Origin of the sequence: Chamaesiphon sp., assembly GCF_041738855.1 — a bacterium.
Lineage (GTDB): Bacteria > Cyanobacteriota > Cyanobacteriia > Cyanobacteriales > Chamaesiphonaceae > Chamaesiphon.
In genome coordinates this window covers 1-56,555 of sequence record NZ_JBGSPA010000191.1, presented here as the reverse complement: position 1 = coordinate 56,555, position 56,555 = coordinate 1, and the positions used below count along the sequence as shown (strand labels likewise).

59 protein-coding genes, 1 tRNA gene and 2 pseudogenes (1 of these 62 running past the window's edge) are annotated in these 56,555 nt (G+C 48.0%); 35 read left to right on the top strand and 27 right to left on the bottom strand.

From position 1 onward, the window contains the following. Positions 1 to 249 carry the 5' portion of a phycobiliprotein lyase gene (locus ACEW9I_RS20620; protein ID WP_373542203.1) on the bottom strand. 306 nt of this gene lie to the left of the window's left edge, so only the first 249 of its 555 coding nucleotides appear in the window; its start codon is at positions 247 to 249; its stop codon lies off the left edge, out of view. Positions 250 to 423: 174 nt separating this feature from the next. Further along, positions 424 to 1,116, bottom strand: coding sequence for a HEAT repeat domain-containing protein (locus tag ACEW9I_RS20615; protein ID WP_373542202.1), 693 nt, complete (start codon positions 1,114 to 1,116; stop codon positions 424 to 426). A gap of 110 nt (positions 1,117 to 1,226) precedes the next feature. On the opposite strand from ACEW9I_RS20615, the gene ACEW9I_RS20610 reads away from it, so the two are divergent. After that, on the top strand, positions 1,227 to 2,495 hold the full coding sequence (locus ACEW9I_RS20610; protein WP_373542201.1) for a sensor histidine kinase: 1,269 nt from the start codon (positions 1,227 to 1,229) through the stop codon (positions 2,493 to 2,495). Positions 2,496 to 2,635: 140 nt separating this feature from the next. On the opposite strand, the gene ACEW9I_RS20605 is transcribed toward ACEW9I_RS20610, so the two are convergent. Then, positions 2,636 to 2,708: transfer RNA gene (locus ACEW9I_RS20605), tRNA-His, on the bottom strand. 91 nt (positions 2,709 to 2,799) lie between these two features. On the opposite strand from ACEW9I_RS20605, the gene ACEW9I_RS20600 reads away from it, so the two are divergent. After that, complete coding sequence (locus ACEW9I_RS20600) at positions 2,800 to 3,153, top strand: DUF4359 domain-containing protein (RefSeq protein ID WP_373542200.1); 354 nt, start codon at positions 2,800 to 2,802, stop codon at positions 3,151 to 3,153. 151 nt (positions 3,154 to 3,304) lie between these two features. After that, on the top strand, positions 3,305 to 4,225 hold the full coding sequence (locus ACEW9I_RS20595) for a TIGR04168 family protein (RefSeq protein WP_373542199.1): 921 nt from the start codon (positions 3,305 to 3,307) through the stop codon (positions 4,223 to 4,225). Between the two features lie 159 nt (positions 4,226 to 4,384). On the opposite strand, the gene ACEW9I_RS20590 is transcribed toward ACEW9I_RS20595, so the two are convergent. After that, positions 4,385 to 4,876 (bottom strand): acyl-CoA thioesterase, encoded by a 492-nt coding sequence (locus ACEW9I_RS20590; protein WP_373542198.1) that lies wholly within the window; start codon positions 4,874 to 4,876, stop codon positions 4,385 to 4,387. A 77-nt stretch (positions 4,877 to 4,953) separates the two neighbouring features. Here ACEW9I_RS20590 and ACEW9I_RS20585 point away from each other — a divergent pair, with 77 nt between their 5' ends. Next, positions 4,954 to 5,838: a ChaN family lipoprotein gene (locus tag ACEW9I_RS20585; protein WP_373542197.1), complete on the top strand. Its 885-nt coding sequence runs from the start codon at positions 4,954 to 4,956 to the stop codon at positions 5,836 to 5,838. A 229-nt stretch (positions 5,839 to 6,067) separates the two neighbouring features. Here the strand turns inward: ACEW9I_RS20585 and lysS are convergent, their stop codons facing one another. The 5 genes from lysS to purS all read right to left on the bottom strand — a co-directional run bounded on the left by lysS (position 6,068) and on the right by purS (position 10,053). Then, a complete protein-coding gene (gene lysS / locus ACEW9I_RS20580; protein WP_373542196.1) occupies positions 6,068 to 7,627 on the bottom strand; it encodes a lysine--tRNA ligase in 1,560 nt (519 codons plus the stop codon). A 67-nt stretch (positions 7,628 to 7,694) separates the two neighbouring features. After that, positions 7,695 to 7,991, bottom strand: a complete 297-nt coding sequence (locus tag ACEW9I_RS20575) for a Mo-dependent nitrogenase C-terminal domain-containing protein (protein WP_373542195.1) — start codon at positions 7,989 to 7,991, stop codon at positions 7,695 to 7,697. 510 nt (positions 7,992 to 8,501) lie between these two features. After that, positions 8,502 to 8,918 (bottom strand): YraN family protein, encoded by a 417-nt coding sequence (locus ACEW9I_RS20570; protein ID WP_373542194.1) that lies wholly within the window; start codon positions 8,916 to 8,918, stop codon positions 8,502 to 8,504. Positions 8,919 to 9,003: 85 nt separating this feature from the next. Continuing rightward, entirely contained in the window at positions 9,004 to 9,657 is a 654-nt protein-coding gene (gene purQ / locus ACEW9I_RS20565) for a phosphoribosylformylglycinamidine synthase subunit PurQ (protein WP_373542193.1), read from the bottom strand. Positions 9,658 to 9,801: 144 nt separating this feature from the next. Further along, on the bottom strand, positions 9,802 to 10,053 hold the full coding sequence (gene purS, locus ACEW9I_RS20560) for a phosphoribosylformylglycinamidine synthase subunit PurS (RefSeq protein WP_373542192.1): 252 nt from the start codon (positions 10,051 to 10,053) through the stop codon (positions 9,802 to 9,804). A 228-nt stretch (positions 10,054 to 10,281) separates the two neighbouring features. On the opposite strand from purS, the pseudogene ACEW9I_RS20555 reads away from it, so the two are divergent. From ACEW9I_RS20555 to ACEW9I_RS20540, 4 genes and pseudogenes are all read left to right on the top strand, one after another. After that, a pseudogene (locus ACEW9I_RS20555) lies at positions 10,282 to 10,662 on the top strand (Fur family transcriptional regulator); the annotation flags it as partial. 167 nt (positions 10,663 to 10,829) lie between these two features. Continuing rightward, positions 10,830 to 11,945: a glycosyltransferase family 4 protein gene (locus ACEW9I_RS20550; RefSeq protein WP_373542191.1), complete on the top strand. Its 1,116-nt coding sequence runs from the start codon at positions 10,830 to 10,832 to the stop codon at positions 11,943 to 11,945. Between the two features lie 100 nt (positions 11,946 to 12,045). Further along, a complete protein-coding gene (locus ACEW9I_RS20545; protein WP_373542190.1) occupies positions 12,046 to 12,375 on the top strand; it encodes a YtxH domain-containing protein in 330 nt (109 codons plus the stop codon). Beyond that, the gene (locus ACEW9I_RS20540; protein ID WP_373542189.1) at positions 12,368 to 12,892 is read left to right on the top strand and encodes a DUF948 domain-containing protein; all 525 of its coding nucleotides are present in this window, start codon (positions 12,368 to 12,370) and stop codon (positions 12,890 to 12,892) included. The genes ACEW9I_RS20545 and ACEW9I_RS20540 overlap by 8 nt, the downstream gene beginning before the upstream one ends. 158 nt (positions 12,893 to 13,050) lie before the next feature. Here the strand turns inward: ACEW9I_RS20540 and ACEW9I_RS20535 are convergent, their stop codons facing one another. The 4 genes from ACEW9I_RS20535 to ACEW9I_RS20520 form a co-directional block, all read right to left on the bottom strand. Continuing rightward, the gene (locus ACEW9I_RS20535) at positions 13,051 to 13,617 is read right to left on the bottom strand and encodes an RNA recognition motif domain-containing protein (RefSeq protein ID WP_373542188.1); all 567 of its coding nucleotides are present in this window, start codon (positions 13,615 to 13,617) and stop codon (positions 13,051 to 13,053) included. Between the two features lie 480 nt (positions 13,618 to 14,097). Continuing rightward, the gene (locus ACEW9I_RS20530; RefSeq protein ID WP_373542187.1) at positions 14,098 to 15,666 is read right to left on the bottom strand and encodes a DEAD/DEAH box helicase; all 1,569 of its coding nucleotides are present in this window, start codon (positions 15,664 to 15,666) and stop codon (positions 14,098 to 14,100) included. Positions 15,667 to 16,063: 397 nt separating this feature from the next. After that, on the bottom strand, positions 16,064 to 17,383 hold the full coding sequence (gene rimO, locus ACEW9I_RS20525; protein ID WP_373542186.1) for a 30S ribosomal protein S12 methylthiotransferase RimO: 1,320 nt from the start codon (positions 17,381 to 17,383) through the stop codon (positions 16,064 to 16,066). 130 nt (positions 17,384 to 17,513) lie between these two features. Further along, complete coding sequence (locus ACEW9I_RS20520; RefSeq protein WP_373542185.1) at positions 17,514 to 17,684, bottom strand: hypothetical protein; 171 nt, start codon at positions 17,682 to 17,684, stop codon at positions 17,514 to 17,516. A gap of 247 nt (positions 17,685 to 17,931) precedes the next feature. Here ACEW9I_RS20520 and btpA point away from each other — a divergent pair, with 247 nt between their 5' ends. The 13 genes from btpA to ACEW9I_RS20455 all read left to right on the top strand — a co-directional run bounded on the left by btpA (position 17,932) and on the right by ACEW9I_RS20455 (position 30,713). Further along, on the top strand, positions 17,932 to 18,780 hold the full coding sequence (btpA, locus tag ACEW9I_RS20515) for a photosystem I biogenesis protein BtpA (RefSeq protein WP_373542184.1): 849 nt from the start codon (positions 17,932 to 17,934) through the stop codon (positions 18,778 to 18,780). A 129-nt stretch (positions 18,781 to 18,909) separates the two neighbouring features. Continuing rightward, positions 18,910 to 19,854, top strand: coding sequence for a vitamin K epoxide reductase family protein (locus tag ACEW9I_RS20510; protein WP_373542183.1), 945 nt, complete (start codon positions 18,910 to 18,912; stop codon positions 19,852 to 19,854). Positions 19,855 to 19,986: 132 nt separating this feature from the next. Next, positions 19,987 to 20,487, top strand: coding sequence for a hypothetical protein (locus ACEW9I_RS20505; protein ID WP_373542182.1), 501 nt, complete (start codon positions 19,987 to 19,989; stop codon positions 20,485 to 20,487). Between the two features lie 139 nt (positions 20,488 to 20,626). Then, positions 20,627 to 21,463: a thioredoxin domain-containing protein gene (locus ACEW9I_RS20500; protein WP_373542181.1), complete on the top strand. Its 837-nt coding sequence runs from the start codon at positions 20,627 to 20,629 to the stop codon at positions 21,461 to 21,463. Between the two features lie 153 nt (positions 21,464 to 21,616). Next, positions 21,617 to 22,675 carry a thiamine phosphate synthase gene (locus ACEW9I_RS20495; protein ID WP_373542180.1) on the top strand — a complete coding sequence of 353 codons (1,059 nt, stop codon included), beginning with the start codon at positions 21,617 to 21,619 and terminating at the stop codon, positions 22,673 to 22,675. A 75-nt stretch (positions 22,676 to 22,750) separates the two neighbouring features. Beyond that, the gene (thiS, locus tag ACEW9I_RS20490; RefSeq protein WP_373542179.1) at positions 22,751 to 22,963 is read left to right on the top strand and encodes a sulfur carrier protein ThiS; all 213 of its coding nucleotides are present in this window, start codon (positions 22,751 to 22,753) and stop codon (positions 22,961 to 22,963) included. A 352-nt stretch (positions 22,964 to 23,315) separates the two neighbouring features. Further along, entirely contained in the window at positions 23,316 to 24,602 is a 1,287-nt protein-coding gene (locus ACEW9I_RS20485; protein WP_373542178.1) for an AraC family transcriptional regulator, read from the top strand. A 167-nt stretch (positions 24,603 to 24,769) separates the two neighbouring features. Beyond that, positions 24,770 to 25,081, top strand: coding sequence for a hypothetical protein (locus ACEW9I_RS20480; RefSeq protein ID WP_373542177.1), 312 nt, complete (start codon positions 24,770 to 24,772; stop codon positions 25,079 to 25,081). 212 nt (positions 25,082 to 25,293) lie between these two features. Then, on the top strand, positions 25,294 to 25,674 hold the full coding sequence (locus ACEW9I_RS20475) for a hypothetical protein (RefSeq protein ID WP_373542176.1): 381 nt from the start codon (positions 25,294 to 25,296) through the stop codon (positions 25,672 to 25,674). Between the two features lie 52 nt (positions 25,675 to 25,726). After that, positions 25,727 to 26,074, top strand: coding sequence for a hypothetical protein (locus ACEW9I_RS20470; protein WP_373542175.1), 348 nt, complete (start codon positions 25,727 to 25,729; stop codon positions 26,072 to 26,074). A gap of 52 nt (positions 26,075 to 26,126) precedes the next feature. Next, the gene (locus ACEW9I_RS20465; protein WP_373542174.1) at positions 26,127 to 28,271 is read left to right on the top strand and encodes a peptidase domain-containing ABC transporter; all 2,145 of its coding nucleotides are present in this window, start codon (positions 26,127 to 26,129) and stop codon (positions 28,269 to 28,271) included. Positions 28,272 to 28,429: 158 nt separating this feature from the next. Next, positions 28,430 to 30,085 carry an HlyD family secretion protein gene (locus tag ACEW9I_RS20460; protein WP_373542173.1) on the top strand — a complete coding sequence of 552 codons (1,656 nt, stop codon included), beginning with the start codon at positions 28,430 to 28,432 and terminating at the stop codon, positions 30,083 to 30,085. Positions 30,086 to 30,221: 136 nt separating this feature from the next. Beyond that, the gene (locus tag ACEW9I_RS20455) at positions 30,222 to 30,713 is read left to right on the top strand and encodes an outer membrane beta-barrel protein (protein WP_373542172.1); all 492 of its coding nucleotides are present in this window, start codon (positions 30,222 to 30,224) and stop codon (positions 30,711 to 30,713) included. 62 nt (positions 30,714 to 30,775) lie between these two features. On the opposite strand, the gene ACEW9I_RS20450 is transcribed toward ACEW9I_RS20455, so the two are convergent. The 4 genes from ACEW9I_RS20450 to ACEW9I_RS20435 form a co-directional block, all read right to left on the bottom strand. Further along, positions 30,776 to 31,519, bottom strand: a complete 744-nt coding sequence (locus ACEW9I_RS20450; RefSeq protein WP_373542171.1) for a class I SAM-dependent methyltransferase — start codon at positions 31,517 to 31,519, stop codon at positions 30,776 to 30,778. Positions 31,520 to 31,634: 115 nt separating this feature from the next. After that, entirely contained in the window at positions 31,635 to 32,504 is an 870-nt protein-coding gene (locus tag ACEW9I_RS20445; protein ID WP_373542170.1) for a lysostaphin resistance A-like protein, read from the bottom strand. 227 nt (positions 32,505 to 32,731) lie between these two features. Continuing rightward, positions 32,732 to 33,016 (bottom strand): ATP-dependent Clp protease adapter ClpS, encoded by a 285-nt coding sequence (clpS, locus tag ACEW9I_RS20440; protein WP_373542169.1) that lies wholly within the window; start codon positions 33,014 to 33,016, stop codon positions 32,732 to 32,734. Positions 33,017 to 33,171: 155 nt separating this feature from the next. Next, on the bottom strand, positions 33,172 to 33,426 hold the full coding sequence (locus ACEW9I_RS20435) for a hypothetical protein (RefSeq protein ID WP_373542168.1): 255 nt from the start codon (positions 33,424 to 33,426) through the stop codon (positions 33,172 to 33,174). Between ACEW9I_RS20435 and purN the strand changes: the two genes are divergently transcribed. After that, positions 33,414 to 34,043 (top strand): phosphoribosylglycinamide formyltransferase, encoded by a 630-nt coding sequence (purN, locus tag ACEW9I_RS20430; RefSeq protein WP_373542167.1) that lies wholly within the window; start codon positions 33,414 to 33,416, stop codon positions 34,041 to 34,043. The two genes, ACEW9I_RS20435 and purN, sit on opposite strands and share 13 nt — an antisense overlap. 11 nt (positions 34,044 to 34,054) lie before the next feature. Here the strand turns inward: purN and ACEW9I_RS20425 are convergent, their stop codons facing one another. Further along, positions 34,055 to 34,462, bottom strand: a complete 408-nt coding sequence (locus ACEW9I_RS20425; RefSeq protein ID WP_373542166.1) for a hypothetical protein — start codon at positions 34,460 to 34,462, stop codon at positions 34,055 to 34,057. A 398-nt stretch (positions 34,463 to 34,860) separates the two neighbouring features. Here ACEW9I_RS20425 and ACEW9I_RS20420 point away from each other — a divergent pair, with 398 nt between their 5' ends. Both ACEW9I_RS20420 and ACEW9I_RS20415 read left to right on the top strand, forming a co-directional pair. Then, complete coding sequence (locus tag ACEW9I_RS20420; protein ID WP_373542165.1) at positions 34,861 to 35,637, top strand: HAD-IIB family hydrolase; 777 nt, start codon at positions 34,861 to 34,863, stop codon at positions 35,635 to 35,637. Positions 35,638 to 35,751: 114 nt separating this feature from the next. Beyond that, positions 35,752 to 36,255 (top strand): nuclear transport factor 2 family protein, encoded by a 504-nt coding sequence (locus tag ACEW9I_RS20415; protein ID WP_373542164.1) that lies wholly within the window; start codon positions 35,752 to 35,754, stop codon positions 36,253 to 36,255. A gap of 46 nt (positions 36,256 to 36,301) precedes the next feature. Here the strand turns inward: ACEW9I_RS20415 and ACEW9I_RS20410 are convergent, their stop codons facing one another. Further along, positions 36,302 to 37,759, bottom strand: a complete 1,458-nt coding sequence (locus tag ACEW9I_RS20410; RefSeq protein ID WP_373542163.1) for a hypothetical protein — start codon at positions 37,757 to 37,759, stop codon at positions 36,302 to 36,304. A 328-nt stretch (positions 37,760 to 38,087) separates the two neighbouring features. Between ACEW9I_RS20410 and ACEW9I_RS20405 the strand changes: the two genes are divergently transcribed. From ACEW9I_RS20405 to fabF, 6 genes are all read left to right on the top strand, one after another. Then, a complete protein-coding gene (locus tag ACEW9I_RS20405; RefSeq protein ID WP_373542162.1) occupies positions 38,088 to 38,621 on the top strand; it encodes a COP23 domain-containing protein in 534 nt (177 codons plus the stop codon). Between the two features lie 36 nt (positions 38,622 to 38,657). Further along, positions 38,658 to 39,380 carry a serine protease gene (locus tag ACEW9I_RS20400; RefSeq protein WP_373542161.1) on the top strand — a complete coding sequence of 241 codons (723 nt, stop codon included), beginning with the start codon at positions 38,658 to 38,660 and terminating at the stop codon, positions 39,378 to 39,380. Between the two features lie 38 nt (positions 39,381 to 39,418). Continuing rightward, on the top strand, positions 39,419 to 40,111 hold the full coding sequence (locus tag ACEW9I_RS20395) for an ATP-dependent Zn protease (protein WP_373542160.1): 693 nt from the start codon (positions 39,419 to 39,421) through the stop codon (positions 40,109 to 40,111). Between the two features lie 65 nt (positions 40,112 to 40,176). After that, positions 40,177 to 41,766, top strand: coding sequence for an FkbM family methyltransferase (locus ACEW9I_RS20390; RefSeq protein ID WP_373542159.1), 1,590 nt, complete (start codon positions 40,177 to 40,179; stop codon positions 41,764 to 41,766). 272 nt (positions 41,767 to 42,038) lie between these two features. Further along, on the top strand, positions 42,039 to 42,278 hold the full coding sequence (gene acpP, locus ACEW9I_RS20385) for an acyl carrier protein (protein WP_373542158.1): 240 nt from the start codon (positions 42,039 to 42,041) through the stop codon (positions 42,276 to 42,278). A gap of 107 nt (positions 42,279 to 42,385) precedes the next feature. After that, on the top strand, positions 42,386 to 43,657 hold the full coding sequence (gene fabF, locus ACEW9I_RS20380; protein ID WP_373542157.1) for a beta-ketoacyl-ACP synthase II: 1,272 nt from the start codon (positions 42,386 to 42,388) through the stop codon (positions 43,655 to 43,657). Positions 43,658 to 44,331: 674 nt separating this feature from the next. Here fabF and ACEW9I_RS20375 read toward each other — a convergent pair. The 4 genes and pseudogenes from ACEW9I_RS20375 to ACEW9I_RS20360 form a co-directional block, all read right to left on the bottom strand. Continuing rightward, complete coding sequence (locus ACEW9I_RS20375; protein ID WP_373542156.1) at positions 44,332 to 46,311, bottom strand: response regulator; 1,980 nt, start codon at positions 46,309 to 46,311, stop codon at positions 44,332 to 44,334. A gap of 48 nt (positions 46,312 to 46,359) precedes the next feature. Continuing rightward, positions 46,360 to 46,740 (bottom strand): response regulator, encoded by a 381-nt coding sequence (locus tag ACEW9I_RS20370; RefSeq protein ID WP_373542155.1) that lies wholly within the window; start codon positions 46,738 to 46,740, stop codon positions 46,360 to 46,362. Between the two features lie 559 nt (positions 46,741 to 47,299). Further along, positions 47,300 to 47,488: pseudogene (locus tag ACEW9I_RS20365) on the bottom strand (type II toxin-antitoxin system HicA family toxin); the annotation flags it as partial. Then, entirely contained in the window at positions 47,485 to 47,691 is a 207-nt protein-coding gene (locus ACEW9I_RS20360) for a type II toxin-antitoxin system HicB family antitoxin (protein WP_373542154.1), read from the bottom strand. The pseudogene ACEW9I_RS20365 and the gene ACEW9I_RS20360, both read right to left, overlap by 4 nt. Before the next feature lie 437 nt (positions 47,692 to 48,128). Between ACEW9I_RS20360 and ACEW9I_RS20355 the strand changes: the two genes are divergently transcribed. Together ACEW9I_RS20355 and ACEW9I_RS20350 are read left to right on the top strand one after the other, a co-directional pair. After that, positions 48,129 to 48,557: a type II toxin-antitoxin system VapC family toxin gene (locus ACEW9I_RS20355; RefSeq protein ID WP_373542153.1), complete on the top strand. Its 429-nt coding sequence runs from the start codon at positions 48,129 to 48,131 to the stop codon at positions 48,555 to 48,557. A gap of 286 nt (positions 48,558 to 48,843) precedes the next feature. Continuing rightward, positions 48,844 to 49,425 carry a nucleoside deaminase gene (locus tag ACEW9I_RS20350; RefSeq protein WP_373542152.1) on the top strand — a complete coding sequence of 194 codons (582 nt, stop codon included), beginning with the start codon at positions 48,844 to 48,846 and terminating at the stop codon, positions 49,423 to 49,425. A gap of 5 nt (positions 49,426 to 49,430) precedes the next feature. Here ACEW9I_RS20350 and ACEW9I_RS20345 read toward each other — a convergent pair whose 3' ends face one another. Continuing rightward, positions 49,431 to 49,958: a hypothetical protein gene (locus tag ACEW9I_RS20345; RefSeq protein WP_373542151.1), complete on the bottom strand. Its 528-nt coding sequence runs from the start codon at positions 49,956 to 49,958 to the stop codon at positions 49,431 to 49,433. A 137-nt stretch (positions 49,959 to 50,095) separates the two neighbouring features. Then, complete coding sequence (locus ACEW9I_RS20340; protein WP_373542150.1) at positions 50,096 to 51,997, bottom strand: transketolase C-terminal domain-containing protein; 1,902 nt, start codon at positions 51,995 to 51,997, stop codon at positions 50,096 to 50,098. A 296-nt stretch (positions 51,998 to 52,293) separates the two neighbouring features. Between ACEW9I_RS20340 and ACEW9I_RS20335 the strand changes: the two genes are divergently transcribed. Beyond that, positions 52,294 to 53,052 (top strand): DeoR/GlpR family DNA-binding transcription regulator, encoded by a 759-nt coding sequence (locus tag ACEW9I_RS20335; protein WP_373542149.1) that lies wholly within the window; start codon positions 52,294 to 52,296, stop codon positions 53,050 to 53,052. Here ACEW9I_RS20335 and ACEW9I_RS20330 read toward each other — a convergent pair. Together ACEW9I_RS20330 and psbQ are read right to left on the bottom strand one after the other, a co-directional pair. Next, the gene (locus tag ACEW9I_RS20330; protein ID WP_373542148.1) at positions 53,049 to 54,131 is read right to left on the bottom strand and encodes an NAD(P)/FAD-dependent oxidoreductase; all 1,083 of its coding nucleotides are present in this window, start codon (positions 54,129 to 54,131) and stop codon (positions 53,049 to 53,051) included. The two genes, ACEW9I_RS20335 and ACEW9I_RS20330, sit on opposite strands and share 4 nt — an antisense overlap. Positions 54,132 to 54,269: 138 nt before the next feature. Beyond that, entirely contained in the window at positions 54,270 to 54,713 is a 444-nt protein-coding gene (gene psbQ / locus ACEW9I_RS20325) for a photosystem II protein PsbQ (protein ID WP_373542147.1), read from the bottom strand. 169 nt (positions 54,714 to 54,882) lie between these two features. Here psbQ and ACEW9I_RS20320 point away from each other — a divergent pair, with 169 nt between their 5' ends. Continuing rightward, a complete protein-coding gene (locus ACEW9I_RS20320; RefSeq protein ID WP_373542146.1) occupies positions 54,883 to 55,146 on the top strand; it encodes a hypothetical protein in 264 nt (87 codons plus the stop codon). A gap of 453 nt (positions 55,147 to 55,599) precedes the next feature. Further along, the gene (locus ACEW9I_RS20315; protein WP_373542145.1) at positions 55,600 to 56,127 is read left to right on the top strand and encodes a DUF2808 domain-containing protein; all 528 of its coding nucleotides are present in this window, start codon (positions 55,600 to 55,602) and stop codon (positions 56,125 to 56,127) included. The last annotated feature ends 428 nt before the right edge of the window (positions 56,128 to 56,555 follow it).

Below are 56,555 nucleotides of genomic sequence, written 5' to 3'. Positions count from 1 at the left end.
GGTGGTAGTTTGGGGTTGGGTATCCCCGCTTATCGTCCCTTTCCAAGTGTAGGCGATCGCACCCCAGATCGAGTCAGGCGCGATGCTGATTTGTTGGCACAGTTGGATTGCGTGGGGATTGTCGGTGGGTAAAATCGCGATCGTTAGATCGGATTTACCATGTTCTGACTGTTTCAATGTCAAATGTTGGCTAGTTTTTTGCGAAAACCATTTGCCAGCACTCAATTCAAAAAATTCGCGAACGTTCATGATGAGGTTTTAGGTTTTAGGCTTTAGGGGTAGAGGTAATTAGGTCTTAGGCTTTAGGTTTTAGGGATAGAAGGCAGATTGGGCGTTTGGCTCCTTTATCCGTTACCCTTTCCCCCTTTACCCCTACTGTTTTAGTCGTTGGCGGCAGATGGTAGCCTAAAGCCTAAAACCTAACTACTCTTCTAGTCGTTGGAGACAGATGGTAGCAGCGGCGGCGACATTTGGCTGACTATCTTTGGTGAGATACTTGAGCGCGGAAATACTCTTAGGACTAGGGAGTTGTCCCAATGCTTCAGCCAAGCGTTGACGGACTAGCCAGTCTTCAGCTTCAATAAATAGTACCAGTCGATCGACCGCTGCAATCGCTTTAATCTCACCCAATGCCGCAATCGCTGCTTGTTGCAAGACTACTTCTGGTGAATCCAAGGCGCGGATCAACACATCAAAAGCACGCGGATCTTTGAGATTGCCAAGGGAGACAGCCGCACTAAACCGTACCAACCAGTCGGTATCTTCATAAAAAGCTCGAACGAGTGCTTCAAAGGCGCGGATATCTTCGAGGTAACCCAGCGCACCTGCGGCATCGGCGCGAATACCATAATCTGGATCGTTAGCCAGGATCTCGATCAAAATCGGGTAAGATTCGGATGTGGCTTTGACACCTAAAGCAAACACTGCCATCGATCGCAGTTGTAAGCTTTCATCATTGAGCACTTTCTTGATCAGTGGCAATGCCACATCGGCAGGAACATCTCGTAGTGAGGCTAATGCTACCATCCGATCGCGCAGATTTGCACTCTCCAACTGTTGCTCCAGCACTGCTGTTTCTACTGGTTGGCGTGGTTCTTGCTCTGGAAGATCGCTCATGGACTTTTTTTGTACTTTATCTCTAGATTGTAACAAATTTTATCGATCGCGCGACTAGGCAGATCGATTGGATCGATCGCTATTTGACAATAGAACCCCGATAATCATCCATGCACAGTCACATCGACTCAACCTATCTGTGTCAACTCACCGCCGCTCAAATTCAGGAAATTTTAGTTCTGAATGGGGTATTAATTCAACAATATCAACCACAGTTACATCGGTGGTTGACGCTTGCTCAGTTACCAGATATCGGACAATTGACTTTAAGTTTAGAACCCGACAAAGCCGCCGAGATCGACCGCCGTCTACACGAGCGAGAAATTGTTGAATTCACAGCGATGACGACAGTCATGAATATCAATATTTGCGATCGATATATCTTTGTCCCTCTACTCGAACAACCCGATGTAGCTAATCACGAACGAATTGAGCTGTGGGGCAGAATTTGTCTAATTGGAAATCTCAATAGTGTCTGGACAGCTCAAGATCTATCTTGGGTTCAAGCTTTAGGTCAACAACTCCTAACTGCGATGAATATACTCAGCAGATTTACAGCTACCAATCGTCAGCATCAAGTGAAGTCTTCACCCCTGTCAGATCTAGCCGAATTAATCGAGCGCATCGCTGAACTAGAGTCTAAATGTCAACAGAAGGATGAGTTTATCAATCATATCTCTCACGATTTGCGGGCACCATTGATGAATATCAAAATGGCAATGCGGATGCTCAAAACTAGTCTCGATGCCGATCCCCAAATCGCTGAATTATTATCAGGACATCGGGCCGAAAAATATTTAGAAATACTCGAACAAGAATGCGATCGCGAAGTGGATTTAATAAATAATATTTTAGAACTCCAACGCTTGGAATTGGCGATCGAACCAGTTGAGATCGAACCAGTTGAGATCGGTATCTGGCTATCAACGACGATCGAACCATTTAGACATCGTGCTAGAAGCGACCGCCAAAGATTGAGTACGGCTGTGTCTGAATCAATTTCCACGCTGGAAGTCGATCGATTTGGCTTGACTAAAATTTTGACTGAACTATTGAATAATGCCTGTAAGTACACTCAAGTAGACGGTCAAATTATAGTAGCGATCGATGGCGATCCTCATTCTGAGTGGCTGACGATTGTCGTCAAAAATCAGACCGAAATCGCCGCCAAACATCTCCCCCATATTTTTGAGCAATTTTACCGGATTCCAGGTAGCGATCGATCGCGCCAAGGCGGCAGCGGTTTGGGACTAGCTCTCGTCCAAAAGTTGGTTCGGCAACTCAATGGTCAAATTCAGGTCGCTAGTACTGGCGGCTGGACGGAGTTTGCAGTCAAGTTGCCTGTCAGCGGTCGCGTTCGGAGTCTGAATGTGAGTTGAGAGTCGATCTCGTTGTATTCGGACAGGGATTGATAAGTCCCGCCATCAGGCAGATCCCTAAAACCTAAAACCTAAAACCTAAAATTGATAAAAAACACCCTCTAATCAGTGATTAGGGGTATTTTTTATCAATTTTTTAGGGCGAACGACGGGACTTGAACCCGCGAGTGGAGGTACCACAAACCTCTGCCTTAACCACTTGGCCACGCTCGCCACGATTTACTCGCATATATAAATATAACATGAATTAGCCAAATTAGTCTAGGGCTACAGTAGAATAATTTTAGTGTGAGTGCGTGATGATATGAAACTGTGGCAACTAATCTTACTGGGGATCTTGGGGTGCGGACTGGGATTGACCAATCCTGGCTCAGCCGGATATGAAAGCTATGCAGTCGATCGAGTTGGCGACCTTGCTAGATCCGAATGCAGCCGCGCGGCTGCGGGAGTTGGGATCGCGATCGAGGGAGCTTGTCAGGCGGCGATCGCAACTTACACGCCACAACTTCGACCCCTGCTGGCGGCTACCACCACACGTCAAAACTGGATTTTGTTTAGTATCTATCGATCGGATATCTCAATTCCCGAAGTCCGGTTCAATGCTCGGGTCGAATCGATCGGCATTCTGAATAACTTCTTTACCTATAAGTCTCCTTGAGGGGATACTAGGCTTTAGGTTTTAGGTGTTAGGCTTTAGGGATAGAGGGAGTATGGATATTAGGCTTTAGGTTTTAAGGATGAAGGGGGTAGGGAGTGGCTCATTTCTCCCGTATAATGGTGAGAGCGCAAGCTGAGTGCCAATCAAAATCATGCTGGAGAATCCACCAAAACCTATCAGAATTGCGATCGTTGGCGATGTCCACGACCAATGGGAAACGGCAGATGAGATTGCGCTGCACCATCTCAATGTCGATTTAGTATTATTGGTTGGTGATTTCGGTAACGAATCAGTAGAATTGGTCGCCCGCCTTGCCACCCTCGATCTGCCCAAAGCAGCCATCTTTGGCAATCATGATGCCTGGTATACCGCTAGCGATTGGGGGCGGAGCAAGAGTCCTTATGACCCGCTGATCGAAGACCGCGTGCAGCAACAAACAGACTTGCTGGGGGTCAGTTATGTCGGCTATGGTAAATTAGATTTTCCCGATCTCAATCTCTCGGTGGTTGGGAGTCGTCCCTTTAGCTGGGGCGGCCCGACCTGGAAGTATAATGATTTTTATGAAACTAGGTATGGTGTCGATAGTTTTGCAGCATCCACGCAGCGGATTGTCGAGGTAGCGGGAACGGCAAGTTGCGAACATCTCATCATCATCGGGCACAATGGCCCCACGGGACTAGGAGCAGAACCCGAATCGATCTGTGGCAAGGACTGGGGTGAGAGCCTAGGTGGAGATTATGGCGATCCTGACTTGGCAGAGGCGATCGCGATCCTCCAATCCCAGGGCAAATCGCTCCCACTGGTCGCCTTCGGTCACATGCACCACAAACTCAGGCATACTAAAGAACGGCTGCGCCAGCCCATCGTCGTTCGTCCTGATGGGATCGTCTATCTCAATGCTGCTCGGTGTCCGCGGATTATTTCAACGATCGAACGGACTCTCCGCAATTTCTCGCTAGTGACGATGATAGACGGCAAGGTCACTCAAGCGGGGTTGGTGTGGATGACCGAAGATTTTGAAGTGGGTCTAGAGGAAGTGTATTGGAGTAATAAGGCTGAGATTTCGATTTAAGTGGCGATGGCGATAAATGTTGATGAGATAGAGATTGCGTGAACCTTAGCTGGTGGGCAGCGGCTCCCGTTCCTCGGGTAACCCGAGGGTTTAGGGAGACAAGACAGTGCCTACTACGAAATCGCTACTACTCTATCCACCATTCACCATCCAATTTAACTATTCTCGCAACTTCACAAGTGCATCTTTAACTGTAGTTGGTAGCTGACGCATGATCTTCCCCTTCTCGCGATCGACAGCTACTAGCGTCACCATCCCTGTAAGATAGACGACATCGCGATCGACTGACTGGATCTCATATTCCCAGACGATTCGTACCCCTTCCATATCGATCGTGCGGGTTTTGACGATCGCTGATTCGCCCATTTTGAGCGCGCGGTGATAGCGAACTGAGAGATCTACCACAGGCAAATCGCAGCCCATAGCCACCAAATCGGCAAAATCAATCCCGATCGATTTGAGACAGGCTACCCGCGCCTCTTCCATCCACGTCAGATAGGCACCATGCCAGACGATGCCGCCATAATCAGTATGGTGAGGGTACACGACGATCGGGTATTCAAACCAATTGGCGGACATAGCTTGATAGCTCAATTTCTCGATTGCGCTGGTTGAGGGGATTTGGGCGCGAAGATCTGTAGTTTCTGACATAATAGCTAGCCTCAATGAGCGATGCGGACAAAGATGTTGTGCGTTATGTTAACTAAATATTAATATCTAGCTCCAACATGAATATACGTCGGATTGCCACACTTGTATGGGGGTTGATTCTCATTGTAGCCAGCAATACGATCGTAGTGATGCCGACTTGCGCTGCACCAGCCACAACTCAGAGCCAGAAAGGGTTTACACCATCACAACAGGAGATCGTCAACCAGCTTCAAACTGCTGATGTGGTCTATCTCGGCGAAACTCACGATCGCGAGTCAGATCGTCAGCAGCAGCTAGCGATTATCCAAGCATTATTAAAGCACAATCCCAAACTGGCGATCGGGATGGAAATGTTTCAACGTCCAGCGCAGCCACTGCTCGATCGCTATTTGGCAGGTACGATTACTGCCGCCGAGTTGCGCCAACAATCAGAATTCGATAAACGGTGGGGGTATAAATGGGAATCCTACGCACCGATCCTGGAATTTGCCAAAGCTCATCGCTTACCAGTTATCGCCCTGAATACGCCGACAGAAATCACGCGCAAGGCTGCCAAGCAGGGATTGGAGAGCCTCACTGCCACAGAATTGCAATCGATCCCGCCTATTGCCGAGATCGATCGTTCCAATCTCGCATATAAAGAGATGATCTTGGCGAGTTATCAGCAACATGCGGGGATGGTATCGATCGCCAGTAACAGTTTTGACAGGTTTTATACTGCCCAATTATTGTGGGATGAGACGATGGCGGAACGAGTTGCCAATTTTGTCCGGCAAAATCCCGAGCATCAAACAATTGTCATTGCGGGTAATTCGCATATTATCTACGGTTATGGGATTCCCGAGCGGGTCAAGCGGCGATTGGCGAATCCCAAGTTTCGCCAAAAAACAGTTTTACTTAGTAATGATGTTAACTTCGAGCGATCGCAGCCTGCTGATTTTGTGTGGGAGCCAGAGCGGTAGCCGACAGGGCAATTGATGAATTGCCCCAAAATCATGAATCTTCGCTAGCTTCTTCGATTGATTCTGGTTTGAGGAGTGGGAAAGCGATCGCATCGCAGATACTGGCACAATTAATTGCATGAGAGCATCACCAAGCGATCGTAACTATTGCTAAGCACAATCATAAAATTAGTTCAGTCATAGAAAATAACGGTGCGTTACCCTTCGGGATAACACACCCTAAGTTGATTTATGCGTCTTCAGATTGTTCGTCACTCTGTTCTGGTTTAAGGAGCGGGAAGGCGATCGCGTCGCGGATGCTGGCACAATTGCACAAGAGCATCACCAATCGATCGATCCCGATCCCTAAGCCGCCTGTGGGGGGCATCCCGTATTCGAGCGCGGTGAGGAAGTCTTCATCGACATCGTGGGCTTCGTTGTCGCCTTCGGCTTTGCGGGCGGCTTGCAGCTCCAAGCGTTCCCGTTGATCGACTGGATCGGTTAATTCCGAGAAGCTATTGGCTAATTCGCGCCCGACTGCGAATAACTCAAACCGCTCGACGATCCCTGGTTTCGATCGATGGGGTTTGGCAAGGGGCGAGATTTCGACGGGATAATCGAGGACGAAGGTGGGTTGAATCAGGCTCGTTTCACACTTTTGCTCGAATACCTCATTCAAGAGTTTTCCGAGTGATTTAACGTCATCACAGCCACCAATAGCCGCATCTTTGACGGCTGCTTGAGCTGTTTCTAGCGAGTCGAAGCTCCTAAAATCTAAGCCAGTGACTTCTAAGACGATCTCGTGCATCGTCACTCGCCGCCACGGAGCCGCCAGACTTATCGGTGTACCCTGATAATCAATTTCCAATGTCCCCAGCACTGACTGAGCGACGGTGGTAATCATTCCCTCAGTGAGCGTCATCATATCCTCATAGTCAGCATAGGCTTGATACACCTCGATGCTGGTAAATTCGGGATTGTGGCGGGTAGATACGCCCTCATTCCGAAAAATTCGCCCCAATTCAAATACCTTCTCAAAGCCACCTACTATTAACCGTTTGAGGTGCAACTCGGTGGCAATCCGCAGATACAGTGGCATCTCTAGCGTATTGTGGTACGTATTAAACGGTCGCGCATCGGCACCACCAGCTTCTGACTGCAAGACTGGAGTTTCGATTTCAATGAAGTCGAGATCTTCGAGATAGCGACGAATTCCGGAAGTAATTTGGGCGCGTTTTCTGAAGGTATCGCGGACTGCGGGATTGACGATCGTATCTATGTATCGTTGACGGTAGCGTTTGGCGACGTCGGTTAAACCATGCCATTTATCTGGCAATGGGAGCAGGGATTTTGTCAACATCACGTACTCGGTGACGAGTACGGACAATTCGCCTCTTTCTGTGCGGGCAATTTTGCCTTTGACGCCGATGATATCCCCGACATCGGTCAATTGCTTGAGATGACTAAAAGCATCGGGGATGTCCGCCATCCCCGTTTCGATCTGCTGTTTGTTGAGGTAGAGCTGAATCGTACCTGTTTCATCTTGAATGCTAAAAAAAGCCAACTTACCCATCACTCGCCGCGCGATAATACGTCCGGCGATCGAGACTTGGATATCTACCTCTCCACTATTGGCGAGATCTGCGTACTCTAGTTGTAACGCCGCAGCTTGATGGGTAGATATCCAGTTGTAAGCATAGGGATTCATCCCTAGTGCGCGGAGTTTGTCGGCTTTAACCAGGCGCGTTGCCCGAATTTCGGCTAATGTCGAATGTGGTTCTGGCTGCTGGGGCGACTGTTGCTTGGACATATTCGATCGAGTCTTGGGCTGGAATCTTTATTCTAAGCCCTAGCGACCTGTGCGGGTCGAGTGACTGTTAGCAATATTGGCTGATATCTTCGCCGCACTCATCAGCTAAGTAGCACATCGCCTTGAATCGGAGCATCACGACTTCATCATAGAGGGGGTTGAGCTTGCACATCGGTGGGATGTGTAGCAGTGTGCGTCCAAACAAATTGAGATCGCGCTCGAAGGGACATTGGGAGGGGATGAGTTTACAAAGCTGGTGAGCTAGGCGCGGATTGGAAATCTTGAGGTTGTCCAACCAGTTGCGGAGCGGCTTGAGTGGGTCTAGCTTGGATAAGTTTACCGAATTGATAGTTTCCTGTGACATAATTCTAGTTGCGAGCAGACGAGCAAGCTTTGATAGATTAGAACCCATAATATGAGATGTATTAATGGCACTTGTGAAGATAACTATAATGACGTTGCTTTACGGTGGAATGTTCATCTCAAGATAAACTACACACCCTCGCAAGTCATTTCCATAAAAAACGATCGAACTCGGTCATTTGCGTTCATCAGCCTCAATCTACCAACGTCAGTTGGTACCTGAAGATCTACGGAATACTTGCATCATGTCTCGATCGACACTCTGGTCGCAACTGTAAATCTACTGAGATATCATAACGTATTTGTCCTCAATCTCAGCGTGTTGCCGATCGCTTTTTAAGCATGTTTGCAACCAAGGTTTTTTGTGTCGATCGACACATTTTTTTGGTTGAGATTTGCTAATTATTAAAAAATTGCGATCCCCGTCTAGTTTGCCTGTGAACTGATACCTTTTGCCCGATCTGTGTTCCAATCGGCTCGAAGTTGTCCTTTGGATTACACACTAGTGCGGCTAAGTCACATCAAACGCATCAACAAGATAATCAACTAAGAGCAAACGCACTCCAGCCGCGATGTCTGTCGATATGTGGAGGGGTGTACCGAGGATGGGTTGGTGCATGGGTTGATGGCGGACGATGGCGACATCAAAGCGACAAGGATAGTCAGCCAGATATGGATGTTTGGCTAAAAAGAGCGCGGCGGCGGTAAGTATTTTGGCTTGTTTCTGGGGCGTAATTGCCAGCAATCCGTCGGTATCCCAATTCGATCGCTTGCGGGTTTTGACTTCGATAAACAGCAGGGTATCAGATTCGATCGCGATCAGGTCGATTTCACCTCTTTGCCATCGCCACCGATGATACAGGATCTTGCCACCGCGATCGATCAGCCACTGGACGACAATCTCTTCCCCTTGTTTACCAGTGTTCATTTAGGTTTTAGGCTTTAGGGGGTAGAGGGTAGAGGGTAGAGGGTAGAAGGTAGCGATTCGCTGTCAACTGTCAACTGTCAACTATTTAAATCAAACTTTTGAATAAATGAATCCCATCAGCATTACCGAGCAGGGGATCGGCGGCGCGTTCGGGGTGAGGCATCATCCCGATAATGTTTCTGGATTCGTTGCAGATGCCAGCGATCTGATTGAGGGAGCCATTGGGATTGGTGCCAGCATAGCGAAATAATACCTGTCCATTGGCTTCTAAGCGATCGAGTGTGTCGGGATCGGCATGATAGCAGCCTTCGCCGTGAGCGATCGGGAGATCGATCGTCGCAGTGGTATGATAGCCTTGAGTCCAGATGGAGTCGGTATGCACGACTTGGAGCGGCACCCTGTCGCAAATAAAGTGGAGATCGCGATTGCGAACTAGTGCCCCAGGCAGTAATCCGGCTTCGGTGAGCACCTGAAAACCGTTACAGATCCCCAACACATATTTACCTTGCTGGGCGTGAGCGACAACTTGCCGCATAATCGGTGAAAATTTGGCAATTGCACCGCAGCGCAGATAGTCACCATAACTAAAACCACCCGGAATCACGACGACATCGACATCGTGTAAGTCCGTCTCTTCGTGCCAGATGGTACGGGTGGGTTGTCCGAGCAGATCGCGAGTCACATAGACGACATCGCGATCGCAGTTGGAACCAGGGAAGACAATTATGCCGAATTTCACAATGAGGGAATACGCAGAGGGCGCAGAGTAAGGGGAGTACGCGGCGATGCGCGCTCGTCGGCTTTGCCGAGGGTTTAGCGCATCAAGACAAGACGGAGAGTTAGTTAGTAGGGTTCATATTTCCTAAAGCCTAAAGCCTAAAGCCTAGACTAATTCAATTCGATAGTTCTCAATCACTGGATTGGCGAAAAGTTGGTCGCACATGCGATCGAGTTGTTGGTGTGCGGCTGTCTCATCTGTGGCACTGAGGTTGACTTCGATGTATTTGCCGATGCGGACGCTCTCGACATCAGGGTAGCCCATGTGTGCCAAACCTGACTGGACTGCCGTACCCGCTGGATCGAGGACAGAGGGACGAAGTGTGACGTAAATACGGGCTTGATATTTTTGATGCAACGGAATCCCTCAACTTTGCGATAATTAGATATGTAGAGCGTGACAATTTAAATTTACCACCCTCAATTGTAAACCAGTACCAAGCTTGGCTGTTATTGCGATCTCGGTCTTCGACTTTAAAATCTACGTTCCTAGTTTATTGGTAAATCAAGGTAGAGGTTTCCGATTATAGATTATTCTCATAGCCTAAAGCCTAATCCCTAAAGTCGAATCCTAAAGCATAATCCTATGAAATCAGAGCGAACTCGCAGCCAAGAACGTATTTTACAACTACTCAAGCAATGCGATCGCGCACTTTCGGCTCAAGATATCTATGTAGAGCTACGCACTCGCGATCGGGCAGTGGGGCTAGCGACGATCTACCGTGCCCTTGAGAGTCTAAAATTGGAAGGGATCGTCCAAGGTCGAACATTACTGACTGGCGAATCATTGTATAGTTGTGTCCAAGCCGATCGACATCATCTGACGTGTCTGCACTGTGGTGAGTCCGTGCCGATCGATGAGTGCCCGGCCGAACAGTTGGAACATCGACTAGAATCACTCCATCAATTTAAAATTTATTACCACACTCTCGAATTTTTTGGAGTATGTTTGACTTGTGCGCCTACACAAGTAGACAATAGCCTCGATAGCTCAAGCACTGCTTTAGCAGATCGAGAGCGAGTCGTGCGGTTACATCATCATCACGATCGCGCTTGACCTACAGCGGTTAAACTTCCCCTCGATCCTTCCCTTCCTACTTTTACACAAAAATCTGCATGACTTTTGAGAGTTTCATGAATTCGATTGGTGTTGCTGACCCCTACGGGCGTGGGTGGTTATCCGTAGTGTTGACTTTTATGTTTGCCTGGATAGTCACATATCTATTTATTCCCAAGGTACGCACTTTCGCGCTCAAAGTAGGCTGGGCAGACGAACCCAATGCCCGCAGACTGCACCAAGAACCGCGCCCAAATGCGGGCGGACTGGCAATCTATACGGGGGTAGTCGCTGCAATTATTTTAGCGGGCTGTCTCGCACCGATCGTGCTGGCAAAAGTCCAAGTAGCGATTCTAGCGATCCTACTCGGTGGCTCGGTACTAGTCCTCGTCGGATTTATTGACGATCAGTTTGGGGGATTGCCAGCACTATTTCGGCTACTGATCCAGATTTTGGCGGCACTATTATTGGTGGTGTGTGGCATCCAAATCCATATTGTCTATTTTGGGGCACCGATCGATGGGATCTTATCAATTATTGCTACCGTGTTATGGATTGTCGGGATCACCAATGCTGTGAATTTGATGGATGGGATCGATGGTTTAGCGGGTGGGGTGAGTTTTATCACGGCGATGACGATTTTGGCGGCTTCCGCTCAATTTGAAGCCAGAGCTGCGGCGACGCTAGTTTCAGCGGGTGTCGCTGGGGCGGCGTTGGGATTTTTGCGGCACAATTATCATCCCTCACGGATTTTTATGGGAGATGCTGGAGCTTACTTTCTGGGCTATGTCTTGGCAGCTACCAGTATTTTGGGTAGTGCCAAGGTGACGACGATTACTTCGTTGATTCCGACGGTGCTATTATTTCTCGTCCCAGTGGTAGATACGAGCCAAGTCATCATCAAGCGTCTCCTGTCGGGACAAAACCCCCTGAGTACACCAGGTAAAGATCATCTACATCATCGGCTGTTGGCACAGGGATTTTCTCAAAGACATTCGGCAGTTATTTTGTGGGGGATTACCCTCGCTGGCGGCATTATTGCGATGCGGATTCAGCCAGGAATCAGACAGATGGCGATCGTCATCACGGCAGTAGGAATCGCGCTATTGCTGATTTTGACAGTCTGGCTCCGGCTGCGGGCATTGGTTGAGTCGCCAGATACTGCCACCCCACATCCCGATGATAAGTCCTAGTTTAAATTGGGATGACAATGAACACTATTGTGGCGAGGCGAACTGAAAAAGACGAAGATCGGTCTAAACTAGTATAGATGTGGTTGGATAGTATCGAGCTATGGCAGGTAAAAATCGTGGAACATTTATCGGTGGCATTTTCTTAGGTGCGGCAATTGGGACTGTTACAGGTTTGCTAGTGGCTCCATGTCGAGGGCGAGACACCCGCAAGATTTTGAGTAAAACTGTAACCGCAGTGCCACAGATGGCTGAAGATATTTCGAGTAGCGTCCAATTTCAAGCCGATCGACTCTCGACAGCGGCTGGCGATCGCTGGCATGATACACTCGATCGATTAGCGACGGCGATCTCGGCGGGTATTGTCGCTAGTCAATCCGTCCGCGAACTCAATGCCGATCGCCCGCCAGCGGCTCGTGAGGTGGATGAATAGTACGCTAGCTGTTATCGACCCATTACTACTGTTGGGATGCTCGATGCTACTGGTGGCTGTCAGTCTGACAGCACTGTTGGTTGCGGCTTTTCCAGCCATTCAAGACTTGTCGCGGGCAGCGCGGAGTGCCGAAAAGTTATTCGACAGGCTCGATCGAGAATTGCCACCGACGCTTGAAGCAATTAGACTAGCCGGATTGGAATTGAGCGATCTGAGTGATGAAATGTCTCAAGGGGTGCAGAGTGCCACTACCGTGGTACAGCAAGTCGATGTGAGTCTCGCCCAGGTCAAAAAACAGGCAGGAAATGCCCAGGTAAGTACTCGGAGTGTCTGGGTCGGTGTCAAAGCTGCTTGGCAAACGTGGCAAGATCGAGGAGCCACCGCTGCTCGTCGTCAACAGCTCACCACTACGAATCCAGAATCGCTACTAGAAGGTCGCTACTTAGATCCCGATCTCAATCGCCAAAATCGAGATTTGGCAAGTACTTCAGGCGCAGTGCCAGCAGCTGATGATTGATAGCGTCAGATCTGCCAAATCGATGAATTGCCTCTCGAGAGCACCATCCACCATCCACCAGATCGAAAAATTGCCAGGAACATAAATATTCCTAGCAATTGTCAATTATACCTGCAAGCAATTGCAGTCTGTCATCTCTACTGGTGCCATTTGGCAAGTTAGAGATTGCCAGATTGAGCTAATTTATCCTTGAGTTCGGCGAGTTTGCCCGCCCAGCGCGGATCGGGCTGGAAACTATCAGTGGTGGTACTGCTCGTGGATGTGCCACTACCCGCAGTTGTCTTATTGCCCTCTTTGCGACCGCCTTTTTTGGCACTACCGCCAGTACTGCGGCGGGGAGTCGCCACTGGAGTAGCACTAGCACTAGCGGCTGTAGCACTCCCTTTATTACTGAGGTTGGGTTTGGGAACGCTGCTCGGTTCTCTAGGCTCGGTAGGTTCGCTAGTTTCGCCATCTTCATCGTCTTGTTCTTTGGCTTTGGGCAAAGCCTTCTCAATTTTGATCGGTGTTTCTTGGAACAGCGCACCATTATATTTTTCGATGATTTGGTCGGCTTGTTCGTCAGTTTCGACGGTGACAAAGCCAAATCCACGACACTTACCAGTCTTGCGATCTTTGATCACTTTGACCGAAACTAATTCACCAGCATCAGCAAAAACGGTTTGGAGTTCATCCCGTTCTACATCAGATTTTGGTAAGTTGCCCACATATAAACGAATAGACATATAAAAATTCCTCCAGACTGGAATTAAATTAGCTTGCTTGCAGGATTTCCCGTGGGGGATCGCCTCAATTTTGGGTACGTACACAACTCACAACAGTGTCCCTGCTCTCCATCTCATCACAGTCGATCTGCTCCGAACCGGAATATAGCTGGTAATCACCACCGATCGCCGCCGAGCGATGCTCTCGTCTAAATCTGTAATGACGATCTCTACCTCCTTGGCACTAGATCTTAATGTTTTTTTACAAATTTTGTGACGCCCCTACTTAAATTATCACGTCTAGGCGTAGGCGATCGATCTCAGTCGAGCGATTTTCACAGCAGCAGCGGCGATCGTCGGCGCAAGCACCACCAAGATGAGGATCGCTCTACTCGCACCATAGTTAAATTAAAAGGTGGGTATGACCCACCTTCTCTAGCTTATTTAAACTAATTATTAGTCGATTGACATCAGTCGATCGACCAAGATCGAACTCAGTAGTTATACCCGTTCTTCACTGCGAAAACCACCTCGGCTATCGCGGTTGTCGCGGCTGTCACGTTCGTAGCGACTGCTCTCGTTGCGAGGGGCACTGTCGCGACGATCGTACCGACCACCACCGCCACCGCCACCACTGCGGAGGACTGGTTTGCCACCAGCACCACCACCGCCGCCACTACGACGATCGCTACCACCACGAGGCTTGAAGCTATTGGAAGAGCGTTCGCCACCGCGATCGTGTTGCATTTGGGGTTCTTCCATGTCGAGCCATGCTGGACGCGTTTGGTCGTATACCAATTGCAGTGCAGCAGCAGCGACAGTATGAACGTCGTATTCTTCACTCATCTTGGCGATGATTGGTAGGAAGGAAGCTACCCGTTCGCCGGAGAGAGCTTCTTGGACCTTGCCTTGAATCTTATCGACATGAGACGCTTCTACTTGAGCGCGAGTCGGGATTTGACAGACAGTGAGGGACTGTTTGACGCGACGTTCGATCGCTTGGAGTTTGCGGCGATCCAAGGAGTGAATCAGGGAGATGGCTACGCCTTCTTTGCCCGCACGACCCGTCCGACCGATTCGGTGGATGTAGTTCTCGACGCTATCGGGGAGATCGTAGTTGATGACGTGACTGAGATGATCGACATCGAGACCGCGTGCGGCGATATCTGTCGCGACGATCCAGCGTACTTTGTCGCCCCGGAAGCGTGCTAGGAGCCGTTCCCGTTGGGTTTGGGTCAGGTCGCCATGATACTCATCTGCGCTGTGTCCGGCAGATTGGAGTTGGTTGGTGAGTTCGGCTGCGGCTTTACGGGTACGGACAAAGATGATTGCCGATTCGGGCTGCTCTAGTTCGAGGATCGGTTGCAGAGCTTGAGCCTTAGTCCAGCCACGCGGGATGAAGTAAACCTGTTGCTGAATTTTGGATGGTGCGGCTTTGACTTGATCGACTGTGACTGTCACAGGCGACTTGAGGAAGCGGTTGACCAATGAGCGAATGGGGGGTGCCATCGTCGCCGAGAAGAAGGCGGTTTGGCGTTCGGTGGGCAATTTGCTCAAAATCAGTTCGATGTCGTCGATGAAGCCCATACTGAGCATTTCATCTGCTTCATCGAGTACCAACCATTCGACTTGTCCGAGGCGGAGATGACCGCGATTGATCAAGTCGATTACGCGTCCTGGTGTACCGACGACAGCCGCAACACCACTTTCCAAGCGACGAATTTGGAGGTCGATCGCTTGTCCGCCGTAGACGGTCAGGATCGGGGAGCGACGCTCGTTACCGCCCAAAAAGGTTTTCATGGCAGCAGATACCTGCATTGCCAACTCGCGGGTGGGAGTCAGGACGAGGGCTTGGACAACTGGACGTTGCCAATCGATCCGCTCGATCATCGGCAGTGCAAAAGCAGCAGTTTTACCAGTTCCGGTTTGGGACTGTCCGACGACATCTTTACCAGCTAACAGGTAGGGAATGGCTTGTTCTTGAATATTGGTGGGTTCAGTAATCCCCAGGCTTTCCAGTTGAGTAACGATACGATCGGAAAGTCCAAGGGTAGAGAAAGAAACGGTCATAATTTGTAGTTAAGTGGATCGGTATGATTTGATATCGAAAAGTTAGGAGCTAATCTTTAGGAATTAATCAGTAGATAAACCGGGGAAAACATCGTACCCAATATTTGAACCATTCAGTCAGGGGCTGGGTGAGAATTAGCTGTAATCCTGCACCAATAAAAGCAATACTAAATAGTTACAGAATGTTCGCATCACATGCGAGGCGGAGATTCTGCTGATGAATTGTTGTCGAATAATCGGTCTTGATACTGAATTCTAGCGTCTTCGCTCCAATTCAAAATCTAAATAGATGTTAGATTCTGAATTTAACAGCTATGTAGTTAGTAACGACTGTTTATCATTTTAATGTCCAAGCTCGAAGCTTGACATCGCCGGATAACCGATCGCTGTTTACTAGTTACTGATAGACGATCTCGCCGTGAAGATCGTAGTGGTCGGCGGCGTGAATTTTAGCAGAAACAATCGACCCGAGGCGGGCACTCCCACTAACATACACTAATCCGTCCACTTCTGGTGCAAATCTGGCAGATCTGCCCACCAACAACCCGGAGTCGGGATGTTCCTGTTCGATTAAGACATCCACAGTTTTACCGATTTCACCTTGATTGCGGCGGAGTGAAATTGGTTGTTGGATCGCCATGATCCCGTCGCGTCGCTCGTCCATCACTGCTTGCGGCAATTGATGGGGCAAGGTAGCTGCGGGAGTTCCATCTTCTGCGGAGAAGGTAAATACCCCAACATGATCGAATTCATGCCGTTGCAAGAACGATTGGAGATGTTGGTAATGCTCGTCGGTTTCCCCAGGGAAGCCGACAATCAGTGTCGTCCGCATGACGGCATCAGGGAGTGCGGTTTTGAGTCGCTCGATGATGCGATCGTTGACCTGTCCTTGCCACGGGCGATTCATGGCACGGAGGATTTCCGGATGGGAATGCTGTAATGGTAGATCGAGGTATGGCAGCACATTTGCTGTCTCCTGCATGGCAGCGACGACCTTGGGTGTCAGTCCGGTGGGATAAGCGTAGTGCATCCGAATCCACGGCATGTCTACTTTGCCCAAGGCGCGCAGGAGTTCGGCGAGTTTTGGTTCGCCATAGATGTCGATCCCATAGTTGGTGGTGATTTGGGAGATCAAGATCAGTTCCTGAACGCCTTCATCTGCCAATCTTTGCGCTTCAGCGACGATCGATTCGATCGTCCGGCTACGCTGTTTGCCCCGTAGGTGCGGGATGATACAAAAGGCGCAAGCATAGTCGCAACCTTCGGCTACGCGCAGGTAAGCGACACCTTCAGTCGTCGTCCGATAGCGGGGGGTATGCTCGTCAGCGATGTAAGTTGGCTCCGGGGTGACGTCTACTACCCGTTCGCCGTTGAGAGTGCGTTCGATGACATCCACGATTTTGTGATAGTCGCCACTACCGACGACTGCGACGGCTTCAGGTATTTCTGCAAGTAACTGCTCCTGAAAATGCTGCGCCATGCAGCCCGTTATCACGATTTTTTTATCAGCTTCGGCTAGTTCTACTAGCGTCTGAATCGACTCTGCCCGCGCAGCATCGATGAAGCTACAGGTATTGACGATGACATAATCTGCTGCGGTTTCGTCAGCATCTACCTCATATCCTGCTTGTACTAACAGTCCGAGCATGTGCTCACTATCAATGCGATTTTTTTCGCAACCTAAGTGAGAGATGGCGATGGTTGGCTTGTTGCCCATGTAGTCTTGGTAGATTTGTCTCCAACAGTAATTGAGATAGTGATGATATTGCGGCGATGCGGTATGAGTTGGTGTAGCTGAGGGTAATTTGCAGCTCAGTCAATCCCGTTCGCTGAATGTAGCTTCTGGTTCAGATGAGAGTGGCGATTGTACTCCATACCCGCACCACTGTCCAAATTTGCTCGATGCAGATCGTAATTCTCACCCGATCGATGCAGGTTTTGGCTCGATCTTGAAGTTCGGTTGCTGTCCGCTCGGACTTGACTAGAATTTGGCAAATTCTGGCGATCGCCAGTGCCATCTCTAAATTTGGTTGCTTGATGGAGCGATAATTTCAGCGATCCTGCTATATCTTAGCACAATGTTGCGAAATGTAAAATAGAAAATATTGACTCATAGCCAGTGACTGGTGAGTAGAGATCGATTAGTTGTGAGCGACTCATACCTAATTTGTGGATAATATAGGTGGATCTTGAGGATCGCGGTTCGATGCTGCCACCGCCGAAGTTGATGCGGCAATCGCCGTCCGCCTAGTTAAAACACAAACCGTGAATTTAAAGCAAATTTTCAACACCACTCAGCCGATTATTGGCGTAGTCCATCTGCTACCGCTACCGACTTCGGCGCGGTGGAGCGGTAGCCTCAGTGCCATTATCGATCGCGCCGAGCAGGAGGCAGTCGCCTTGGTGTCTGGCGGTGTGGATGGGATTATTGTCGAAAACTTTTTTGATGCACCTTTCCCTAAAAGCCGCGTCGATCCGGCGGTAGTCAGTGCGATGACGACGGTGGTATCGCAGTTGATGGAATTGGTATCGATTCCGATCGGGATCAATGTCTTACGGAATGATAGCCTGAGTGCGATGGCGATCGCGAGTTGTACGGGAGCGGCGTTTATCCGCGTCAATGTCCTCTCTGGAGTCATGGCAACGGATCAAGGCACGATCGAAGGCTGCGCCTACGAGCTACTTAGGTATCGACGCGAACTGGGATCGCATGTCAAAATCATGGCAGATGTCCTCGTCAAACACGCCCACCCCCTAAGTTCGAGCGACCTCACTACTGCGGTCAAAGAAACCATCGAGCGGGGTCTAGCAGACGCAGCAATCATCTCTGGCGTAGCAACTGGTAGTCCCCCGAGCCTCGCCGATCTCCAGCTCGCCAAAGCGGCGGCTGGCGATATTCCCATCATCATCGGCAGTGGTGCGAGTTTTGATAATATCAGCGGTTTAATGCAATTTGCCGATGGCGTTATCGTTTCGAGTTCCCTCAAACGTCAAGGCAAAATCGCGAACTCGATCGATCCAATTCGCGTCAGTCAATTTGTCGAAACAATTCGTCAGGATATCGCCAGTAGATCCGTACAACGCGCGATCGATGCGATGAAAATTCATAGATAGGCTTTAGGCTTTAGGCTTTAGCGGATGCGCGATACGTAGGGTTCCCCGAGGGTTTAGCGCACCAAGCAGGCTTTAGGCTTTAGGGATAGAGGTAGAGACTTAGCCATTCACCATTCACCATCCACCATTATGAAACGTCGTCAAGTCCCCTGGATTCATCAATACTCACGATTGCTAATTGGGATCGTTGCCCTGCTGGGTATTTGTGTCACAGCTTATCTAACATGGGTAAAAGTTAGTAACAATGGCGTTTGTGGCACTGAAGGCTGTCAGATCGTCCTCACTAGTCCCTATGCAAATGTGGGTAACTTGCCACTGACTGGTTTGGGATTGTTGAGTTACGTTGCCGTTGCCGCGATGGCATTTGCGCCAACTTTAATCGATCCCAAAACTAATAAATCAGCTTACAATCAGCTCGATCGACTCACTTGGCTGGGGTTATTTCTGGCTGGAGTAGGGCTGTCAGTATTTAGTATCTATCTGATGTATTTGCTGGCATTTGTGATTAAAGCGGCTTGTCCGTTTTGCATTGCTTCCGCCATCTTTACCTTTACGATCTTGGGACTGACAATCGTCGGACATGAGTGGGAAGATGTCGGGCAAATAATTTTTACAGGAATGGGTGCGGGACTAGCAGCATTATTGGTATCGCTGGTGTTGTACAATACGGCGATCGGCGGTCAAATCAATTCGCTAGCACCGACAACCCCACCCGAGCCAGGGATCGGTTGGCAGATCGAGTCTACGTCTGGGCCTGCTGAGATCGAGTTGGCTAAGTATCTGACCCAAACAGGTGCCAAGATGTATAGTGCTTACTGGTGCCCGCATTGCTTCGAGCAGAAGCAACTGTTTGGTAAAGAAGCTTGGGAGCAAGTCACCAATGTCGAATGTGCTGCTGATGCCAAAAAGAATCCGCAGCCCGAAGCCTGTACCAAAGCGGGGATTAAAGGATTTCCGACATGGAGCATCGGTGGCAAGCTCGATGGTGGCGTCAAGAAACTGGCAAAACTAGCTGAGTTGACTGGCTATAAAGGTGACAAAACCTTTAAATACGATCGATTGTTTACGCGCTAGCCCCAGTCGTGCCGTCAATCCCTGCGCTTGTGGTAACCATTTGCTGCCGCTTCAGATCGACTGGTAACTTGTGCGATCGACCTAAATGGTTTATATATTTTAGTGTTGTTCGCGATCGCTTACTTTTACTGAATGCTTACAAAAAAATTGCAGCTACTTCGTTCGGTTACTACACTCGGGATGTCGATGGGCGTGATGATGCCTGTTGCAATCTCCGCCAGCACACCCACTATTTCAGCTCCAGCGATCGCCAATCACCCCACTCGCTCTCATCAGGAGTGGGGTACTGCCATCGCTTCAAGCGTGAAGATCGAAACAGTCTCAGGGGCAGCCGAAACCGCATTAGTAGAATATTTAGCTGCAAGTGATGTCAAGTTCTATGGTGCTTATTGGTGCGCCCATTGCCAGCAGCAAAAATCGTTATTTGGTGCGGCAGCAGCGGCTAAATTGCCATATATTGAATGTGCCGCAGATGGTCAAAATTCCCAACGACAGTTGTGCAAGGACAAGAATATTCAAATGTTTCCTACTTGGGCGATCGATGGTAAATATTATCCTGGGACGAAAGATTTAAAGGAAATTGCTAAAATGACCGGATATAAAGGGTTGATGAACTTTAAATATCATAAGTAAAGCCTAAATCGATGAGTGAGTGACGAGAATTTACTCATCGATTGCTGGTAGTTGAAAATATCTGCAAACAGGTTAACTCATGAGCTGTTTGTTGTTGAGACGTTCGTTTATTTGCATCAAATTATCCCCGATACCAACGATGAATTACTTACTCACTTTGTGGCGATTTCCGATCTTATCATTAGTACTCTCATCTTGCTTATTGGGTTCATTGCCAGCGCAGGCAGAAACTATCGCTGCGACAAATAGCAATCCCATAAAACTGTCTAGCCCAACCCAAATACCTGTAAGTGAGCGATTACTTGCTCAATCAGTAAAAGTTAGCCCGCAACTAGAAAAACAAATCCTCGAAGTACTTCGCAGAAATCCTGAAGTGATGTTTGAAGTTTTGCAGAAGTATGCGATCGAGCAACAAGCCAAAGACCAAAAAGCTCAAGCCGAAGCACTCAAACAAGCCCGAAAAAACACCAAAGCATTGATTGGTGACGCACCTGTGATGGGAGCTAACGCTCGTCAAATCGTGATGGTAGCATTTTCGGATTTTCAATGTCCATACTGTGCCACCGCTGATAAAAGTGTCAAGCAATTTATGGCAAAGCATCGTGACAAAGTTACCCTGGTTTATAAGTACTTTCCACTGACTCAAATTCATCCGGAAGCCTTACCTGCGGCGCGGGCAGCATGGGCGGCAAATAAGCAAGGTAAATTCTGGGAATATCATGATGCTTTGTTTGCCAATCAAGCTAAATTAGGCGAAAATCTTTATCTCGAAACTGCCACTAGCCTGAAGTTAAATCTCACCAAATTTAATGCCGATCGCAAAATTGCTGATGATTTTATCGTTGAGGATTTCAAACTAGGGCGTAAACTAGGTATTGATGGCACCCCGACGTTTATCATGAACGGTGAAGTCCTCTCTGGTGCCACGTCGCTAGCCGATTTGGAGAAAGCCCTGGCACAAGTTACTCAGAAATAGTTAAGACAGTGGATGGTGGATGGTGGATGGTGAATAGTCAATCTTGGAGAATTCAATTTATCTAGGATCTGTCAACATTTACCAGCAACAAGTCTAGTCCACCATCCACCCATCCACCATCCACCCATCCACCATCCACCATCCACCATTCCTATGAGTGACACCTCCCTAGCATCAATCCAACCAGCCGTATGGCGAATTTTGGATGCAAATTTCGATCGAGCGCGGGAAGGATTGCGGATAATTGAGGAATGGTGCCGCTTTGCGCTCAATGATGCCGCGATGGCAAATGAGTGTAAGCAGATGCGCCAAGAGTTGGGGCTACTGCACACCTCAGAAATTCGTGCCGCGCGGGATACTGCGCGGGATGTGGGTACGGCGTTGAGTCATCCCCGCGAGGAACAACGCATGGGGATCGAGCAACTGCTCCAAGCCAATCTCTGTCGGGTACAAGAAGCGTTGCGAGTGCTAGAAGAATACGGCAAACTCTACTCACCAAACATGAGTGGCAGTTGTAAGCAGATGCGCTATCGGGTATATACCCTTGAGAGCAATTTACTCGCCTACCGTCGCCGTCAAATTCTCGCCCAGGCGCGGCTGTATCTAGTCACATCGCCAGATCCAGATCTGCTGGCACGAGTCGAAGCAGCTTTGCAGGGAGGCTTGACTTTGGTACAGTATCGTGATAAGCAGAGCAATGATACCGATCGACTGGCGATCGCCCAAGCCATGTGCCAACTCTGCCATAATTACGGGGCGTTATTTATCCTCAACGATCGCGTCGATCTCGCGCTGGCGGTGGATGCTGACGGGGTGCATTTGGGGCAGCAAGATGTGTCGATCGCGCTAGCGAGACAAATCCTCGGATCGCAACGGATCGTCGGCAGATCGACGACTAACCCCGAGGAGATGGCAAGAGCATTGGCAGAGGGTGCCGACTACATCGGTGTGGGGCCAGTGTACGAAACTCCCACCAAACCAGGGAAATCAGCGGCGGGACTAGAGTATATCCACTATGCCGTCAAAAATGCGACCGTCCCCTGGTTTGCGATCGGTGGGATCGATAGTACCAACATTGATGACGTCCTCAAAGCTGGTGCCCCAGCGATCGCGATCGTCAGAGCGATTATGGATGCCGACAATCCTACTCATGCCGTCCAATATTGTCTGTCAATTTTGAATCGAGTGCCGCAGGTAGGGGGTAGAGGGTAGGTTTTAGGTTTTAGGTTTTAGGCTTTAGGCTTTAGGGATTAATACCTTGAAGGATTGTTATATGATTTTTGGTTTATGATTGAATCGATCGAGTTACAAGTAAATGGTGAGGTTTGTACCTGTTTGCCACAAACAACTTTACCTGCATTATTGGTACAAATGGGGTTGAATCCGCGACTGTTGGCGGTAGAATACAACGGCGAAATTTTACATCGTCAGTTTTGGGATCGGACAGAGATTAAGGCTAGCGATCGATTGGAAATAGTGACGATCGTTGGTGGTGGCTAGCAGCGATCGCAATCGAAGATTGGTAAGCTAAATAGTGGGTGAGGCTTGGTTTGGGATTGTGGGTCATTGTCGCAACGCCCAATCTCGATCGTCGGCTAGTACACATAAGTTACATAAATTAATTGTGATATTTGATACATAAAACATCGACGATCGGCGCGAATTGTGGCGATCGATTTGTGGCTGACATCACTTCACAGACTAGATTTGAGCTGATTTCATCAGTTTTAGCGATCTAAAGTGAGTAAGTCGAAGTAGAACCTAGCTGTAATTAAGCTAGCCAATTGTCGTACGCTCTTGCTGTGGGAATGGAGGATGATAAGAGGATATCAAACTACATTTAATAACTTCTGTGCAACAAAAAAATATTGACTTAGGAGCTATATCAAGCGAACAGCCTCGAACGGCGGCAGATCCTCAGCCGCCGCCGATCGAGAGCGGACAGATCCCAGCCGCCGCCAAAGATCGCCCTCAACATCACCCTCACACCGACGAACTGCTAGCCACAGCAATTGGTTCGCACCGGATTCGGGCGATGCCCTGTCAGGGCGGCTTCGCCAGCGCAGGTATAGATCGCCGATTTCATACCAAGCTCCTCAGCACTGGCGATTTTCAGATGGTAGATGTGCGATGGGAAGCAGCATTTGAACTCGAACAAGATCCGTTAGAGGTAGGTTACATTATCTATCTAGTACTGGCAGGTTCGCTCACTCAAAAGCTGGATTTTCCCCAACAGCAACGGCTTCGCCCCACACAGACATTGTATTGTTCGCCAGAGACAGCCACGATCGTCAGTCCTGGGCAACAGTTGACGAGTATAGCTAGTACGTCAGGAGCAGCATTGCTGGTGGCGATCGATCGCGACTCGATCGATTTGGCGGTGGGTAAGTTGCTCGATCGCACCTTGAAACAACCAGTAATATTCTTGAGTGAGATCGATCTGACTCGCAACTTGGGACTAATCCTCCAAAAATTTGTCCAGTTCTTATGGGAATCAGCAGCGACGATCGATCTCGCAGATCGATCGTCGCTGCTGTTACAGAAGTTGGAAAAGGCTTTTTTAGGTTGTCTGGTTGAGGGATTGCCCAGCAACTATTCGGATGATTTATTGCATCAGCACGATCGCGCATTGACTTGTTATGTCCGCAAAGCTCAAGTTTTTATCGAGTCGCATCTGCATGAAGATCTCAAACTCGAAGAGATCGCCGCAGCAGCGGGAGTCTGTTCGCGGTTGCTCCAAAAAGCTTTTGCTCAAGAATGCGGCTGTTCGCCGATGCGGTTTGTGACTCAGGCGCGATTGCATCGGGTGCGACAGGAATTGGAGCGACGATCGATTGCCGATACCAAAATCATGGATGTGATGATGGATTATGGTTTCACCCAAGGCGGCAAGTTTGCCAAGGAGTACCAACAGTTATTTGGCGAAAGACCATCAGACACCTTGAAAAGATCGAGCCAGTGTCATCAAGCAGATACACCACTATGGACAGAGATCGATGATGCGCGATCGGCTCTCATCGTGGGTGGGTGTCACGCGATTACCTCCGGTACGCTACAACAGGTCGAGCCAAATGGTATTCACGTCCGCACCTTTAGCATCAAAGTTAGTGAAAATCTTATTCTCGTCGGTTTGTTTTAATAATTGAGATTGGAGAGATTTAGTAACTATGCTGAATACGATCTATGCTCCACAAATGTGTGCGCGATCGGCATTTACGCACTCTATTTCGGCTTGATACTATGTAAGAGATCGAAGGCATTCAATCAATCTTTCGGTCTTTTAATCAATTCCTTTGGAGTCTTTAAATGAACACTAACTTTTGTATCGAATTGTCTGATGATGCCGCTCAAGATATCAGTGGTGGTTACTATTTTGGACCATCTAGCACCACAAATGTCAATGCAAATATCTCCGAAAACTTATTCATCAACAAATACTTCCAATCGATAACTCGGGTCTTTGGTAACCTAGCTGGTGGTGAGGCAACAGCTACCGCCATCGGAGCTAATACAGCAACACAGGCTATATCGAATACTCAGGTTGTTCAGGGATTCGGATCTACTTCAAATGCTACCTCTCTGTCGGCAACGAACGGCGGCTTCTTTTTCCTCCTATAAAGCGTTGTTGCCGACTGGTAGCCGACCGGATACGTGCTGGTCTTTTGAGCCGCCATCGGCGTACATGACAAGACGTAACGGTGGAGCCGAGTGAATCCGCGCCCTACCGTTACCTTCTTTGATTTCCGCGCGGGCTGGCTCAAACAGCCCTTGTCGGCATCCAAGTTGAGGGAGCGATCGATCGAATTAAAGTATAGTATCGGTTTATTCTTATGAACAGTGTTGATGCTAGCTGTCGAGAGCATACTTTAGACGGCTTTTTCTGTGTCGAGATCTCCGATCTGGTGGCTTCATCGGTAGTTGGTGGGGCATTAGCTGGAGCGACAGCCACTGCTTACGCCTTTGGCGATTCCAGCTTGGCGTTGACAACTACCAAAACTCTGGCAAAGCAGTTTGCCAATGGCGGGTCGCTCGCGATGGGATGGGGCACTGCTGTGGCAAGTGGCCATAGTCCTGTCGCCAGTGTGAGTACGTTCGGTACGGGAAATGGGGTGTTGGCATATACGAGCACGACTGCTTTCTCGACCACGCGCAATGCCAACAGCAATGTGGCGATCGCTACCGGATTTGTAGTTGCTATTGACTGGGCTTGATGAAATGCTGTCGTCACGCCATTAATCTAAATATTTATTAACTTAATTTGTTATGAAAATTCATCATTCAAGCGATCGATCGACTGGTAACGGCTACTTTTGCTGTGTGGGAGTTGCCGATCGGGTGGCGGATACCATCGGTGGCGGAGCAGTCACCGTGTTCGCTGAGGTTACTGTCGCTGGTAATTCAACCTCTGCTGTGGCGATCGCCCGCACTAGCTCGACGAGTGTGCCCGCTGGCGACGCGATCGGCTACGGCTTGGGGGTGGCAGTCGCGATTGGCACCAATCCAGCGGTCAATGGTGGTATTTTCGGTTGCGGATACCAACCGCTCGCTCGTCCTCTAAGTTGGTTGTTCAGAACCAGAGCTGATGGTCGCCAAGGTGGATATTATTACTAGCGATCGTCCTCACATCGGGTACTTGTCAATTTTATTCATTGGATCGTGACCCATGCCCTACTCCTGTATCCGCCAGCATAGCGAAGAAGACTGTGGTGCGGCTTGTCTAGCTACAGTTGCCAAACACTACAAGCGCACTTTTACGCTCACTCGGATTCGCGAAGCTGTGGGGACGGGATCGCGTGGTACCACCCTCCTGGGCTTGCGACGGGGGGCGGAAGCGTTGGGATTTCATGCGCGACAAGCCCAGGCACCGCCCCAACTAGTCGAGCAGCTCAAAGAGGCACCACTCCCCCTCATCGTCCACTGGAAAGGCAACCATTGGGTCGTGCTGTACCGCCAGCGGGGGAATAAATATACGATCGCCGATCCGGCGGTGGGAATTCGGCACATCTCCCGCGCCGAACTATTGGCAGGGTGGTCGGATGGTATGATGCTGGTGTTGCAGCCAGATGCAGCGCAATTTTACGCGCAGCCAAACGATCGCGTGGGCGGCTTGGGGCGATTTCTGGGGCGGGTGTGGCCCTATCGCTGGCTACTGTTCCAAGCGACGATTATCAACATCGCGATCGGGTTATTGGCTCTGGCGATGCCGATCCTGATGCAGTTGCTCACCGATGATGTCTTGGTGCGGGGAGACTTACAGTTGCTCTCCACAGTGGCGATCGCCGTCATTGGCATGAATCTATTTCGGAGTATCATCAGTCTGATCCAAGCCAAGTTAGTCGGGCATTTTGGGCAGCGATTGCAACTGGGCTTGACCCTCGATTATGGGTTCAATCTGCTGCGGTTGCCGTTGTCATACTTCGATGCCCACCGGAGTGGGGAAGTCGTCAGCCGCCTGGGTGATATCCGCACTGTCAATACCTTGGTCGGGCAAATTGTCCTCGGTTTACCCAGTCAATTTTTTATCGCGATCGTCTCCCTGGGGCTGATGCTGCTCTATAGTTGGCAGCTTACCCTGGGATCGGTTGCCGCCTTTGTCATGGTGATGCTCGTCAATCTGTTATTTCTCCCCGCCCTCCGCCAAAAAACCCGCCGCCTGATCGTCGAAGGCACCGAAAATCAGGGCTTTTTGGTCGAAACCTTTCGTAGTGCCCTCGTCTTGAAAACGACCCAAGCCGCGCCCCAAGTCTGGGACGAGTACCAGCAGAACTTTGGGCGACTGGCAAATCTGAGCTGGGGCACGATGCAACTGGGGCTGTATAGCTCCACCCTGACGGGAATTATTTCCAACTTGACGACGATCGGGTTGCTATGGTTTGGTAGTTATTTGGTCATCGATCGCACCCTGAGTATCGGACAACTCATCGCCTTCAATGGTATGAGTGGCAATTTCCTCGGCTTTCTGGGGAGCGTCGTCGGCACGATCGAGGAATTCATCACCGCCCAGATCGTGATTCAACGGCTGTCAGAAGTGCTGGATGCCACACCTGAAGAAGTGCAGACTATCTCGAAGCCGTGGGCGGCGATCGCCAATGATGCCAATATTGCGTGCAGCCAAGTCAATTTTCACCACACTGGGCGAGTAGATCTGCTCAAAGATTTTACCCTCACCATCCCAGGCGGAAAAGCTATCGCCCTGATTGGTGAATCGGGCTGTGGGAAAAGTACCCTCGCCAAACTGATCGCGGGATTGTACCCACTCGGCTCGGGCAATATCCGCTATGGCATGTACAACCAGCAAGATCTCTCCCTCGAATGTCTGCGCCAACAGGTCGTATTGGTCTCCCAGGATGCTCAATTTTGGAGTCGATCGATTATCGACAACTTTCGTCTTTCCTACCCCCAGACAGCCCTCCGCGAGATCGTCCGCGCTTGTCAGATTGCTGGGGCGGACGAGTTTATTAGTGAATTACCTAGCAAGTACCAAACTATTTTGGGTGAATTTGGAGCCAATCTATCGGGCGGGCAAAGACAACGCTTGGCTCTGGCGCGGGGCATTCTCCCCGATTCCCCGATCTTGATTTTGGATGAGTCTACGGGGGCATTAGATCCGAGTACCGAGAGTCAGGTACTAGAGCAGGTGTTGGCAGAGCGTCAGGACAAAACCACGATCCTGATTAGCCATCGCCCACGCGTGATCCTGCGCGCCGATCTGGTCGTCTATCTCGATCGCGGTGAGCTAAAACTCACGGGTACGCCAGCCGAGTTACTGCGGATTCCTGGCAAGCATCTCAATTTTTTAAACCCCTAAGTCCAAGTTTTCAATTGTCGATCGGTAAATATTTATCATTAACAGAGCGCAAGCCGCTGTCTGTCTTGTCGCGCTATACCTGGAGGGAACCTGGTTGGGTTGCCAACCCAACCAAGAGCGCGCGCCGCAACTGTCAACTGTCAACTGTTTAATTAGTTATGAATAATGCTGAGTTTGATGATGCGAACCCTGGGAAAATGGCTGCTAAGTTCGAGCGGAATGGTCACCATGTAACGACGACGATCGCCAAAGATGCCGTCGAGCTAATGACGATCGATCGAGTGCTGACCCCAACCAAAATTAGTTCGCCAATTACTGTCCTGCAAGTACCCGACTACGCCCTCACTCCGACGACACCAGCCGACTTCTTGCCATCGATCGGGCAGTGGATCTCAGTGGGTGGGATCGTCATGGTAGCTAGCTTTGGCATCGCGATCGCGCTGAGTACGATCTTGAAATACAAAGTCACGGTGCAAGCCCCCGCCACGATTCGCCCCGTGGGCGAACTCCGGCTAGTCCAATCGACGATCGAAGGTTCGGTGATGAGTATCTCCGTGCGGGAAAATCAAACCGTCAATAAGGGCGATCCGATCGCCACTGTCAGAGATTTGCGCCTAGAAAGTAAGCTCCAAACCAAACGCAGCCAACTCATCGGGGAGATTGAGAAAGCTAAATCCCAAATTTTGGCAGTCGATGCTCAGATCGGGGCGAGCGATCGCCAAGGTATCGCCGAGATCGATCGCGACAATCGGACGATCTCTGGCATCGCAGCCGAACTCAGTCGCGCCCAGCGAGATCGTCGCGACAAACGGACGATCGCTCAAGCCGAAGTCGCCGAAGCTCAAGCCAATTGTCGAACCGCTAAGATCGAGCAGCAAGTCGCCGAGGCAGAATTAACAGTTGCTGATGCCAATTTGAAATCGATCCAAGCCGCATCCAAAGCGGCGATCGCCCGCTTTCAACGTTACCAAAGTGTCGCTGCTGCTGGCGCGATCTCGACCAACCAATTGGAAGAAGCTCAACTAGCCGCCGAACAACAGACTCAAGCGATCGCCGCTCAAGTCGCCACGATCTTCAAACAACACCAGAGCGTCGCCAAAGTTGCCGAAACAGTGGTTGCAGCCGCAGCTAGAATCGAGCGTACCCAAGCCGCGCTCGATCCCAGTCCAGCCGAAGTAGCCGCGATCGTCCAAAAAATCGCCCGCGAACGGGCAACTGGTAAAGTCGCGATCGCCCAGCTCCAACAACAACGCCAAAAATTGCTTCAGCAACGAACGGAAATCCTCAACCAGATCGCCACTAGCGATCGCGAGGTCGCCCAAATCGCTACCGAACTCCAACCGACGGCGATCCTCGCCCCCGTATCCGGTACAGTACAAGAGTTAAACCTCCGCAACACTGCTCAAGTAGTCCACCCTGGCGATCGACTCGCCCAGATCGTGCCGACTGGTATCCCCCTCCAGATCGAGGCATACGTCGCAATTGCCGATGTCAGCAACGTCAAAGTCGGGCAAAAAGTGCAAATGCGGATATCTGCTTGTCCCTATACCGATTACGGCGTCGGATCGGGGATAGTGCGGGCGATCTCTGCGGATGCCAAGCCGATGCAGCGGAATGTGAGTAATTCGCCCCAACAGCTCCAAGCAACACCAAATGATATTTATAAGGTGACGATCGCTCCAGACAATCTCAAGCTGAGTCGTGGTAGCAGTAAATGTCAAATTCGATCGGGAATGGATGGTCGCGCCGACATCATTTCTACAGAAGAAACTGTCCTCCAATTTATCCTCAGAAAAGCGCGGCTATGGGTGTAGCGATCGATCGCTATGCACCACATTCAGAGTCGATCGTCCAGATGTAGCGATCGCTACACCATTTTTGCTATTGACGAATTTACCTCTTTGATAGTATAAAGGTAGTATGACCTTAATACTACACCCCGATTTAGTTATGTCCCATAAAATTTCGATTTTAGCAGCGGCTGCTGCTGTTTCTACAGCAGCATTGGTGCTACTCGCTGGTGGTGCGATCGCGCAAGAAAAAACTAGTTATGTCGGCCCCAGCATTGGGTTTAGCGATGGCGATACTCTCTATGGGGTAAATGCCAAGTTTAAAGTTTCCGACAATATTTCTGTCAGACCATTCATTCAATTCGCAAATAGGTCTGTTGGCCCAGTAAGTGCTAGCGTCACTCTCTATGGTGCTAGTGCTAGTTATGACTTCAGTCTTCCTAGCACCGACTTCAGTCCTTATGCAGGGATTGGTTATTTAGCTGCAACTGGTTCTGCTAGTTTCCAAGGCATTACTTATTCAGCAACTGACTCTGGTATCTATTTTGAAGTTGGTACTGACTATAACATCAGTGAGACGATCGCGCTCAATGCTAACTACAAATTCAAAGATGATGGCTATTTCAGCTTCGGTGGTGCATATAGATTCTAAGCTGATAAGCTAGATCGATCGCTGCTAGATCCCCGACTTCTTGAAGAAGTCGGGGATCTGTCTTATGGCATTTTTTGATAGCACCGAGTGGTAATAAAATAAGGATGAAAAACTTCAATAAAATTAGATTGAAGTGTTCTAAAAAAGCAATCGATAATTTTGGGATCGTCTAAATGAAATGGAAACTCTTGATTAATTCCTTTGGAAAAATACCAATTGATAATCAGTGTACCTTCAGCTTTTAAGATCTGATGAAACTGGAGTAATCGATCGCTCGGATCTGGTAAATGTTCCATCACATCAAAACAAGTAATCGTATCAAAAGTAGCTGTTGGATCTAATTCAGTACAACAAGTAATCTTCGCTCCCAAACCTAACTGCTCGATGCGGTGCCGGACAAAATTGTAATTAATCGGATTGATATCGCAGTAAGTCACATGCGTAACTGCGGGACACAACGCTGAAGCGATCGCATGTGTACCAATCCCCCCACCAAAATCTAAGACTCGTCCTCGTGCGCGATCTCCAATCAATCTCAGCGTATCGCCGATATAGTCGGTACTCGTGAGATGCCAAGTTGCCAACTCAAATAAATAAGCTTCACCCACTCGATCGCGATAAAATTTGCTAGCATCTTCCCAATCAAAATCACGGCGTCCGAGTTCTGCCAAATCCTGTACCGCCGTTGCAAATTTTTGTTCCAATCGGACGGGATCGATATCTAAAAATTGGTGCAGATGCTGCTTGAGATCGAACGCATCTTGCCAGTAACCACTCAAATGCGGCACGATCGGAAATGTAGACATGAGCCAAGCGTAAAGGAGTAATAGATCTAGGCTGTGCCAATACTAAAGCCCGCACTCACTATAACACCATCACCGCGATCGGCGGTAATTCCCGATCGATCTGCTAGGATGACTGTTACTCAGTGAGACGATCGGGATCGATTTTACCTGGCAAATGTGCAATCAGGATCGCCAGCACACTCAAGAACATCAATCCCAAGAGTCCCGATACTGGATTGCCATTAATCCCCGTAATCCAATCCGAAACTCGACCGGAATATGCGACCAGATTACCGACATTAATGACATAATAAGCCCAAACCAGCCCCGCATGAAGACCGATCGACATTCCCAACAGATTTCGATGTTGACGTTTGGCGATGATGACTACCGTACCGAGCAAACACAGTCCTGGAAATTCAGGTAGAGAGGCAAGGATGACCGGAATTGGTTTGATAAAATGCAGTGCAGCGTACAAAACTACGTCAGTGACTAACGCTGTCGTCGGTGGATAATCCCGCTCCAACTCATCCAACATCCACCCCCGAAAAAATAACTCTTCGCCTAAAGCGACACCCAGTGCAGTTGCGGCACCTTCCAAGATTAATTGGGGGATCGGTAAGCGCGGAGATTGCCATGTCAGCCAGCCCAGCCAGCCTTGAGTGACAAATAGTGCTAATGCAAAAGAACTGCCGATCGCCAGTCCTGCGAGCAATAATAAGCCATTCTGGCGCGTAAATACCAGCCCGTAGCGGGCATAGAGATTGGGATGTTGGTATACTTTTCGTCCCCACCAAGGTACCAAGGCGATAAATTCGATCGCCAGTAATCCCATGGTCAGGATCGATAGTAAATTCTTGGTACCAGGATCGGTGAGATTTTGGGTACTACCCATGACTAGATAGATGAGGCTCAGACCTGGCAACCATAATAAGATTAGCACCAGCAGAAAGCTCAACATTCTGCCTGGTGCTGGATAATTTTTGATATTACTGAGATTTAACATTAGGCTTTAGGCTTTAGGTATTAGGCATAGCAAGCAAGTACGGTGGGCACTGTCTTGATGCGCTAAACCGTCGGGAAACCCGACGAACGCGCATCGCTGCCCAAAGTCTAGATTTCAGCCATTATCTAGTTGTATTTTGGAAGTAGAAGTCAAACTTTGGTGCCTTACGCTGCGCTAACACACCCTACTACACTAAAGCCTAAAGCCTAAAACCTAAAGCCTAATCCCTAGTCCGCTGGCTCAATCGTACTAGTCAGACCGTGACTTTTCAAGACGTCGCAGTAGTGCTCGGCATGTTCTTGGTTGCAGGTGATGACTAGTGCCATTCCATATTGATGCGCTTCCATCATCATATTGATGGCTTGAGGTGCCGAGAGATTGGGGATGCTAGTTATCAACACCTCAACTACATGTTCCATCGCATTAAAATCATCATTGTGCAATAGCACGCGATAATTAGGTGCGAGTTTGCGGATTGTTGACTGTTTCTCGATAGTTTCGGTATAACTCATACGCCAGTAAATGAAATTAGAGCGGTTGACAGTGGTGTGGGGAAGGGTTTGGGGCTAGATCTCGATCGCCATCCCAGCCAGTATTACCAACCCGTCCCGATGATGAACAATTAACCCGACGATCGGTGTCAAAAGTTAACTGATTGACTACTTGCTTATTTTACCCATTTGTCCCTCTCATCTTCAAGTTCATCTACCGTCCCGCCTAAAAAATTGACTTCCAGCGTCCTTTGTAGCGTCGGCTCTGCCGAATCGATGAGTTGCCCCTCAAGCACACCATCCACCATCCACCATCCACCATCCACCATCCACCATCCACCATCCACCATCCACCATCCACCATCCACCATCCACCATCCACCATCCACCATCCACCATCCACCATCCACCATCCACCATGACTGATACACCTAGCCTGATCTCCCCTATCCTGACAACTAATCTTGCCAGTGAGCGACCCCCGCTCATGCTCGGAATTATGGCATCTGGAAGTGGTAGTAACTTTGTAGCAGTGGCGAGAGCGATCGATCGCGGCAACCTCAATGCCAAGATTGCGGTATTAGTGCATAATAAATCGGATATCGCAGCCATCGATCGCGCCCGAGAGCGGGAAATCCCCACCGTCTTGCTCGACCATCGCGAGTATCGCACACGGGCGGCACTCGATCGCGCCATCGTCAGTACCTTTGAAGCCTATCAGGTAGAATGCGTGGTGATGGCGGGTTGGATGCGGATGATTACCCAAGTACTCATCGATGCCTTTCCGGGGCGACTGATTAATATTCACCCTAGTCTACTACCGAGTTTTCGCGGTCTGCACGCGATCGAGCAAGCATTGAGTGCTCGAGTCAAAATCACTGGATGTACGGTACATGTAGTCACTCTCGAAGTGGATGCTGGCCCAATTCTGATCCAATCAGCCGTCCCAGTATTGGCGGATGATACTGCCGCAACTCTACATGCCCGCGTCCAGATTCAGGAGCATCTGATCTTACCTGAAGCGATCGCGATCTTAGCCCGCTGTTAACTGTCAACTGCTTAACTACCTGGCTTACAGACATTGTAATCACCATGTGAGATCACCTGTTTCGGCTCCAGCAATCCATCGCGATCGCTACATAGCAGCCGATAATTGCGAGTAACGGGGATACTAATCACCGAGCGGTCGTGGCGTAGCCGTTTGCCGCGAAACTCCCGATAGTCGCGCCGTTCTTGCAAGCCATCGATGATATTTCTCGCCTTCAAAATTACGTGAGTTGGCAAACTTTTGAGATCGATCGGATCGAAGGTAAAGCTATCGCGCCAACTAGGTTTTTCTGATTGCTGTTGGCGATCGATCGCCTGTTTTTGGGGAGGATTATCGGTTATCTCTTCTTGGAGACAACGATGACAAATCTGCCCATAGCCATGATGACCACATTCAAACATTTTTTTACGCCTACTCATAAAATCCACCTCAGGATGCGATCGCTTAATGTATGCCTCGATTGGCACGAGCAGTTCGATCGATTTTAGCACTCTTCGGTGTTTACAGTTCAGAGCGATCCTAGTTACCATTCGACCGAGTTTCGCGCTCTTGGGGAGATTGGCGATCGACTCTTGAATCCGCTCTGAGGTTCAAACATAGGCACAGCAACAGCACAATTGCGGCGAGTAAATGACGCACCGCATTTAGCTCCGATGGTAAGCATGACAAAAGTCATCAATCGATCGTGACTTTTGTCCTATTCCCGTACCACCCAAAAACTAAACAACTTGCAAACCATCCACCATCCAATCATCGCTACTTGATGTGTCGTACCCAAACAAGCTATGCTGAAGTGCTAAATATACTATCTATTCTCGTGTTATCCAGTTTACCGTTAACGCTCGATTTGGCACGGGAGCTGCGCCAACAATTGACAGATATTCGATTGATTGCAACGGATATCGATGGCACCCTGACGCGGGAGGGGAAATTTACCACTGAGTTATTACAAGCGATCGATCGACTCAATACTAACGACATCAAAGTATTATTAGTCACTGGTAGATCTGCGGGATGGGTAAGTGCTGTGTATCATTATCTACCTGTGGCTGGAGCGATCGCCGAAAATGGGGGGTTATATGTTGATGGTGATGGTGGCTATGATTTTTTGATGCGGATCGATAGTATTGAAGCACATCGAGCAGCTTTAGCCGAGCGATTTTGGGAACTGCAAGCAGATTATCCTCAAATTGAAGAATCGATCGACAATCAGTTTCGGATTACCGACTGGACATTTGATGTGGCTGGTTTGAGTGATGTGGAATTAGGCGATATTGAGACGCGCTGCCAACAATGGGGTTATAGTTTTACATTTAGCACGGTACAATGTCATATCAAACCAGCACACCAAGATAAAGGCGTCGCGATCTTACAAGTGCTCAAGCAGTATTTCCCGAGTATTCAACCGCAGCAGATAATTACGGTTGGTGATAGTCCCAATGATGCGAGTATGTTCGATCGTCAGTTATTTCCGCACTCATTTGGGGTTGCCAATCTCCAACATTATCGCGATCGGCTATCGCATCAGCCTCAATACATCACCACAGCTTCAGAAGTAGCTGGATTTTGCGAATTGGTAGATTTATTGATGTAGGGTGCGTTACGGCTTGCGCCTAACACACCAGTATCAATACTATTAACTATCTAACGGAACTTTTGCAGGAGCGAGTACGTCAGTCGGGGCAATGCAGTTAATTAATATTATATAATGATTTTATCTACCAAAAGTTCATCGATTTTAACTGTTTTGATTTCGGCTGCAATTGTGGCAGTGACACCTGCACAAGCAGACGTTAAGTCCAAGGTACAACCAATTATTCAGACCAATTACAATCAAATTAATGCTGCCTTTATTCGGAAAGATATTAAAGGAGCGACAGCCTTATTTACTGCTGACTACATCAGTATCAATCCAGATGGTGGGAAGCAGACACTCACTGAATTTCGCGAACATTACAATAATTTATTCACGCGTTTCAATATTCAACTCACATCCAATAAAGCTACAATCAAGGCGATCGATACTAACACAGGTGGTATCGATGTAGCGATCGACCAAAAAACAGAAGGTACTATTGCTGGCTTTAATAAAATCGTCATCAATCAAACTTCCCGCGATTCCTGGTTGAAAACACCTCAAGGGTGGCGATTGAAGCAAAGCAAGATTTTGAATAGTCAGACTACTTTTAATGGACAGACTTTTAAAGGTTAGTTACGCTACCCCGTTACCTACTTCGAGCGCAGCTATGTCAATGTATTTAGTGCGCCTCGAACGAATTAATCATGCCCATTGTAACTTCCAAGAATTGATAATATTGCTCTGGTTGGGCTTTGTATGTCAAGATATAAGCATTCCCCCGCTCGATCGTCCAAACTTCGAGAGTTTTGATGGGCAATGAATTTTCATCTTTTCCGGTATATACGATCAGATTTGCTGGTTTTTTTGATAGAATAATCGAATCTAGTTCGATTATTTTAGCACCTTGATAGTATTTCTCGATCTCCGCGATCGTCGATTGCGTATAGCTTGCCAAAGTAGTCTGAGGATTGGTTAAATTCTCGATCCGAATTGAGATATTTGCTCGGTATTTAGCTGCCGTTTGCTGTGGACTAACCAAGAGCGCGTGTTCTCCAGTGACAACATTACGGACATCTTCTTGCTGCCAAGTTGCTGGATACTTCATCGATATTTTAGCAACTTTATCTACATACTTATTCCAGCTTGGATCGTTGTTAGCAGCTACAGCTTGAGTATTCATAGTTGTTGCTGGAGTAAATAATTGGGCGCGACTATCTGAAGCAGAAAATAATTTTCCGGCTCCAAATCCTAGTAGTAAAGCACCAATACCCGTACCTAAGACTAGATGGGGTTGGAACTGATAAGATTTGGGTACGGGAGTCTCTTGAGTGGCAGCAAAAGAGTTGAGAGCTTGCAATACCTCTGTTGCCGAGCGATAACGATTACGATAGTCAGGACGCACCATTTTATTGATAATATCGACCAATCTTAGATCGATATTGACTTCATCACGCCATTTTAACTCATGACTATAAGCATCTTTTTCGAGTGGGAATTTACCTGTGAGAGCTTGAATTGCTATTGCTCCGACGGCATAAATATCACTGTTCAAATGTGAGACATTTTGGGCTTGCTCATAGGGAGTGTAGCTGGAGTCATTGCGGTTGTGAGTTTGATAATTGGGGAGATGCCAAGTATTATTCAAATCTCGCACCGAACTAAATCCAATCAAGTTCCATCTACCACAAGCTTGACGGCGAATAATATGCTGGGGATTGATAGTTTGATGAATATATTTAGATTTATGAATAAAACCTAAGATTTTCATTAAGTCGCTTAGAAATTCAAATACTTGAGTCTGAGTCCAAATCTTACCTGGCGTCAATTCTTGAGAGAGAACTTCACCATCGATATATTCACGCACCAAATATTTGTTGCCATCTTCTGCAAATTTGGCAACAACTGAAGGTATTTGTGAATGTTGCCCTACTTGATGAGCGATCTTACCTTGAATTTCAAAGTTTTTCTCAATCAGTGGGGCTGATACCGCCTGATGACGATCGTAATCTAGTTGTTTGACTATATAAAATACCGAATCGATCGCATCTAGATCTTTTGCTAAGTAAGTAGTTCCACTATTACTAGTACCTAAAATTTTAAGAATCTGATAATGAGAGCGCAGGATCGTGTCTAACATACAGTCTGAGATAAGTGGCGAAGCTCGTTAAACAGTTGACAAGCAGATCGGACAAAATTTGTGATTAAATATACCATGCATATATTTACAAAAAATGCAGCGATCGCGATTGCCAACTCAGTCATACATTTAGCCGATCTTTCGATCGTCAAATTCAGTATTTTGACGGTATAGAGTTGGGGAGAATACATTCTAACTACCTCTATAATAGTGGATGAATTTGAGACAATTGCGCTACTTTAAAATTCACCGCATTTTAGTAGGTTCGATTACCCGAGCGCTCGATCGACTTTTCCTGCCCCAATTGTATCTACCTGTGATGTTGAGAATGCTATCCCTAATCCATAAATTTGCTGGTGTGTTCCTTCTGGCTGGGCTGCTCACAATCGATCTCCCATTGCCACAGCCCAGCCTAGCTCAACCGAGTCGAAAATTTCGCTGTGAAGTGGTGGGTGAAGTGCCTACCACCGTCGTTCAAACGGTGCGGGGCAGTATCCCGATGATTCAGTGGGTGAATTCCTTTACTGGACGCTACAATAGCGTTGGCAACCGTTGTCAGGAAGTATCCACGAGGCTCGATCGCTTCAATCGCGATAGTAAGCTAAAATTCATTCGGACTGGTAATGTCAATCGCTATCCAGTGCTATGTGTCGATACAGGTGTCAGTGGCAATACTTGCCCCCAGACTAGTGTGCTGGTGACGCTGCCCAAAGGTACTGATTCTGCGCTGATGCTGGAACAAATGCTCGATCTGCGGGCGCGAGCGTCGGGACGGATTATTCAGCTCAGTGGGGCACAACTGATTAAATATCGGAATGGTGATGCTTATGTTAATATCGATCGATTATTATTAACAAAGTAGCTATCGATCGCCCTTGAGAACGATTCGCGCAAGTAAATGAAATTGCGTCAACATCAGCTAACTAGCTGGGTGGTAAATATAATTACCATCGGAGCAGCAGGAGTATTTATCGGCTCCATCCTCTGGCGAGTATTGATGCCCAATGTCAGCGCGATTGCCAAAACACTCACTGTGAGGATCGATGGGGCAAATAGTGGCTCAGGAACGCTCATCGAGGATCTGGGCGTCGGGGCAATCGCGCCCCGAGAGCATCGATATCTGGTGTTGACAAACTGGCATGTCGTCAGCGAACATCTCGATCCTCCCGCAGCCTTCACACTTGCCACTAGCGATGGACGTCAGCATCGAGTCCTCACCCAGAAGATCGCCAGAGTTGGTAAGCTAGACTTAGCTATTTTAGAGTTTCGCAGTCGCGATCGCTACCCCGTCGCAACTCTCGGTAACTCCGACAGACTGACTGAAGGCGATGCACTGTATGTATCTGGTTGGGCAGATCCCAGCCCTCAGCTCTCGATCCGAACCTACCAATTTTTGGTGGGCAATCTATCAGGACGGATCGATCGCGATCGCGATGGTTATAGCTTAGTATATACAGTGAGTGCTCTACCAGGCATGAGTGGTGGCCCCGTACTCGACAGGTGGGGTAATTTGGTAGGGATTAACGGACGCGCTACGGTAGATTTACGCACTGGCACAGTCAACTCGGTACTAGGCATCGATATCAATCGCTATCTCCGCACCCGTGGCGATATACCCTAGCTGTCCGATTTGACACTAGAAGACCAACTTAATTATCGATGAATTCAGACAACCCGACCGAACAAATTTCCTTTAATTTAGTAGCAATCTGTGTATTTGGGATGACTATCTCTAGTTTAGTCGCTCCCTTACTCAATATTTCTTCAACAGTACCAATTTTAGTTATTTTTGCGGTCGTGGTGGGTGCGACTGTCGATAACTTTGTCTTTGGCAGTACCGCAGCTACTTTAATTGTAGATGCGATCGCGGGCACCGATCCAGCCTATCGCCAACGGATTATTCATCATGAAGCCGGACATTTTTTAGTTGCGTATTTACTAGGCATTCCAATTACTGGATACACACTCAGCGCGTGGGAATCAATCGCTCAAGGGATGTCATCACAGGGTGGTACGATCTTTGCCCCACCACAGACAGATATAGCCACCCAAATCAAGCAGTATTGTACAGTCTGCATGGCGGGAATAGCTGCGGAAAAATTGGTATACGATCGATCTCAAGGTGGTAATGAAGATCGCCAAAAACTGCGGAGCATCTTATTTCTCGCAGGTAAACAGCAACAGGAAATAGTCACCCAAGAAAATCTCGCCGCACTAACTGCCAAAACCCTCATTCAAACCAATTGGGCAGCTTATGAAGCTTTAGTCATAGCGATGGGGAAGCGTACTAGTGTTAATGATTGTTGCGACACGATCGAAGCACTTACTATATCTGAAGTCTCTAAATTTTAAGATTTAAGTCCCACCCTAATAACCTAATCACCTAATCACCTAATTATCAATTATCAATTATCAACATGGCTATTGATTTCGACCCCAAAACTGCGTACTTAGAATATGTCAAACATAATCAAGTCGAAATCTCTGAGCCAGCAACCCATCAACTCACCCAGATTTTAGATAACTGTCAATGGGAGCAACCCCAAACCGCCCTCGATTGGAATAACCTCGCCGTCGCCGCCCTAGTAGCCGCCGAAAGCTGCGATAACGCCCTCTCACATGGCTTGTATGTCGAAATTGCCTTTGATGCCGTCCAAGCAGGCTCTGCGCTCAATCTTCACCCACTGTGTGCGGCACACCTGGCTCTACTCAACTGCATGTTGGGTAACTATAGTGAGGCAGCCCAGATTGCGTTTAGTGCCTTTATCAACAACCTCCAACCAACTTATACCGAAGCCAAAATCGCATCTGGAATTGTCTACATTCCACCATTAACCCGTACTCACATCACCAATGGGCGCAGCGAACAATTACAACGAATTTTGAATACTGAAAATGGCTATACTCAAGCCATGCTTATGCTCACCGAGGTACTTTGTCGCACTCAAATCACCCTCGACAATCATACTGGCGTGCGGTTGTTACATTTAATGAATCAACTGATGCCGGACCTGATTTTTCCGAATATCAGACTCGGAATTTATAGCATTGGCGATCGAGAATTGGAAGGGTTGGTATATCTACATCGAGCGGAAGAGTTAGCATTAGATCATCCGACGATTTTACAAGCATTGTATCTCGCTTATCGAGATTTAGAGCAGCCAGACATCGCTAGTTATTGGCAACAAATCGGCTTGGATTATGGTAGTCAGCGGTTGGATAAAATTCCCTGGCAATGGACACATTTGGCGATCGATAGTCCGTGGACTTATCTCCCCTTCGATCGCGATATTTCACTAGCAGTAGCGGCGACCCTCCAGAGTTCGACAACGCGCTGTCTACTCGCCCAAGGGGATTGGTTCGAGCGCGAATTAGAATTTTGGCGACAGTATATCCAACCAGGAATGAGTGTCATCGATATCGGTGCTGGAGTAGGAATATATACTTTTAGTGCCGCCCGTAGAGTTGGTGACAATGGCATAGTTTACGCGATCGAACCATTTAGTGGCGCGATCGATCTACTGCATGAAACTTGTCGAAATGGTCGCATTGAAAATGTTAAAATATTTAAGAATGCTCTCGGCGATCGACTGGGTAATTATCCCTTGATTATTCAACCAAATCATGAATTAAACTATCTAGCGACAACAACTGCGATCGATCTAGCAATAGAAACAGAAGAGGTAACCTGTCTGACTCTCGATACATTGGTCGAGCAAGCAGCCATCGAGCGAGTAGAAATAATCAAAATCTCCACCGCAGGCAATGAACTCGCCATCCTCGTCGGCGGCACACAAACCATCACCAAATTTGCACCGACAATTATCTATAATAGCTATACCAGTAAAGGGATCGACTTCGCCGCCGCTCAATATCTACTCGATCGCAATTACGAACTATTTCGCTATCAGCCCTATCTCCAACAACTAATCCCCCTCGTCAACGAGTCAGATTTTGCCGAAGTCATCAAAGCGATTGCGATTCCGAGCAGAGAGGGTAGAGGGTAGAGGTTAGAGGGTAGGAGGACTGGGAGAGTGAGAAGTTATCTATTCACCATTCACCATTCACTATCCACCATTCACTACTCCCTACCCTCTACCCCCTACCCCCTTTCTTTTACAGCAATCGTGCATTTTCATATTAAGATGTAGAGTGCTATTAACGTATCTGCGTCGATGACCGACAGCCTGACGGATCTATCTGTAGCAGAGGCTACGTCAAGCCAATCGGCGAATCAAATCGCATTAACTATCATTATTCACGTAAACAAGGAACTTATATGAGCGCAGATGTATTGGCTAAAGTACAGGCCGTAATTGCAGATAAATTGGAAGTAGACGCCAGCAAAATCACGCCCGAAGCCAACTTCACCGACGATCTCGGGGCTGACTCCCTCGATGTCGTCGAACTCGTCATGGCATTAGAAGAAGAATTTGATGTCGAAATCCCAGATGAAGAAGCTGAAAAACTGCAAACAGTTCAATCTGTAGTTGACTACATCAATGGCAAGCAAGGCTAGTACCGCCACGCGGAAATTATGCGGTGCAAGCAGATGCGGAGGCACTCTCCGCATGAGCACAGCCCCTCAGTCACCCACCTCCTCACCTCTGATTCCCGATCTTCATCATGGCAAATTCCGATTCACAAGCACGATCGATCGATCGCAAACGTGTTGTTATTACTGGATTAGGCGCGATTACGCCCATTGGAAACACCTTAGCTGAATACTGGGAAGGCTTAGTGAGTGGGCGAAATGGGATTGGCGCGATTACTCACTTTGATGCATCCAAACACGACTGTCGCATCGCAGGCGAACTCAAGAATTTTGACCCCCTGCTGTATCTAGAAAAGAAAGCAGCCAAACGGATGGATAGATTTGCTCAACTGGCTGTCTGCGCCACCAAGCAAGCCATCGTCGATTCCGGTTTGACGATCGATCCGAGCAATGCCGATCGCGTCGGTGTTACCATCGGTACGGGGATCGGCGGACTCAAGATCCTCGAAGAACAGCAAGAAATCTACCTTACCAAAGGGCCAAGCCGTTGTAGCCCATTTATGATTCCGATGATGATCGCCAATATGGCAGCCGGACTCGTCGCGATCGAAATCGGAGCCAAAGGTCCCAACTGCTGTACCGTAACAGCCTGTGCCGCAGGTGCAAACGCGATCGGTGAAGCTTTTAGACTAATTCAGGGCGACTACGCCACAGCGATGATTTGCGGTGGCACCGAAGCCGCGATCACCCCCCTGGGCATCGCCGGATTTGCCGCTTGTAAAGCCGTCTCCACCCGCAATGATGACCCCCTCCACGCTTGTCGCCCCTTTGATGTCGGACGCGATGGTTTCGTGATGGGTGAAGGTTCTGGCATCCTGATACTCGAAGAACTCGAACACGCCCAGAATCGCGGCGCGAAGATCTATGCCGAAGTCGTCGGCTACGCTATGACCTGTGATGCCTACCACATGACCGGACAGACCCCTGGTGGCATCGACGCCGCCCGCGCCATGTCCCTCTGTCTCAAAGACGCCCGACTCGCACCTGAAGCCGTCAGCTACATCAACGCCCACGGTACCAGTACCCCCATCAACGACCCCACCGAAACCGCCGCCATCAAAAAGGCTCTCGGCGACCACGCGTACAAGATCGCCGTCAGTTCCACCAAATCGATGACTGGACACCTCCTCGGCGGCGCAGGCGGTATCGAAGGCGTCGCATCCGCTCTCGCCATCCATCACGGTATCATCCCCCCCACGATCAATCTCGAAACTCCCGAGGAAGGTTGCGATCTCGATTATGTCCCCCACGTCAGTCGCACTGCCAATGTCGATGTCGTGCTATCCAACTCCTTTGGTTTTGGCGGGCATAATGTGACCTTGGCATTCAAAAGATACGTGTAGTTAAGCCAAAAAAGTCAATAAATGGCATTCAATTGGGTCGTTAATAGATCGATCGAATTGGATTCATCAGCAATTAGGATACGATTAGAATCAATTATAATTTTTATTAATCGTCTGGATTCAAATATCACAAAAACAGTGTTAATTCTCAAATAAATACAAAAAAAGGCAAAAAACTGCCGGGGCAGAGTCGAAATATTCATCACCAGAAAAGTGATTGCAATAGCTGTCTGAGGAGTTTCCGAAAGTTTAGTCCCAGTAGGGTGGGCACTGCCCACCAACAGATTATCGATCTAATTCACTGAATTTCTCGATCGATTAATGTGATGTTTTAGAATGTAAAATTCATAGATTTGCTTTAAGTGCGCGATCGCCAAGCGGATCGGAGCCAATCGATCTAAAAATAAGATCGATTCTGATTGCTGCGGCTAAATATGGTCTGTGGGCAGTGCCCACCCTACTGCATTGACACGCTTAAAAATGTGGGTAAAGAGATCGCTCAAAATATTACTAATTGTATTTTTCAGAGTTATGAATGCCCACATTTTTAGTCTGGTCGTCCCACTACTGGCGTGACTAGACTGGTTGTATTTTTCAGGATTCTGAATGCCCACAGTTTTAGTCCGGTCGTTCCACTACATTTTAGCTATCAACTATCAACTATCAACTATCAACTAATTAACTGATGGCTTGCCTGCCCCGATCCGATCGAGTCGATTGATGATGCGGGTGACGAGGGTAGCATCGACGACGGGTTTAGTCACAAAATCATCGGCACCAGCGGCAAAAACTCGATCGCTAGCGATCGATGCAGCATGAGCGGTGAGAAACAGGATCGGTAGAGCTGCCCACGTCGGATCGGTACGCACTGCTTGACACAGATCGATCCCGTCATACAGCGGCATATCCAAATCGAGAATCAATAAGTCAGGGGCGGAAGCTTCTAGTACCTCCCAAAAGCGGCTAGGTTCGGATAAAGTCGTCACGCTCATCCCTTGACGCGCTAACAGGGTGCTGACGCTTTCAAGCAACAGTCGATCGTCATCCACAATCGTAACTTTGACTCGTCGATTCAGCTCCGCTCCGCCCCCGAGCCGTGCCTGCTGGATGACTCGATCGATCGCTGCCAAAATCTGCCCAGCAGGCATCGGTTTGGACAAAAATAGTCGCGCACCCCGACGTGCTGCTTCAACCCGCTGCCACAGCTGCTGAGGGCTGTTAGCTGGCATTGCTAGCTCCGAGTCCTGCGGTTGACTCAAAACTACTACGGGCAGATGGGGGTAATCCCGCTCTAATTCTGATAAGGCAGTCAATCCGTCAGTCATCTGCGGGAAGCAGTCTAGATCGAGAACAATCGCCGCTGGTGCTTGGGCTAACTGGCTCGATCCCAGCTCCGTCGCGCTGACAATCTCAAACTTACCTGGGTCGGCAGCTTGTAAAGCTAAAACCAAATCTGTCTCCTGAGTGATCGTCAATAACCACGCAGATCGCTCTGTTGACGGCTCCAATCTAGGGGCACCTACATCCTCCCTGGGTGTTCTGCTACCAATCTCTTGGCGCAACTCCTCGGCTCCACTTTGCAATTGGGAAATTTGGGCAGGAGTTAGCTCTGTATTCGCAGCTAGTAGTAATTCGATTTGTTTGGCTACTTGCGAACCATGCGGCAGCCCAAATGTACCGAGAGCACCAGCGAGGTTGTGTGCGCTATGCCAAGCCTCTTGGCGGATTTCGGGAGTCAACGCTCGATCTGTGAGTGCGAGGATCGCCCGATCGATCCAGGTAACTCGCTCGCACAATTGCTCGTAGTGTCGGTTCCAGATTTCGGTGAGAAAGTTGGGGATATCTGCGGCAGATCCCGATCCTGGACTCAGCCTGGTAGCGGTAGCCTCACTAACGGGCGCAGCATCTCCCCTGGAGACTGGATCTGGAGCGAGGTGAAGGCGATCTTCGCCCAAGCTTACTTGTTGGTACATGACAGGCTCCCCAGACTTGAGTCGATAGCCGATCCCATAGACAGTTTCGACAAAATCAGTCGGCGCACCTGCTGCTTTGAGTTTGTGCCTGAGTCCCTTAATGTGTGTGCGGACAGCCTCTTCGCTCGGCGCATCTTCATATGCCCATAAGTGCGCCAAAATCGCTCCACAGCTAAATAACTGCCGACTGTGGCGGAGCAAAAGTTCGAGGAGCGAGTACTCTTTGGGGGTGAGATTGAGGAGTTGGTGTTGGTAAGTTACTTCATAGGTACGCGGATCGAGAGTTAGCTGTTCCCAAGTCAGTACTGGGCGAGTGCGATCGTCTCCGCGTCTGAGCAGCGCACGAATTCGGGCTGATAGCTCTTCTGGCTCGAACGGCTTGATCGCATAATCATCTGCGCCAGCATCCAAACCAATCACGCGATCGCGTTTGCTATCCATACTCGTGAGTAGCAAAATTGGCATCATATAGCCACGCGATCGCACATGGCGACAGAGGCTAATCCCGTCTAGTTTGGGCAAAACCGCATCCAATAACAGCAGATCGTAGTCAAATGCTTCGATAAAGTCCAATCCAGCTTGCCCATCATAAGCAATTTCGACAGCGTACTTCTGAGTTGACAGGGTAACTCTCAGTACCTCCGCCAATGCGCGATCGTCTTCAACTACCAAGATTTTCATCACTTCCACCTATTATCGCTCTGGCTAGAAATGCAAGCCGATGACCATTCAGAGCTTCCAACCTAGAGTTGTGGCGATTTGTTGCGCCAATTCTAACGGACTGAATGGTTTGGCGATCGTCGAACGGATACCGAGTTCTTGATAGTTTTGGCGATCGGTTGTTTGGACTTTGGCAGTCAGTAGAATCACAGGGATCGAGCGAGTTGCTGGATTTGCTTGCAGCCGACTGAAGGTATCCAGCCCATCCATATCTGGCATCATCACATCCAACAAGATCGCATCTGGTCGATCGCGCTCGGCAACTACCAATCCTTCCAATCCAGAACCCGCAGTGGTTACCTCCCACCCAGCCACAGTTTCCAGCGAAATTTGAGCAACTTCTTGGATCGCTGTTTCGTTGTCAACTACTAAGATCCGTCTATTACTCACGCTACTACCTCTACCAATCTAGTTTAAAACTCACAGTGGATGGACTGAACACTATCTAGATCGATCTTCGCATATTTATGAGTTACGAATCTAAATATATTGTGAAACTTTAGCAAGCCGTGAGAGCATATGAGCATCAAATCGATATTTATTGGCAAGCTGATGCGATCGAGCTAGTTTGAATTCCAGGACAACGAGGCGAACTGAAATATTCTGCCGATATTAATCAACTCAGGAGATCGATCGCAAGGATCGCTTCACTAAGCAAAGCAGTTTCCATCATTCCTTGCTGATGTTTTACTTTTAGATATTGTAAATAATCTAATACCTCGATCAAAAGGCGATCGGAGGCATTTTCAGTTTCTTGGATAATTTTTCTCTAATACTCATCTTTTATACCTGAATTATTACTTGCAGCCCTACTTAATATTCAAGATCGATCTTCGATATTATCTACTGCGTTGCTATCTGTTGTTCTGTCGATTATGGATGGATCGATTTCAATTTGGAGATCGGCTTCATCTATAGATCGATCGGATTTACCCTCGAACATCGATAATAAGCCTGCGGTTTTGAGTAAATTGCGTGACAATCCTATTTTCATGTCCTGGTTGCGATGAATCGGAACGGAAATTCTCGCAGGATTACCAGCTTAACCGTAAATGTGATGACTACCTTGAATCCGCAGTAAATCCCAACCGTTAGCTTCTAATAATTTAGCTAACTCCTTGCCTGACATCGATTTCATATCGCCAGTTCTAAAATCTGAGATTTGCCATCTACTTCTAGCTGGCTAGAATCGACTGACAAGCAACCTTCGATCGCTTCATGCAGATTAGATATCAATTCATCCCAGCTATCCCCTTCTGTCGCACAGCCTGGGATTGCGGGTACCTCTGCCCAATATCCGCCTTCGTTGGCAAAGCCTCTCCTACTGGAGAATCGCTTCATGGACGATTACGGTTAGTTTCATTAGTCGATCGGTAAAATATACATACTAGTTTAACACTGCGGGAACTAGCCTTGGACTATGGGCGATCGACCATAAGTACGATCGAGCGAATCCCCACCCATATATTCGCCTGTACAGGTTCGTAGGGGCGGGTTTATGCGTTGGCGTAGCCTCTAGTAAGAGATATAATTTAGAAAGTCGATCCTTCTAAGGATAAAAAAATGTTGAATGAATTAACTATCGAAAGACGTTTGGAAACTCTCGAACAGACAGTTTGCGATCTGCAACGAAAGGTTGACACTAAGCCTGTCACTGAAAGCTGGTTGCAAAAACTTACTGGCTCAATTTCTGACGAGGCAGTTTTCCTTGAGGCTCTGGAATACGGAAAAACTTTCCGTCAATCGGATCGGCCTATTAATGAAAGTGCCGAGTAATCGTGAAATATTTGCTGGATACCGACCATATCAGTTTTTTACAACGCAGATCGAGTGTGGAATTTACTCATTTAATGGTGCGAATGGACAGGTATTCTCCAGAAGATTTTGCTTTATCCGCTGTTAGTTTTCACGAACAGACGCTTGGTGCTCACAATTTTATCAATCGCGCTCAGACAAATACCGATACGATTCGCGGGTACAATCTTTTAATAGAAATTCTTCAGGGTTTTGCATCGGCTCCGGTTTTGCCATTTGATGCTGAATCAATCGCAATTTTTGATGATTTACGCTCCCAAAAAGTTCGGGTATCGACAATGGATTTGAGAATTGCCGCAATTGCTATCTCTCGTGACTTGGTGCTATTGACTCGTAATGTTCGTGATTTTGGCAAAGTTCCAAAATTAGCAACAGAAGATTGGACGGTGTAGATCGATCGGCCATAAATACGGTCGACCTTTATACCCACCCGCACATTCGCCTGTACGGGTTCGTAGGGGCGGGTTTATGGAATCGATTCCGAATAATTCTCAAAATCTCAATCAAACCCGCCCTCACCCACCGATAACCGATCAAATAAAACATCACTATCTCAAATTCCCACATCGAAACATGTAATGTTATATTTAGATTGACCTTTCCATCCAGCAATATCATTCCGTTTAGTTAAATCGTTAATCAGCCTTCCAATTTCAGTTAATCTACAAAAGAAAAACAATGAAAAATCATCTGTCAATCCATTTACCAACTTGGTTGCAAAAATTTGAAGATTCGATTAAGTATCCACTGATAGATATTGAAGATAGGATGAGTTTGGTTATAAAGCTATCCAGTCTCAATATTCTTGAGCAAACAGGAGGTCCTTTTGGCGCGGCTGTCTTTGAAATAGATTCTGGCTTATTAATTTCTGTAGGGGTTAATTTAGTAGTCAAATCTGGATATTCACTTGCTCATGCTGAGATGGTCGCTTTAGCACTATCTCAAGAGAGACTAGGAACATATGATTTGGGAAAGAGTGAATTCCCACAACACGAACTAGTAACCTCTTGTGAACCATGTGCTATGTGCTTTGGTTCGATACCTTGGTCAGGAGTAAGTAGAGTAATATGTGGAGCAAGAGATGAAGATGCTCGTGCTATTGGATTTGACGAGGGACCAAAGCTTAAAGATTGGGCTAGTGCATTAGAATCAAGAGGTATTACAGTTATTACTGACGTAAAAAGACAAGAAGCTTGTAATGTCTTAAATAGATATAAAGAGAATGGTGGTAAACTATACAACTCACGTCAAGATCAATAGCATCTTCAAAAGATATGAAAAGATACGATTATTCTAAAACTTAAGAAAACACACAATGCAATAAGAATATAAAAGCTCATAGTTAGTGTTCGTTCAAAAAGATTGTCTCCGCGGCTTCCGGCTGAAGGATGACATTGCTCAAACTTTTTTGTTAAAGCATACAATTCTCTAGAAGCTATATCTGGAATTATGCGTTCTTCAATTTTGGTAGCTATCGATACTGCTTCCCTAAGAAATGTGTTGAATAAACAAATTTTTTTTTGATACGAAAAACTCAATATCGATCCAAATACAGCAAGGATTAATCCTACGAACTCAGGCAAAGGCCAAGAAATTTGACCGAGTTTCAACGGTGTAAGATTTTGCCAAAGTGCAATAGATGCACCAAAGAGTGAGAGAACTATTGATATACCACTAGAAACAGTGGAAACCCTAATTCCGTCAAGACCATGAATCGTATCTCTTACAACAGAGTAATATCGAATATCTTCACTGCTTGCTTTGATGATTGCTTCTGTATCATTATTGTTCATGCTCGCTAATTACTCACTTATAGAGAAAGACAACACAATACTATGATTATAATGTAGGATATAATCTTTAGCAACGCACGAAAAAACACACGAGCCGGAATAAACTTCCAACTCGTGCGTCTCAAAACCTAAATCTCCTAACCCATTAACTTCTTAACCGCAGCCATAATCCCAGCCGGATCGATACCCTGATGTGGGAATTGCTCCCATAGACCGCCACAACCTTCGATATGCGTACCGAGGTGATTGTAATTAGGCTTATAGCCGCGCTCCAATAACTGCGAACCGAAGCGACTGCCCAAACCAGTTTTGCGGTTGAAAGATTCGACCACTAATACCATTGGTGACTTACCAATTTTTGCCATCATTTCTTCATCGATCGAGTTCAATGTTGGCTTGTTAATCAGACCGATATCAATCCCCTCTTGTTTGAGGCGTTCGACTGCATCTAACGATCGGTATAAAGCTTCACCAAAACTGACGATATAGCCTTGAGTACCTTCACGAATTACTTCATCTTTACCGGAGACAAATTTGTAATCGCCGCCGAAGAAATCTTTGCCGTTTGTATCTAAAATAGCGGGTACTTTAGAACGAGTCGAGAAGACAAATCGTAAGCCTGGATTGTGGAAAATTGTTTCCAAACAGGCGCGCATTTGATGGGGGTCGGCGGGGAAGTAGAGATTGGTGGCAAAACCATCGCTCAAACCATTGTCGGCGAACATATTGTTCAAACCGAAGTGGCAAGTGTTGTCTGCCATATCGTCAATCCCAGAGTGGGAGAAGTGGCTGAGGACGTTGGAATTGTTCAACCGCGCCATCGTGATTTCGGAAATACACATTTCTAGGAACGCGCTGAAGGTGCCGAAAATCCCTTGTTTGCCTGCTTCCATCCCGAAGCCAGCGGCGGCGGAGAAGTTACCGCGCTCCATGATGCCGGAGGAGATGAAGACTTCAGGATAGGCATCATGAATCTTTTTCAGACCGCAGGAGCCTTCGAGATCGCTATCGATGACCTTGACTTTTTCGACGCGCTCGGCTTCGCTCATCCGACCGAGAATCGCTACAGCAGCATCGCCGAAGACGTTGCGGTTGGCATCCCATTTATCGCTGGAACCTAGGAAGGTGTATTCATTTTTGGGTGCTTTGATGCCTTTGAGGTGGTCGGCAGCGGCTTGTTGACTGTGGGATTCGAGATATTCGATCGCGAGTTTGACCGAAATTACGTCGTGACCGTGGGTTTGACCTTCTAGACCGACAATCCCAGGACACATGGGGCGATGGTTGATAATCGCGATCGGCCCAGCAGTATTGACAGCTTGACAGATTCGTGCATACAAGTCATCGATATCTTCACCATTCCCTTCGAGGATCTGCAAACCGTGACCCACCAAGGTTTTGGCAACGGTAGTACCGACGAGATATTTGGACGGATGACCCGCGATCGTCACGTCATTATCATCGATAATCAGTTTGACATTGAGATTCTGGGCGACGGCTAACCGTGCGGCTTCAGCGTCGTTACCTTCTTGCTGCGAACCATCGGAACCCAAGCAGAAAGCGATTTTACTAGGGTTTGCCATTGCCACACCGTTGACATACGGCCACATGTGACCCAACCGACCGGAACTGAATTTCACGCCAGGAGTAAAGCCGAGTTCGGGGTGTCCAGGTAAGTGCGAATGGGCTGCACGGTATTCCATCAACCGCTCGGCAGGTAAGTCACCATTGAGGGTAGACATCAAATACTGAGTGGCTACACGGTGCCCAGCTTCATCGAAGAAAATCGGCACATATTTCTCAGCCGCACCACGAAAGAGCGCATCGAGAATCATCACTTCCGGCACGGTATCGAATGGCCCGCCTGTATGTCCGCCTACGCCACGAGCCGCACCTGTGGCGGTGAAAAAGACGATCGCATCGCGACACAGTTGGATATTATCTTTGAGGCTAGTTTTCTGTTCGTTAGTCAGAGTAGGATTGCTGACATCTAGGCTGATGCGTTTGTAGGCGGCGAGATCGATCGGAAATTTAGTCATAAATCTAGATTGCTGTAATTGGTTGCTAGAGTACCTGCGACTAAAGTCGCGGCTAAGGTTGCAAAGTCCGCCTACGCGGACTAAGACTTAATTTAGTCCGCGTAGGCGGACTTTGCCTTCCGAGTAGCGGTTTCAACCGCTGAGGAGATTGCCGATCTTAATATTATCTTTTGCGTGAAAATGCGTTATTTTATATTTGAAAGCGAATAAACACTTAAAAAACCAGCATGAAAAAGAGTATATACTAACAAACAAGCATTATCAAGACCAAACCCGCAACTTCAGGCAAACAACTGATGCTAACAGCCGAGCGCAGACAATTTATTCTCGAAATTCTGCACCGCAACAAAAAGGTGCTCTCCTCAGAACTGAGCAACGAATTGAAGGTTTCCGAAGACACCGTGCGCCGCGACTTGCGGGAACTATCCGAAGCCGGACTATTGCAGCGAGTTCACGGTGGCGCACTGCTTACATCCCCCGCCACCGCCAGCTATGCAGACAGGCAAAAACAGGCACCGAGAGAAAAAGAAGCGATCGCCAAATCAGCAGCAAAACTAGTTCGCCCTGGGCAAGTGGTAATCTTAGATGGAGGTACGACAACACTACAAGTCGCCCAGCATTTACCGCTAGATCTCGAAGCAACGGTTGTCACCAATAGCCCCCCGATCGCGTTAGCACTGGCCGAACACGATCGGATTGAAGTGATAATGTTAGGGGGAAGGCTCTATAAGAAAGCTCTAGTAAATGTCGGCGCAACCGCGATCGAATCCTTGAGATCGATTAGGGCGGATATCTGTATGCTCGGTGTGTGCAGTCTCCATCCCGAAGTCGGGATTAGTGTCGCCAATCTCGATGAAGCACATGTTAAAAAAGCGATGATTGCCGGAGCTGCTGAGGTAATTGGACTTGCAACCGAAGCCAAATTAGATACGGCGGCTAATTATGTCGTCGATACAATTAGGGCGTTAACTTATCTAGTAACTGCTCCGAGTGTATCACTCGATCGACTTGCCAGCTATGCAGCATTAGGGCTGACAATCGTTCGAGATTCTTAAACCAATAACATATCGCTAATAATCCGCGCTGTCGCTGGAGCAAGCAAAACCCCATTACGATAGTGTCCAGTAGCCACCAAAATTCGGTGATTCTTGCCGACTCGATCGATAACTGGAGCCGGACGATGATTGGGACGTGGGCGCAATCCTTGCCAAGTGCGGACAATTTCACCCTGAGCTAGATCTGGACAAGTCGCGATCGCAATTTGGTAGAGTCGCTCCAAACAAGCTCCCTGCGCTACCATCACCCCATCGAGCGGAAATTCCACCGTTGCACCCACCCAGTAATCATTATTACCACCACAGGGGACGATATTGACATCCTCGCTGACAATTACAGGTTGCAAATCTGGATTTCCCAACGGCTGTGACAACCGGATCTGCACGGCTTGCCCCAAAACGGGCTGGATATCAATCGGTGCATGTGGTGAGAGCAAGTTAGTCGCACCCAATCCCGCCGTCACGATGACTCGATCGCTGTTCAAAGTGGGTAGGTCAGGGGTCAAAAGATCGCAGCAGTCGGGGCTATCTGCCTCAATTGACTCGATCGCGCGATCGAAATGAAAATTCACACCGTTGAGCTGCGCGGCAGCAACCAAGGCAGTAGTGAGGGCAACTGGATCGACTTGAAGATCTTGAGGTGAATAGACAGCATGACCCCTAAATTGTCGATTGATTTGGGGCAGATTAGTCAAAGTTTGGCGAGGATTCCACACTTCTAATTTCCACTCCTGCTCCTGGCGGGTGGTAGCTAATTCCACCCATTTAGCTAGATCTTCTTCAGGTGACAATAATTTGACGATCCCCTGCGTCACTGGAATTTTGACTCCAGCGATCTGTTCGAGTTCGGGAATCAGAGTTTGATAACGCCGAATACTATCCCTGCGGAGATTCCAAGCGCGTCCTTTGACTTTTTGACTGATAATACCCATCAATACTCCCAGAGCTGCACCTGTAGCTGCTTGCGCTGGCTGCTGTCGATCGTATACATCGATCCGATACTCGGTCGATTGACTCAGTTCGTAAGCAATTGTCGCGCCAATAATGCCGCAGCCGATAATACTAATCCTTGTAGACATTGAATAATTAAAATAATTGAAAGATGAGAGTCGCAACCACTGAAATCGCTCCGACACTTAAAAGGGTACCCAGGAAGGGTACCCGAACAATACAGATGCACGCTCCGAGCACACACCAAGCCGTAACACTAGTTATCCTTATGCGTGAGGAATCAATTCTGAAAAACTTGCCAAATCCTTGAGAGCTTCGCTATAGTTGCGGATCGCGATTTTGTAGTCATTGTTGCTAGCAGCTTCATCAATCTTGTTAAGATGAGTAAAGACTTCTTTCCCAATCGCCAACGCCTTCTCTTTCGTTCCTGGTAACAGCTCTCTTGACAAACCAGACATCCGAGTTCTGATTTCGCCTAGTGGGCCATGAATAAAAGATTTGACATTATTCCAATCTCGGTTTTCAATCAGGGTAGCTAGTTCTGGCAGTCGATCGCTGATGGCGGTCACATTTTTGTTTGTAGCTTGTATTTGTGCCAGTTGTGCAGCACTATAGGTTGGAGCCTTTGCTTGAGAGCCATCACCACAACTGACGACGAGGACAGAAATAAATACTAGTAGGATGGATATCAGCGGACGAAATAAAGACATAACGCTCTGGAGATAGGTGAGAGATGAGTTAAATAAATCTTACCTTCAGCATACAAGAATTGCTGGGTCCCAGACAATCCATCTTGGTAGCACCATTACAATTGTGCTGTCTTACCAAGCTTAGATTAGCTTAATATTTCGCCCTTCCATCGTCACCAATCACAAATTTATGTTCAGAGTATTTGCTAAAGATTACGATCGCCAGTTTGAGCGATGGACAGATGCTTTGGCGGCCGGAAATTCGCTCAAACCCAAGTGCAAAAGTCTAGTTGAAGATGTCCGCATCTTTTATGACGGAGAATTAATTTGGGTCTACAGTCGATCTCACACATACCCTCAGTATATTGGCGCAGGTATCTATGACAAACTGGCACGCTTATTCCTGATGGAAAATGCCACCATGGTCGAAGTAGAAACAGACGATCCCCAATAGCCTCGCCCCATCCTCCAGTTGGCAAGGACATTCGCACCTCACCGATTCGTCACCATCGCGTCATTGAGCATCACAGCACCGTTCCCCTCAGCGTTGGGCGATCCTTTTACCCTGAAGCTGAGGCGATCGATCGCAACACGCTTGTTCATACTACTGGTAGGATCGTTGGTGGTGATGAAGCGATCTCCAAATCCTTCCTGGTAACAGTGATAAAGCGATCGATCGTCCTCATCATTTAGTCACACATTCGATCGTCAGCACCCTCGCCTAGATTGGTAAGCCAGACTTCCTGTGTACCACAACGTTTCACCAGCTTAGTTACCATTCACGACCCAATTATGTAACCTTCTCCGCTAATTCAACCAAAATTGATAAATATTAGGTAATTAATCTTAAATTAAGAGTAAATTTAAGTAGCATATCCCCAACGCGAGACCAAAGAGGAGAATACAGATGTTGAACAGTCAGACAGCTCAGAAACTATTCCCAATCATCGCCCTAGCCACTTGCTTCACAATTGCACCGATTGTTGCTAAATCCCAGGGTTTGCCTGGATTCACAATCTTTAGTGGTGTCGAACCATCGAATCAACTCAGTTATCGTTTAGACTCAGGTACTCGTAATACAGTCGATCGCTATCGGCTCAAAATTCCTGGCTCAAAAATTAACCGTCTCGGTGCAGCTCAAATCCAAATCACTTACCCTAACTATTACAAGGGTAAATTTGACGACAAAGCTGTAGAAGTCTTAGTTGGCGACAAATCCATTCCCATTGAGTCTGTCGAGTGGAATCGAGAAGCTCAAACCCTCCAAATCGATCTCGCCCAAAGGATCAAAACCAAAGATGACATTGAAGTTATCCTTAATAACGTCCAGAATCCTGATGGCGCAGGCATGTTCTACTTTACTGCTCAAGTCAAAAGTAGTGCTGACTTTCCCCTAGCTCGTTATGTCGGTACCTGGATTTTGAATATTGAATAGCCTTGTTATGTCGGTACCTGGATTTTGAATATTGAATAGCCTTGCTTCTGTCGCGACCCAAATTAGAAAAGCGAGGGACGGTATCACATAGATGCCGTCCCTCGCCTTTTCCGAGCTTACTCCAGCTCTCGAGCAGAGATACCAATAATCACCATCAAGAAAATAAATATTGGCAACCACGCTCCGCTTTGCTTGAAACTAAAGCTTAGAATCAGTCAGAAACGCAGACAGGAAGGGACTTTAAACAAATTTTCTCAAACCAGTTGACAAACTCCCTATAGGCAAGCTATATTAGTAAAGCGGTCAAGGACAACAGCGAAACGAAAACGGTGAAAGCCGCTCGACGAGCCAGTTACCTTCACCTTGAACCTAGACAATTATATAGTTTGAAAGCCTATACAACCTCGTTAAATTCGTTAACACGATTA

Bases quoted from the DNA above. Each gene is read 5' to 3' on its own strand.
- ACEW9I_RS20445 (WP_373542170.1), bottom strand. From the start codon at position 32,504: ATGTTAAATCTCAGTAATATCAAAAATTATCCAGCACCAGGCAGAATG.
- ACEW9I_RS20610 (WP_373542201.1), top strand. From the start codon at position 1,227: ATGCACAGTCACATCGACTCAACCTATCTGTGTCAACTCACCGCCGCT.
- thiS (WP_373542179.1), top strand. From the start codon at position 22,751: ATGATTGAATCGATCGAGTTACAAGTAAATGGTGAGGTTTGTACCTGT.
- ACEW9I_RS20400 (WP_373542161.1), top strand. From the start codon at position 38,658: ATGAAATTGCGTCAACATCAGCTAACTAGCTGGGTGGTAAATATAATT.
- psbQ (WP_373542147.1), bottom strand. From the start codon at position 54,713: ATGTCTTTATTTCGTCCGCTGATATCCATCCTACTAGTATTTATTTCT.
- rimO (WP_373542186.1), bottom strand. From the start codon at position 17,383: ATGGGCAACAAGCCAACCATCGCCATCTCTCACTTAGGTTGCGAAAAA.
- ACEW9I_RS20410 (WP_373542163.1), bottom strand. From the start codon at position 37,759: ATGTTAGACACGATCCTGCGCTCTCATTATCAGATTCTTAAAATTTTA.
- ACEW9I_RS20455 (WP_373542172.1), top strand. From the start codon at position 30,222: ATGTCCCATAAAATTTCGATTTTAGCAGCGGCTGCTGCTGTTTCTACA.
- ACEW9I_RS20540 (WP_373542189.1), top strand. From the start codon at position 12,368: ATGAATAGTACGCTAGCTGTTATCGACCCATTACTACTGTTGGGATGC.
- acpP (WP_373542158.1), top strand. From the start codon at position 42,039: ATGAGCGCAGATGTATTGGCTAAAGTACAGGCCGTAATTGCAGATAAA.
- ACEW9I_RS20495 (WP_373542180.1), top strand. From the start codon at position 21,617: ATGAGTGACACCTCCCTAGCATCAATCCAACCAGCCGTATGGCGAATT.
- ACEW9I_RS20590 (WP_373542198.1), bottom strand. From the start codon at position 4,876: ATGTCAGAAACTACAGATCTTCGCGCCCAAATCCCCTCAACCAGCGCA.
- ACEW9I_RS20330 (WP_373542148.1), bottom strand. From the start codon at position 54,131: ATGTCTACAAGGATTAGTATTATCGGCTGCGGCATTATTGGCGCGACA.
- ACEW9I_RS20510 (WP_373542183.1), top strand. From the start codon at position 18,910: ATGAAACGTCGTCAAGTCCCCTGGATTCATCAATACTCACGATTGCTA.
- ACEW9I_RS20550 (WP_373542191.1), top strand. From the start codon at position 10,830: ATGAATTCGATTGGTGTTGCTGACCCCTACGGGCGTGGGTGGTTATCC.
- ACEW9I_RS20315 (WP_373542145.1), top strand. From the start codon at position 55,600: ATGTTGAACAGTCAGACAGCTCAGAAACTATTCCCAATCATCGCCCTA.
- ACEW9I_RS20450 (WP_373542171.1), bottom strand. From the start codon at position 31,519: ATGTCTACATTTCCGATCGTGCCGCATTTGAGTGGTTACTGGCAAGAT.
- ACEW9I_RS20520 (WP_373542185.1), bottom strand. From the start codon at position 17,684: ATGGCACTGGCGATCGCCAGAATTTGCCAAATTCTAGTCAAGTCCGAG.
- ACEW9I_RS20360 (WP_373542154.1), bottom strand. From the start codon at position 47,691: ATGAAGCGATTCTCCAGTAGGAGAGGCTTTGCCAACGAAGGCGGATAT.
- ACEW9I_RS20480 (WP_373542177.1), top strand. From the start codon at position 24,770: ATGAACACTAACTTTTGTATCGAATTGTCTGATGATGCCGCTCAAGAT.
- ACEW9I_RS20350 (WP_373542152.1), top strand. From the start codon at position 48,844: ATGAAAAATCATCTGTCAATCCATTTACCAACTTGGTTGCAAAAATTT.
- ACEW9I_RS20585 (WP_373542197.1), top strand. From the start codon at position 4,954: ATGAATATACGTCGGATTGCCACACTTGTATGGGGGTTGATTCTCATT.
- ACEW9I_RS20500 (WP_373542181.1), top strand. From the start codon at position 20,627: ATGAATTACTTACTCACTTTGTGGCGATTTCCGATCTTATCATTAGTA.
- ACEW9I_RS20595 (WP_373542199.1), top strand. From the start codon at position 3,305: ATGCTGGAGAATCCACCAAAACCTATCAGAATTGCGATCGTTGGCGAT.
- lysS (WP_373542196.1), bottom strand. From the start codon at position 7,627: ATGTCCAAGCAACAGTCGCCCCAGCAGCCAGAACCACATTCGACATTA.
- ACEW9I_RS20425 (WP_373542166.1), bottom strand. From the start codon at position 34,462: ATGAGTAGGCGTAAAAAAATGTTTGAATGTGGTCATCATGGCTATGGG.
- ACEW9I_RS20535 (WP_373542188.1), bottom strand. From the start codon at position 13,617: ATGTCTATTCGTTTATATGTGGGCAACTTACCAAAATCTGATGTAGAA.
- ACEW9I_RS20530 (WP_373542187.1), bottom strand. From the start codon at position 15,666: ATGACCGTTTCTTTCTCTACCCTTGGACTTTCCGATCGTATCGTTACT.
- ACEW9I_RS20575 (WP_373542195.1), bottom strand. From the start codon at position 7,991: ATGTCACAGGAAACTATCAATTCGGTAAACTTATCCAAGCTAGACCCA.
- ACEW9I_RS20390 (WP_373542159.1), top strand. From the start codon at position 40,177: ATGGCTATTGATTTCGACCCCAAAACTGCGTACTTAGAATATGTCAAA.
- clpS (WP_373542169.1), bottom strand. From the start codon at position 33,016: ATGAGTTATACCGAAACTATCGAGAAACAGTCAACAATCCGCAAACTC.
- ACEW9I_RS20615 (WP_373542202.1), bottom strand. From the start codon at position 1,116: ATGAGCGATCTTCCAGAGCAAGAACCACGCCAACCAGTAGAAACAGCA.
- ACEW9I_RS20600 (WP_373542200.1), top strand. From the start codon at position 2,800: ATGAAACTGTGGCAACTAATCTTACTGGGGATCTTGGGGTGCGGACTG.
- ACEW9I_RS20415 (WP_373542164.1), top strand. From the start codon at position 35,752: ATGATTTTATCTACCAAAAGTTCATCGATTTTAACTGTTTTGATTTCG.
- ACEW9I_RS20505 (WP_373542182.1), top strand. From the start codon at position 19,987: ATGCTTACAAAAAAATTGCAGCTACTTCGTTCGGTTACTACACTCGGG.
- ACEW9I_RS20470 (WP_373542175.1), top strand. From the start codon at position 25,727: ATGAAAATTCATCATTCAAGCGATCGATCGACTGGTAACGGCTACTTT.
- ACEW9I_RS20345 (WP_373542151.1), bottom strand. From the start codon at position 49,958: ATGAACAATAATGATACAGAAGCAATCATCAAAGCAAGCAGTGAAGAT.
- ACEW9I_RS20545 (WP_373542190.1), top strand. From the start codon at position 12,046: ATGGCAGGTAAAAATCGTGGAACATTTATCGGTGGCATTTTCTTAGGT.
- fabF (WP_373542157.1), top strand. From the start codon at position 42,386: ATGGCAAATTCCGATTCACAAGCACGATCGATCGATCGCAAACGTGTT.
- ACEW9I_RS20570 (WP_373542194.1), bottom strand. From the start codon at position 8,918: ATGAACACTGGTAAACAAGGGGAAGAGATTGTCGTCCAGTGGCTGATC.
- ACEW9I_RS20465 (WP_373542174.1), top strand. From the start codon at position 26,127: ATGCCCTACTCCTGTATCCGCCAGCATAGCGAAGAAGACTGTGGTGCG.
- ACEW9I_RS20375 (WP_373542156.1), bottom strand. From the start codon at position 46,311: ATGAAAATCTTGGTAGTTGAAGACGATCGCGCATTGGCGGAGGTACTG.
- ACEW9I_RS20405 (WP_373542162.1), top strand. From the start codon at position 38,088: ATGCTATCCCTAATCCATAAATTTGCTGGTGTGTTCCTTCTGGCTGGG.
- ACEW9I_RS20475 (WP_373542176.1), top strand. From the start codon at position 25,294: ATGAACAGTGTTGATGCTAGCTGTCGAGAGCATACTTTAGACGGCTTT.
- ACEW9I_RS20340 (WP_373542150.1), bottom strand. From the start codon at position 51,997: ATGACTAAATTTCCGATCGATCTCGCCGCCTACAAACGCATCAGCCTA.
- ACEW9I_RS20395 (WP_373542160.1), top strand. From the start codon at position 39,419: ATGAATTCAGACAACCCGACCGAACAAATTTCCTTTAATTTAGTAGCA.
- ACEW9I_RS20320 (WP_373542146.1), top strand. From the start codon at position 54,883: ATGTTCAGAGTATTTGCTAAAGATTACGATCGCCAGTTTGAGCGATGG.
- purN (WP_373542167.1), top strand. From the start codon at position 33,414: ATGACTGATACACCTAGCCTGATCTCCCCTATCCTGACAACTAATCTT.
- ACEW9I_RS20460 (WP_373542173.1), top strand. From the start codon at position 28,430: ATGAATAATGCTGAGTTTGATGATGCGAACCCTGGGAAAATGGCTGCT.
- ACEW9I_RS20335 (WP_373542149.1), top strand. From the start codon at position 52,294: ATGCTAACAGCCGAGCGCAGACAATTTATTCTCGAAATTCTGCACCGC.